At 69.5% G+C, this 56417-nt stretch carries 48 protein-coding genes and 9 tRNA genes (1 of these 57 running past the window's edge); 49 read left to right on the top strand and 8 right to left on the bottom strand.

Translation table 11 applies throughout. The features are described from left to right. The 8 genes from mfd to B5F23_RS09255 all read left to right on the top strand — a co-directional run. Positions 1 to 1546 carry the 3' end of a transcription-repair coupling factor gene (gene mfd, locus B5F23_RS09290; RefSeq protein WP_087354175.1) on the top strand. The gene continues 1892 nt to the left of window position 1, outside the view, so 1546 of the gene's 3438 nt are visible here — the last part of the coding sequence; its start codon lies beyond the left edge, outside the window; the stop codon is at positions 1544 to 1546. Positions 1547 to 2034: 488 nt separating this feature from the next. After that, positions 2035 to 3096, top strand: coding sequence for an NAD(P)-dependent alcohol dehydrogenase (locus B5F23_RS09285; RefSeq protein ID WP_087354172.1), 1062 nt, complete (start codon positions 2035 to 2037; stop codon positions 3094 to 3096). Positions 3097 to 3171: 75 nt separating this feature from the next. Further along, positions 3172 to 4203: a GTP-binding protein gene (locus tag B5F23_RS09280; protein ID WP_087354170.1), complete on the top strand. Its 1032-nt coding sequence runs from the start codon at positions 3172 to 3174 to the stop codon at positions 4201 to 4203. A gap of 48 nt (positions 4204 to 4251) precedes the next feature. After that, entirely contained in the window at positions 4252 to 5103 is an 852-nt protein-coding gene (gene mazG, locus B5F23_RS09275) for a nucleoside triphosphate pyrophosphohydrolase (protein WP_087354167.1), read from the top strand. 102 nt (positions 5104 to 5205) lie between these two features. Next, positions 5206 to 5766, top strand: a complete 561-nt coding sequence (locus tag B5F23_RS09270; protein WP_143786401.1) for a hypothetical protein — start codon at positions 5206 to 5208, stop codon at positions 5764 to 5766. 3 nt (positions 5767 to 5769) lie between these two features. Further along, a complete protein-coding gene (locus tag B5F23_RS09265) occupies positions 5770 to 6780 on the top strand; it encodes a Ppx/GppA phosphatase family protein (protein ID WP_087354161.1) in 1011 nt (336 codons plus the stop codon). A gap of 39 nt (positions 6781 to 6819) precedes the next feature. Then, positions 6820 to 6904: transfer RNA gene (locus B5F23_RS09260), tRNA-Leu, on the top strand. A gap of 87 nt (positions 6905 to 6991) precedes the next feature. Then, positions 6992 to 7067, top strand: a tRNA-Glu gene (locus B5F23_RS09255). Between the two features lie 71 nt (positions 7068 to 7138). Here the strand turns inward: B5F23_RS09255 and B5F23_RS09250 are convergent. Both B5F23_RS09250 and B5F23_RS09245 read right to left on the bottom strand, forming a co-directional pair. Next, positions 7139 to 8095, bottom strand: a complete 957-nt coding sequence (locus B5F23_RS09250; protein ID WP_087354158.1) for a hypothetical protein — start codon at positions 8093 to 8095, stop codon at positions 7139 to 7141. Continuing rightward, positions 8092 to 9138 carry a response regulator receiver protein gene (locus B5F23_RS09245; RefSeq protein ID WP_087354155.1) on the bottom strand — a complete coding sequence of 349 codons (1047 nt, stop codon included), beginning with the start codon at positions 9136 to 9138 and terminating at the stop codon, positions 8092 to 8094. The genes B5F23_RS09250 and B5F23_RS09245 overlap by 4 nt, the downstream gene beginning before the upstream one ends. Positions 9139 to 9437: 299 nt before the next feature. On the opposite strand from B5F23_RS09245, the gene B5F23_RS09240 reads away from it, so the two are divergent. Next, positions 9438 to 10652, top strand: a complete 1215-nt coding sequence (locus tag B5F23_RS09240; RefSeq protein ID WP_087354153.1) for an iron-containing alcohol dehydrogenase — start codon at positions 9438 to 9440, stop codon at positions 10650 to 10652. Between the two features lie 128 nt (positions 10653 to 10780). Next, positions 10781 to 11611, top strand: a complete 831-nt coding sequence (locus B5F23_RS09235) for an HAD-IIB family hydrolase (RefSeq protein WP_087354150.1) — start codon at positions 10781 to 10783, stop codon at positions 11609 to 11611. A 31-nt stretch (positions 11612 to 11642) separates the two neighbouring features. On the opposite strand, the gene B5F23_RS09230 is transcribed toward B5F23_RS09235, so the two are convergent. Next, entirely contained in the window at positions 11643 to 13178 is a 1536-nt protein-coding gene (locus tag B5F23_RS09230) for a Mur ligase family protein (RefSeq protein ID WP_087354146.1), read from the bottom strand. A gap of 61 nt (positions 13179 to 13239) precedes the next feature. Between B5F23_RS09230 and B5F23_RS09225 the strand changes: the two genes are divergently transcribed. The 4 genes from B5F23_RS09225 to nagB all read left to right on the top strand — a co-directional run bounded on the left by B5F23_RS09225 (position 13240) and on the right by nagB (position 15906). Then, positions 13240 to 13315, top strand: a tRNA-Val gene (locus tag B5F23_RS09225). 205 nt (positions 13316 to 13520) lie between these two features. Then, a complete protein-coding gene (gene rph / locus B5F23_RS09220) occupies positions 13521 to 14249 on the top strand; it encodes a ribonuclease PH (protein WP_087354220.1) in 729 nt (242 codons plus the stop codon). 24 nt (positions 14250 to 14273) lie between these two features. Then, entirely contained in the window at positions 14274 to 14897 is a 624-nt protein-coding gene (gene rdgB / locus B5F23_RS09215; RefSeq protein ID WP_087354143.1) for an RdgB/HAM1 family non-canonical purine NTP pyrophosphatase, read from the top strand. Positions 14898 to 15171: 274 nt separating this feature from the next. Continuing rightward, positions 15172 to 15906: a glucosamine-6-phosphate deaminase gene (gene nagB, locus B5F23_RS09210; RefSeq protein WP_087354140.1), complete on the top strand. Its 735-nt coding sequence runs from the start codon at positions 15172 to 15174 to the stop codon at positions 15904 to 15906. Between the two features lie 177 nt (positions 15907 to 16083). Here the strand turns inward: nagB and B5F23_RS09205 are convergent, their stop codons facing one another. Beyond that, positions 16084 to 17157, bottom strand: coding sequence for a M24 family metallopeptidase (locus B5F23_RS09205; RefSeq protein ID WP_087354138.1), 1074 nt, complete (start codon positions 17155 to 17157; stop codon positions 16084 to 16086). A 211-nt stretch (positions 17158 to 17368) separates the two neighbouring features. Here B5F23_RS09205 and B5F23_RS09200 point away from each other — a divergent pair, with 211 nt between their 5' ends. The 3 genes from B5F23_RS09200 (at position 17369) to B5F23_RS09190 (ending at position 18651) form a co-directional block, all read left to right on the top strand. Beyond that, a complete protein-coding gene (locus B5F23_RS09200; RefSeq protein WP_087354135.1) occupies positions 17369 to 17665 on the top strand; it encodes a Veg family protein in 297 nt (98 codons plus the stop codon). A gap of 12 nt (positions 17666 to 17677) precedes the next feature. Beyond that, entirely contained in the window at positions 17678 to 18559 is an 882-nt protein-coding gene (locus B5F23_RS09195; protein WP_087354132.1) for a 4-(cytidine 5'-diphospho)-2-C-methyl-D-erythritol kinase, read from the top strand. A 15-nt stretch (positions 18560 to 18574) separates the two neighbouring features. Further along, positions 18575 to 18651: transfer RNA gene (locus tag B5F23_RS09190), tRNA-Pro, on the top strand. Between the two features lie 66 nt (positions 18652 to 18717). Here B5F23_RS09190 and B5F23_RS09185 read toward each other — a convergent pair. After that, positions 18718 to 19572 (bottom strand): HAD family hydrolase, encoded by an 855-nt coding sequence (locus B5F23_RS09185; protein ID WP_241145846.1) that lies wholly within the window; start codon positions 19570 to 19572, stop codon positions 18718 to 18720. A 104-nt stretch (positions 19573 to 19676) separates the two neighbouring features. Between B5F23_RS09185 and B5F23_RS09180 the strand changes: the two genes are divergently transcribed. After that, positions 19677 to 20819: a glycerate kinase gene (locus B5F23_RS09180; RefSeq protein ID WP_087354128.1), complete on the top strand. Its 1143-nt coding sequence runs from the start codon at positions 19677 to 19679 to the stop codon at positions 20817 to 20819. A 128-nt stretch (positions 20820 to 20947) separates the two neighbouring features. Here the strand turns inward: B5F23_RS09180 and B5F23_RS09175 are convergent, their stop codons facing one another. Next, positions 20948 to 21796, bottom strand: coding sequence for a spermidine synthase (locus tag B5F23_RS09175; protein WP_087354125.1), 849 nt, complete (start codon positions 21794 to 21796; stop codon positions 20948 to 20950). Between the two features lie 142 nt (positions 21797 to 21938). Between B5F23_RS09175 and tatA the strand changes: the two genes are divergently transcribed. The 3 genes from tatA to lysS all read left to right on the top strand — a co-directional run bounded on the left by tatA (position 21939) and on the right by lysS (position 25088). Continuing rightward, a complete protein-coding gene (gene tatA / locus B5F23_RS09170) occupies positions 21939 to 22262 on the top strand; it encodes a twin-arginine translocase TatA/TatE family subunit (RefSeq protein ID WP_164484263.1) in 324 nt (107 codons plus the stop codon). Between the two features lie 27 nt (positions 22263 to 22289). Further along, positions 22290 to 22769: a transcription elongation factor GreA gene (gene greA / locus B5F23_RS09165; protein ID WP_087354120.1), complete on the top strand. Its 480-nt coding sequence runs from the start codon at positions 22290 to 22292 to the stop codon at positions 22767 to 22769. An 84-nt stretch (positions 22770 to 22853) separates the two neighbouring features. Beyond that, positions 22854 to 25088 carry a lysine--tRNA ligase gene (lysS, locus tag B5F23_RS09160; protein ID WP_087354117.1) on the top strand — a complete coding sequence of 745 codons (2235 nt, stop codon included), beginning with the start codon at positions 22854 to 22856 and terminating at the stop codon, positions 25086 to 25088. 301 nt (positions 25089 to 25389) lie between these two features. Here the strand turns inward: lysS and B5F23_RS09155 are convergent, their stop codons facing one another. Then, positions 25390 to 26496, bottom strand: coding sequence for a hypothetical protein (locus tag B5F23_RS09155; protein ID WP_087354114.1), 1107 nt, complete (start codon positions 26494 to 26496; stop codon positions 25390 to 25392). A 599-nt stretch (positions 26497 to 27095) separates the two neighbouring features. Between B5F23_RS09155 and B5F23_RS09150 the strand changes: the two genes are divergently transcribed. The 22 genes from B5F23_RS09150 (at position 27096) to B5F23_RS09045 (ending at position 49670) form a co-directional block, all read left to right on the top strand. Then, positions 27096 to 29687 (top strand): ATP-dependent Clp protease ATP-binding subunit, encoded by a 2592-nt coding sequence (locus tag B5F23_RS09150; RefSeq protein ID WP_087354111.1) that lies wholly within the window; start codon positions 27096 to 27098, stop codon positions 29685 to 29687. Between the two features lie 108 nt (positions 29688 to 29795). Beyond that, a complete protein-coding gene (gene disA, locus B5F23_RS09145) occupies positions 29796 to 30869 on the top strand; it encodes a DNA integrity scanning diadenylate cyclase DisA (RefSeq protein WP_087354108.1) in 1074 nt (357 codons plus the stop codon). After that, positions 30869 to 31663 (top strand): 2-C-methyl-D-erythritol 4-phosphate cytidylyltransferase, encoded by a 795-nt coding sequence (ispD, locus tag B5F23_RS09140; protein WP_087354105.1) that lies wholly within the window; start codon positions 30869 to 30871, stop codon positions 31661 to 31663. Before disA ends, ispD begins: the two co-directional genes overlap by 1 nt. Positions 31664 to 31696: 33 nt before the next feature. Beyond that, positions 31697 to 32179, top strand: coding sequence for a 2-C-methyl-D-erythritol 2,4-cyclodiphosphate synthase (gene ispF, locus B5F23_RS09135; RefSeq protein WP_087354102.1), 483 nt, complete (start codon positions 31697 to 31699; stop codon positions 32177 to 32179). 158 nt (positions 32180 to 32337) lie between these two features. Next, positions 32338 to 33816: a cysteine--tRNA ligase gene (gene cysS / locus B5F23_RS09130; protein WP_087354099.1), complete on the top strand. Its 1479-nt coding sequence runs from the start codon at positions 32338 to 32340 to the stop codon at positions 33814 to 33816. A 3-nt stretch (positions 33817 to 33819) separates the two neighbouring features. Further along, a complete protein-coding gene (rlmB, locus tag B5F23_RS09125) occupies positions 33820 to 34731 on the top strand; it encodes a 23S rRNA (guanosine(2251)-2'-O)-methyltransferase RlmB (protein WP_087354096.1) in 912 nt (303 codons plus the stop codon). Beyond that, positions 34724 to 35263 (top strand): NYN domain-containing protein, encoded by a 540-nt coding sequence (locus B5F23_RS09120; protein WP_087354094.1) that lies wholly within the window; start codon positions 34724 to 34726, stop codon positions 35261 to 35263. Before rlmB ends, B5F23_RS09120 begins: the two co-directional genes overlap by 8 nt. A gap of 39 nt (positions 35264 to 35302) precedes the next feature. After that, a tRNA-Thr gene (locus B5F23_RS09115) sits at positions 35303 to 35377 on the top strand. 210 nt (positions 35378 to 35587) lie between these two features. Continuing rightward, positions 35588 to 35671 (top strand) — tRNA-Tyr (locus B5F23_RS09110). A gap of 3 nt (positions 35672 to 35674) precedes the next feature. Then, positions 35675 to 35750: transfer RNA gene (locus B5F23_RS09105), tRNA-Thr, on the top strand. A gap of 28 nt (positions 35751 to 35778) precedes the next feature. Then, positions 35779 to 35855 (top strand) — tRNA-Met (locus B5F23_RS09100). A gap of 91 nt (positions 35856 to 35946) precedes the next feature. After that, positions 35947 to 37152: an elongation factor Tu gene (tuf, locus tag B5F23_RS09095; protein ID WP_087354090.1), complete on the top strand. Its 1206-nt coding sequence runs from the start codon at positions 35947 to 35949 to the stop codon at positions 37150 to 37152. 228 nt (positions 37153 to 37380) lie between these two features. Next, positions 37381 to 37530, top strand: a complete 150-nt coding sequence (gene rpmG, locus B5F23_RS09090; RefSeq protein WP_087354087.1) for a 50S ribosomal protein L33 — start codon at positions 37381 to 37383, stop codon at positions 37528 to 37530. A 17-nt stretch (positions 37531 to 37547) separates the two neighbouring features. Then, positions 37548 to 37623 (top strand) — tRNA-Trp (locus B5F23_RS09085). 73 nt (positions 37624 to 37696) lie between these two features. Beyond that, positions 37697 to 38074, top strand: a complete 378-nt coding sequence (secE, locus tag B5F23_RS09080) for a preprotein translocase subunit SecE (protein WP_087354083.1) — start codon at positions 37697 to 37699, stop codon at positions 38072 to 38074. A 3-nt stretch (positions 38075 to 38077) separates the two neighbouring features. Continuing rightward, a complete protein-coding gene (gene nusG, locus B5F23_RS09075) occupies positions 38078 to 38626 on the top strand; it encodes a transcription termination/antitermination protein NusG (protein ID WP_087354080.1) in 549 nt (182 codons plus the stop codon). A 92-nt stretch (positions 38627 to 38718) separates the two neighbouring features. After that, complete coding sequence (gene rplK / locus B5F23_RS09070) at positions 38719 to 39147, top strand: 50S ribosomal protein L11 (protein ID WP_087354077.1); 429 nt, start codon at positions 38719 to 38721, stop codon at positions 39145 to 39147. Between the two features lie 88 nt (positions 39148 to 39235). Then, a complete protein-coding gene (gene rplA, locus B5F23_RS09065; protein ID WP_087354075.1) occupies positions 39236 to 39943 on the top strand; it encodes a 50S ribosomal protein L1 in 708 nt (235 codons plus the stop codon). A gap of 284 nt (positions 39944 to 40227) precedes the next feature. Further along, complete coding sequence (rplJ, locus tag B5F23_RS09060) at positions 40228 to 40749, top strand: 50S ribosomal protein L10 (RefSeq protein WP_087354072.1); 522 nt, start codon at positions 40228 to 40230, stop codon at positions 40747 to 40749. Positions 40750 to 40845: 96 nt separating this feature from the next. Beyond that, positions 40846 to 41226: a 50S ribosomal protein L7/L12 gene (gene rplL, locus B5F23_RS09055; RefSeq protein WP_087319559.1), complete on the top strand. Its 381-nt coding sequence runs from the start codon at positions 40846 to 40848 to the stop codon at positions 41224 to 41226. A gap of 573 nt (positions 41227 to 41799) precedes the next feature. Beyond that, on the top strand, positions 41800 to 45240 hold the full coding sequence (gene rpoB / locus B5F23_RS09050; protein WP_241145845.1) for a DNA-directed RNA polymerase subunit beta: 3441 nt from the start codon (positions 41800 to 41802) through the stop codon (positions 45238 to 45240). A gap of 5 nt (positions 45241 to 45245) precedes the next feature. Further along, positions 45246 to 49670: a DNA-directed RNA polymerase subunit beta' gene (locus tag B5F23_RS09045; RefSeq protein ID WP_087354066.1), complete on the top strand. Its 4425-nt coding sequence runs from the start codon at positions 45246 to 45248 to the stop codon at positions 49668 to 49670. A gap of 89 nt (positions 49671 to 49759) precedes the next feature. Here B5F23_RS09045 and B5F23_RS09040 read toward each other — a convergent pair whose 3' ends face one another. Further along, positions 49760 to 50509: a biotin--[acetyl-CoA-carboxylase] ligase gene (locus tag B5F23_RS09040; protein WP_087354063.1), complete on the bottom strand. Its 750-nt coding sequence runs from the start codon at positions 50507 to 50509 to the stop codon at positions 49760 to 49762. A gap of 490 nt (positions 50510 to 50999) precedes the next feature. Between B5F23_RS09040 and B5F23_RS09035 the strand changes: the two genes are divergently transcribed. The 6 genes from B5F23_RS09035 (at position 51000) to fabF (ending at position 56254) form a co-directional block, all read left to right on the top strand. After that, positions 51000 to 51959, top strand: coding sequence for a 3-oxoacyl-ACP synthase III family protein (locus tag B5F23_RS09035; protein WP_087354061.1), 960 nt, complete (start codon positions 51000 to 51002; stop codon positions 51957 to 51959). Between the two features lie 76 nt (positions 51960 to 52035). Continuing rightward, positions 52036 to 52272: a phosphopantetheine-binding protein gene (locus B5F23_RS09030; RefSeq protein ID WP_087354058.1), complete on the top strand. Its 237-nt coding sequence runs from the start codon at positions 52036 to 52038 to the stop codon at positions 52270 to 52272. Between the two features lie 2 nt (positions 52273 to 52274). Then, complete coding sequence (gene fabK / locus B5F23_RS09025; RefSeq protein ID WP_087354055.1) at positions 52275 to 53219, top strand: enoyl-[acyl-carrier-protein] reductase FabK; 945 nt, start codon at positions 52275 to 52277, stop codon at positions 53217 to 53219. Then, positions 53207 to 54145: an ACP S-malonyltransferase gene (locus B5F23_RS09020; protein ID WP_087354052.1), complete on the top strand. Its 939-nt coding sequence runs from the start codon at positions 53207 to 53209 to the stop codon at positions 54143 to 54145. Before fabK ends, B5F23_RS09020 begins: the two co-directional genes overlap by 13 nt. After that, the gene (gene fabG / locus B5F23_RS09015; RefSeq protein WP_087354049.1) at positions 54146 to 54916 is read left to right on the top strand and encodes a 3-oxoacyl-[acyl-carrier-protein] reductase; all 771 of its coding nucleotides are present in this window, start codon (positions 54146 to 54148) and stop codon (positions 54914 to 54916) included. Positions 54917 to 55006: 90 nt separating this feature from the next. Continuing rightward, positions 55007 to 56254: a beta-ketoacyl-ACP synthase II gene (fabF, locus tag B5F23_RS09010; RefSeq protein WP_087354046.1), complete on the top strand. Its 1248-nt coding sequence runs from the start codon at positions 55007 to 55009 to the stop codon at positions 56252 to 56254. Positions 56255 to 56417: the final 163 nt, after the last annotated feature.

Here is a 56417-nt window from a genome sequence, read left to right as displayed (position 1 = left end):
CTGCGGAGACGTGGGCTTTGGCAAGACGGAGGTCGCGCTGCGGGCGGCGTTCAAGTGCTGCCAGGACGCCAAGCAGGTGATGGTGCTGTGCCCCACGACCATCCTGGCGCAGCAGCACTTCGAGACGTTCTTCTCGCGGTTTGCGCCGTTTGACCTCAAGGTGGCCGTGCTCTCGCGCTTTGTGACGCCGGCGCAGCAGCGTCGCGCGCTCGAGGGCTTCGCGGACGGATCGGTGGACGTGCTCATTGGCACGCACCGCCTGCTCTCTGCTGACGTCAACCCCTACGACCTGGGGCTCGTTATCATCGACGAGGAGCAGCGCTTTGGCGTGCAGCACAAGGAGCAGCTCAAGAACATGCGCGAGCAGGTGGACGTGCTCACGCTCTCGGCCACGCCCATCCCGCGCACGATGCAGATGGCCATGAGCGGCGTGCGCGACATGAGCCTCATCATGACGCCGCCGCCGGGGCGCCTCCCGGTCAAGGTCACGGTGGGCGAGTGGGACCCGGACGTCGTGAGCGCGGCGATTCGCGAGGAGCTCGCGCGGCGCGGACAGGTCTACTACGTGTCCAACCGCGTCCACACGATCGACGACGCCGTGAGCCGCGTCATGGAGGCGGCGCCGGAGGCCCGCGTGGGCGTGGCGCACGGCAAGATGAGCGCGCGCGAGGTCGAGGACGTCATGCTGCGCTTCCAGGAGCACGAGATCGACGTGCTGGTGGCCACGACGATCATCGAGAGCGGCATCGACAACCCGCACACCAACACGCTCATCATCGAGGACTCCCAGCGCCTGGGCCTGGCGCAGCTCTACCAGCTCAAGGGGCGCGTGGGGCGCGGCCGCACCCAGGCCTACGCCTACTTCATGTTCCCGGCCGAGCTGCCGCTCACGCCCGAGGCCACCGACCGCCTTACGGCCATCAACGAGTACCAGGACCTCGGCAGTGGCATGAAGATCGCGATGCGCGACCTCGAGATTCGTGGCGCCGGCTCGCTCATGGGCGCCGAGCAGCACGGCAACCTCTCCAGCGTGGGCTTTGACCTCTTCACGCAGATGCTCGGCGAGGCCGTGGCCGAGGCCCGCGGCGAGACGCGCGACGTGGATCAGGCCGAGGTCACCATCAACCTCCCGGCCGACTTCTTCCTGGCCGAGGAGTACCTGCCGGACGTGGACCGTCGCGTGCTCGTGTACCGGCAGCTCGCCGCGGCGGTGGACCTGGCCGAGGTGGACGCCGTGCAGCGCGAGTGCGAGGAGCGCTACGGGGCGCTGCCGCTCGCGGGGCGCAACCTCTTCGACCGCGCCCGCGTGCGGATCCGCGCGCAGCGCCTGGGGTGCGCGAGCGTGTCCCTGGCGGCGGGGCGTCTGGTCTACCAGGGGCTCGTTGTCCCGCGCGCGGTGGCGCTCGAGCTCAAGGGGCGCGGCGGCGTGGTGTACCCCAAGACGAAGAAGGTGGCCTACCCGTTCCACCGCACCGAGGAGGAGGTCATGCCGGCCGCGCTCGGCGTGCTCGAGCAGGTCGGCGGCGACGACGAGGCGGACGAGTAGCAGGCGAGAAGTGCGTGCGGCTTGCGGACGGTCTGCAGGCGCGGACCGTCCGAAAGTCGCACGTTCTTCTCGCCGCTTGCGGTGAGGCTTAGTAAATCCGGGTTATGGCAATCGGGGGCGGTGGAGCGCTTAGAAATCCGGGGTTGTGGCACTGATCGCCTGGCGAGAAGAACCTCAAAGCCGTCTCTGGCGTGCCATAACCCGGAATTGCTAAGCAATCGTTGGTCCGCGCCCTGCCACAGCCCGGAATTGTTAAGCAGCCTGAGACGGGCCGTTGCCACAACCCCGGATTGTTAAGCAGTCTGGCAGCGCTCTCTGCCATAACCCCAGATTGTTAAGCGGTCGAGAGGCTCTTCTCGCCGCTTGCGGTCTATCGCCGACCGCCCGCCGCGCCTCCGGTTATGTTTCGACGCTGTTTCGGGGACCCTAAGTGAGTTGGGTTGCCACAGGGGCAGCGTGTGAACCACCGACCGAAGGGAAGTGCGCCTATGAAGGGTTACGCAATGCTCAAGATCGGCGAGTCCGGCTGGATCGAGAAGGAGGTTCCGGCCATCGGACCGATGGACGCGCTGGTCAAGCCGCTGGCGGTTGCCATCTGCACGTCCGACGTCCACACGCTGTGGGAGGGCGCCATCGGCGAGCGCCACAACATGATCTTGGGCCACGAGGCCTGTGGCGAGGTCGTCGAGGTCGGCGAGCTCGTCCGTGACTTCAAGCCCGGCGACCGCGTCCTCATCCCGGCCATCACGCCCGACTGGAACTCCCTCGAGGCCCAGGCCGGCTACTCCATGCACTCCGGCGGCATGCTCGCCGGCTGGAAGTTCTCCAACTTCAAGGACGGCGTCTTCTCCGAGTTCTTCCACGTCAACGACGCCGACGGCAACCTCGCCCACCTGCCCGAGAACATCGACCCGGTCGACGCATGCATGCTCTCCGACATGGTCCCCACGGGCTTCCACGGCGTCGAGCTCGCCGACGTGCAGTTCGGCGACTCCGTGCTCGTCATCGGCATCGGCCCCGTGGGCCTCATGAGCGTGGCCGGCGCCTCCATGCGCGGCGCCTCCCGCATCCTCGCCGTGGGCACCCGCCCGGTGTGCGTCGAGGCGGCGAAGAAGTACGGCGCCGACGAGTTCATCTCCTACAAGGACGGCCCCATCGCCGACCAGGTGCTGGCCATGACCGACGGCAAGGGCGTCGACAAGGTCATCGTTGCCGGCGGCGGCGTCGAGACCTTCGAGGACGCCGTCAAGGTCCTCAAGCCCGGCGGCAAGATCGGCAACGTCAACTACCTCGGCGGCGGCGACTTCGTCACCATCCCGCGCGTGGAGTGGGGCGTCGGCATGGGCCACAAGGAGATCAACGGCGGCCTCATGCCCGGCGGCCGCCTGCGCATGGAGAAGCTCGGCAGCCTCGTGAGCTCCGGTCGCCTTGACGTGCACCACCTCGTGAGCCACGTCTTCGACGGGTGGGACCACCTCGAGGAGGCCCTGTTCATGATGCGCGACAAGCCGCGTGACCTCATCAAGCCGGTCGTCAGGATCGAGGGCTAGTCTCGGCTGGCGGACACGTCTGAGCTGCGGGCGGGGGTCCTTCTCGGCCCCCGCCCTTTTACGAGAGGACATCTGATGCGGGTGCTGGTTGTCTCGGGGTTCCTCGGGGCGGGAAAGACGACGTTCATCCAGGAACTCGCGCGCCGCACGGGGCGCGACTTCGTGGTGTACGAGAACGAGTACGGCCAGGCGGACATCGACGCCAAGGTCCTCTCGCAGACCGACGAGCTCTCCGTGTGGGAGTCCACCGAAAACTGCATCTGCTGCTCGGGCAGGCAGGACTTTGCCGCCTCCGTGCTCACCATCGCCAACACGCTCGACCCGGAGTACCTCGTCGTGGAGCCCACGGGCGTGGCCCGGCTCTCGAGCGTGCTGGACAACGTCGACCAGGTGAGCTACGAGCGAATCTCCCTGCTGCAGCCGCTGGTCATCGTGGACGCGGTGGCCTGGGAGCGCCAGCGCGAGCGCTTCGGGGACATCTACCTGGATCAGGTCGCCACCGCGCCGGTGGTGGTGCTCTCCAAGGTCCAGCACGCGGGCGCGGGCCAGGTCGAGGCGGCACGGGCGTGGGTTGCCGAGAAGAACCCGGACGCGCGCATCGTCGACGTGCCGTACGACGAGCTGCCGGACGAGTGGTTCGTCGAGCTGCTGGAGCGCGACCTGGACCCGGGGCGCGCGGCGAGCTCGGCGCCCGCTGCGACCGGTGGCGCCGCGGCCGAGGACGATTTTGAGAGCCTGTCTCTGGCGGGAATCTCGCTTCCCACCGAGAACCACCTGCTGTGGTTCCTGGACGCGCTGGTCGCGGGCGTGTTCGGCGAGGTGGTGCGGGCCAAGGGGTCGCTGCCGTGCGGCGGCCAGTGGCTGCGCTTCGACGTGGTGGACCGTGCGTGGTCGGTGACGGGCGCGGAGCCGTCCGAGGACGGCGAGAAGGGCGCGCTCGGCGTGTTCATAGGCCCCGAGGTGCGCCGGCCCTGGCTGCGCGAGACGCTGCTGCCGCTGGTGCGCGACGCCGTTGCCGCGGGGCGCGCGGACGCGGGTGAGGACGACTCGCTCGACTACCGGGGCGCGCACCACCACGACCACCACGGTCACCACCACCACGACTGAGCCTCGCGGCGCTAGAATCGGGCGAGAAGAACCGACGAGAGGAGCCCCATGTCGCAAGCCGCAGACCGCGTGGACGCGCAGACCGCAGCCCGTCCCGGCGCGCCCACGACGCACCCCGAGTTCGACCGCCTCGTGCGCACGATGTGGCGCCTGCGCCAGCCGGACGGCTGCCCGTGGGACCGCGAGCAGACGCACCGCTCCATCACCAAGAACATGGTCGAGGAGGCCTACGAGGCGGTGGAGGCCATCGAGGCCGACGACACCGCCCACCTCGTCGAGGAGCTCGGCGACGTCCTGGAGCAGGTGGTCCTGCACGCGCAGATCGCCGCGGACGACGGGGCCTTCACCATCGACGACGTGGTCCGCGGCCTCAACGAGAAGCTCGTTCGCCGCCACCCGCACGTCTTTGGCGAGCACGCCGCCGCGTCCGACGGCGGCGAGGTCGTCGACATCTGGGACGACGTCAAGGCCGCCGAGCGCGCTGCCGCGGGGGAGGACGAGCGGCCCCAGGGGCTTCTCGACTCCGTGCCGCGCAGCCTGCCCGCGCTCATGCAGTGCCAGAAGATCTCCAAGCGCGCCGCCAAGGCGGGCTTCGAGTGGCGCTCGGTCGAGGGCGTGTGGGACAAGGTCGCCGAGGAGCGCGCGGAGTTCGAGCGCGAGGCCCCCGGCAGCCCGGAGCGCGCCGCGGAGTTTGGCGACCTGCTCTTCTCGCTGGTGAACGTCGCGCGCTGGGAGGGCATCGACGCCGAGGAGGCGCTCGCGGGGGCAAACCGCAAGTTCAGGCGCCGCTGGTCGCGCGTCGAGGAGCTCGCGCGCGAGCGCGGGCTCGAGGCGGAGTCGCTCGGCGACGACCTCCTCAACGAGCTCTGGGAACGTGCTAAGGCGGAGGAGAAGGCCTGACGCTGCCGCCGCGCGCCGGGGCGTCTGGTATAAAGAGGGGGAGGCGCCGCGCCCACGCGTGACGTCTCGAGCCTGCCAAAACGACCCAGAAACGAAGCCGGCATGAGCAAGACAGCCACACGTCGCGTACCCACGTCCCGCCCGCGCGCCGAGGCCGGCCCGACCCGCCGCCGCGCCGCAAGGCCCGACCGTCCGCCCCGGGGCACCGTGCGGGAGGACCGCACCACCCGCCGCGCGCCGTCGCCGGGCGGCGCGTCCGCCCTGCGCGAGCGCGTCTCCAACCTCGACGCCGCGGGGCTTCTCGCCCGCTTCCGCGTGCCGATCATCGTGGCCGTCGCGCTTCTCGTCGTGGTGGCGGCCCTCTACGGCCCCTCCTGCGACCTCTACCGCCAGTGGCGCCTCGAGTCCGCCCGCTCCCAGACCCTCTCCGAGCTCACCCAGGCCAACGAGGAGGTCCAGGGGGACATTGACAACCTCACGACCGAGGAGGGCATCAAGGACGAGGCCCGCCGCAGGGGCTACGTCGAGGAGGGCGAGAAGAGCGTGGTGGTGGACGGGCTCACCGAGGGCGACGACTCCTCCGACGAGCCCGCGGAGCAGGCGCCTGCCGAGCCCTGGTACCTGGGCGTCACGGACTTCATCTTTGGCTACGAGGGGGACTGACCCATGCGTCTTGCCTGCATCGACATCGGTACCGTCACCGCGCGGCTTGCCGTCGCGGACGTCGAGGGCGGCCGCGTGGTGCGCCTGGCCAAGCACTCGGAGATCTGCAACCTCGGCGAGGGGGTGGACGCCACGGGCCGCCTCAGGCAGGAGGCCATGGAGCGCGTCTTCGCCTGCGCGCGCGGCTACGTGGACTCCGCCCGCGAGGCGGGGGCCGTCGCGGCATGCTGCACGCTCACGAGCGCCGCGCGCGACGCGGAGAACGCCCGCGAGCTGGGTGCCGCGCTCGACTCGCTCGGCCTCGACCCGCTCATCATCCCCGGCGAGGTGGAGGGCGCGCTGACCTTCCTCGGCGTGGCCCAGGACTTTCGCGGCCGGCGCCTCCTCGTGGCCGACAACGGCGGCGGCTCCACCGAGCTCGCGTGCGGTTCGCTGGGCGAGGACGGCACGTTTGAGCTGGCCTTCGTTCGCTCCGTTGACGTTGGGTGCCGCCGCGTGACCGAGAAGTTCCTCGCCTCGGAGGGCCCTGCGCCCAAAGACGATCTGGCCGCCGCCCACGCCTTCGCCGCCCACGCCTTCGCGCCGGTCGTGGAGGAGGGTGGCCTCTGGGCAGCCGGGTCGGGGAGGGCGGCCGCGGACGCGCCGGAGCTGCTCGTGGTGTGCGGCGGCACGGTGACGAGCCTCGTCGCGATCGACAAGGGCCTGGAGCCGTACGACTCCTCGAAGGTCCACCTCTGCGCGCTCCCGCGCGAGCGGGTCGAGGCCCTCGAGGCGCGGCTCGCCGCCCTGACGGTCGAGGAACGCGCCGCGCTGCCGGGCCTGCAGGCCAAGCGCGCCCCGGTCATGCTCGGCGGCGCGGTGGCGGTGTCGGAGCTGATGCGCCAGACGGGGTTCGAGTCGCTCACGGCCAGCGAGTCCGACCTGCTCTTCGGCCTCGCGCTCGCCGCCGCGGCGACGCTCTCGGGCACGGAGTCCCCCGTCGGCTGGAAGCCGACGATGCGGCCGCTGCGCTGAGCGGCCCGCCCGCGCTTGCGCTAGGATGTGTAGTCACGTGGGGGCGTGGCGGAACTGGCATACGCAGCGGACTTAAAATCCGCGGCCGAAAGGATTGTGGGTTCGAGTCCCACCGCCCCTACCATGTACTTCTCGCCGGCGCGCCCCCATGGCGCGCAGGGCCTCCCGGCGGGGCGCGAGCCGTCTGCGCCTCTGGTATACTTAACCGCGCGTCCCCATCGTCTAGTGGCCTAGGACACGGCCCTTTCAAGGCTGTAACACGGGTTCGACTCCCGTTGGGGGCACCACGAGCTGCCTGCCCGGATCGCGCCTGCGCGGTCCGGGCGTTTTCATGGGGCGAGAAGAACCGTGTGGGACGCTACCACTCCAGGTCGTTCTTCTCGGCGAAGCGCGCCCCGGAGGCCGCGAGCCAGTCAAACCCCTGGCACCAGTTGATGAAGTCCGGCACGTCCGCGATGATGGGCTCCGCCTCGCGCACGGCCATCATGCACTCCGCGAGTCCGCAGACGCTCGCCTCGGGGCGGTCGGGGAGGTAGATCTCGACGAAGGTGGGACGCAGCAGCGCGTAGGCCCCGCCGACGCACAGCTCGTCGAGGCCGTGCAGCGCCCGGCGTGCGGCAGGCATGCGGTCGAGCTTGTAGAGCAGAAGGACGCGCGCGAGGTGCGACCAGGCGCTCTCGCGGTGCGAGAAGCGCGCGAGCACGGCGTCGAAGGCGGGCTCGTCCTCGAGCCGGGCGCACGCGAGCATGTGGGTGTGGCGCGCCCCGAGCGGGTCGGAGGGAGACGCGTCCATGACGGAGAGCGCCGCGCTCTGCGCCATGCGAAAGCGCGACGACTCCACGCAGGTGCGGGCCACCGCGGCACGAAGGCGCAGGTGGGGGCGGCAGGAGACGTCCTCCCAGGCGTCGCCGGAGGGCAGCTCGCGGGCAAACTCGCGATCGAGCGAGAGCAGCCCCTCGAGCAGCGGGTCGGGCTCGAGGTCGGCGGCGAGAAGGGAGACCAGCCGCGCGTCGAGGCAGCGCTCGTCCTCAGCCAGCGCACGCTCGCACTCGGCGCGCAGGGCCTCGAGGCGGCGGGCCCGCTCGGCCTCGAAGGCCTCGTCGTCGAGAAGGTCGTCGTGGGAGCGGCTCTCGCGGTAGGCGTCGAGGGCGCGCGCGAGCACGAGCAGCGCGCGCTCGGGGGCCGCCTCGGCAAACGCGGCGGGGTTCTCGCGCACGGCGATGAGCAGCTCCTCGAACGCCTGGTCGGACAGGCCCCCCATCTCGGCGCGCCGGCGCTCGGCGCAGCGCGTCACCAGCTCGTCCCACGCCCTCACTGCCGCGTCACCCCCTCGCCCCCGGAGATCCGGGAGGCCTCGTCCGCCGCGGTCGGGTCGAGCTCGGAGACGGCCTTGGCGACCCACGACCCGAGCACGCCGCGGCCGGAGCGGTCGCTGCCCTCCTGCAGCAAGACGATGCCCTCGCTCACGGCGATGATGATCTCGTCCTCGCCGTAGGGCTGCACGCGCAGGCGGGCGAACTCCCCGTCGGGCAGCTCGCTCTGGCGGATGAGCGCAAACCCGCACTTGGGATAGGTCGCAAGCAGGTGCGAGAGGCCCTCGCGCGCCGCGGAGAAGTCGCAGCGCTTGTGGGCGAGCGCGACCTCGGCGAGCGTTATCCAGGCGTCGTCGGCGGCGCGGAGCGGGGAGATGGTCGCGTAGCGGCGGCGCAGGTCGGCGAGCCCCTCCTCGTCCTCGAGCTTGGCGAGGGCGTAGGCGAGCGTGAAGCGCACGTCCGAGAGGTCGCGCGGGTCGGACGCGAGCAGCCGCTCGGCCGCAGCGACGGCGTCGTGGTTGCGGCCGCAGATGAGCGCCTGCTCGGCCATGGAGGCGAGCCAGCGCCAGTAGGGGCGCATGGAGATCGTGGCCCCGAGCGTGCCCCGCTCGCCCCCGAGCGCCTCGATGACGCGCTCGCGCTCCTCCTCGCAGGAGGCCTGGACCTCGTCGACGCGCCCGGCGAGGAACCAGTAGCGCTCGTCGATCGAGGAGGTCTGGGCGGACGAGCGCATGCGCAGCGCGTCCCAGCAGGACGCGTCGAGGGAGAGCGCCTCGTCGAGAAGCGCCCGGCCGCGGGAGATGAGCTCCTCGGCCTGGGCGTCGGTGGCAAACGGCAGCCGGTAGTCGATGGCCTCCGTCGCGAGGGTGACGAGGTGGAAGGCGCGGTCGGCGTCGGACTGGGGGAGCGAGTCGCGGTTCTGGGCGAAGCGCCGCCCGAAGGTGGCGAAGGCGCGCGAGGCGGCGAACGGGTCGTCCCCGTCGAGCTCGAGCGCGTAGCGCAGGCTCAGCCTCTGGTAGTCCTCGCGCCTTGGATCGTGTGCCATCTCTCCTCCCCTCTCTGCCTATGGTAGCCGAGAAGCGCCCGCGCGGCTCGGCTCGGCGGCCCAGCGCTGCGCGCCTGCCGCTCGCCCGCCAGAAAACACCACGTAAACGCCTATATTTGCCGCTCGCCGGACGCCGGAAAACCCCCAAATGGCGCGAGGGGATTTCGCTATACTGTAGCCGACCGTGCGGCGGGACCTCGCGCGGCCGCGGTACTTCTCGTTTCGGCAAAAGGCGGGGGAGATGCCCCCGCTTGCGATCCGTCGCGGTGGCGGCGGCAAATGAATTGGAGGAGTGTGTTATGGGACGTTTCACCAACCCGCGTGACCTGTACTTTGGCGAGGGTGCCCGCCACGAGGTGAAGAACCTCAAGGGCGAGCGCGCCGTCATCGTCACCGGCGGCGGCTCCATGCGTCGCGGCGGCTTCCTGCAGGACGTCGAGAACGACCTCAAGGAGGCCGGCTTCGAGGTCAAGCTCATCGAGGGTGTCGAGTCCGACCCGTCCGTCGAGACCGTCATGAACGGCGCGGCCGTGATGTCCGAGTTCCAGCCCGACTGGATCATCGCCATCGGCGGCGGCAGCCCCATCGACGCGGCCAAGGCCATGTGGATCAAGTACGAGTACCCCGAGACCACCTTCGAGGACATGTGCAAGGTCTTCGGCCTGCCCAAGCTGCGCACCAAGGCCCACTTCTGCGCCATCTCCTCCACCTCCGGCACCGCCACCGAGGTCACGGCCTTCTCGATCATCACCGACTACTCCAAGGGTATCAAGTTCCCGATCGCCGACTTCGAGATCACGCCTGACGTGGCCATCGTCGACCCCGAGCTCACCTACACCATGCCCGCCAAGCTCTGCGCGCACACCGGCATGGACGCCCTGACCCACTCCATCGAGGCCTACGTCTCCACCGCCGGCTCCGCCTACACCGACGCCAACGCCCTCTACGCCATGCGCGAGATCGTCGAGTGGCTCCCCAAGAGCTACGCCGGCGACAAGGAGGCCCGTCAGCACATGCACGACGCCCAGTGCATCGCCGGCATCGCCTTCTCGAGCGGCCTGCTCGGCATCGTGCACTCCATGGCGCACAAGACCGGCGCCGCCTTCACCGGTGACCACATCATCCACGGCTGCGCCAACGCCATGTACCTCGGCAAGGTCATCCAGTTCAACTCCAAGGACGCCCGCGCCAAGAGCCGCTACGCCTACATCGCCAAGGAGGTCTTCCACCTCGCCGGCGAGACCGAGGACGAGCTCGTTGCCGCTCTCGTCCAGATGATCCGCGACCTCAACGACAAGATCGACATCCCGCAGGGCATCAAGAACTACGGCAAGGGCGGCGTCAAGGCCGACGAGTCCGTCATCGACTACGCCGAGTTCGAGGAGAAGAAGAGCCGCATCGCCGTCGACGCCATCGGCGACGCCTGCACCGGCTCCAACCCGCGCCAGCCCACGCCCGAGGAGATGGAGAAGCTCCTCGAGTGCGTCTACAACGACGTGGACGTGGACTTCTAGTCCAGCCGCTCGCGCGAGCATCGCACGACTCGAGGGCCGGGACCTCTGCGTCCCGGCCCTTTTCCTGTCGGTTCCCTTACACGGGTCCGCTACAATGGCGCGTCAGGCACAGACGAGAGGGAGGGCTCATGGGCGAGAAGGGCGGCGCGGTCGCGTTCTTTGACGTCGATGGGACGCTGGTGTGGCACGACATGGAGAAGGCACGCACGTCGGGCGCCGACGCGGTCTTCTCCAGGCCTCGGCCGACCGACGGCGTGTACGGGGCGTTTCGGCGCATGCGCGCGGCGGGGCACCGCACCTTCATCTGCACGGGTCGCCACGTGCCCTTCATCCCGGACACGCTGCTGGACCTCGGCCCCGACGGCGTCATCGCGGGCGCGGGCGCCTACGTGCGCGTGGGCGACGAGGTCGTGCGCAACGCCGTCGTCGAGAACGACCTGCTCATGGAGGTCGCACGGCGCTTCGTCGAGGCCGGGGTCAGCGTGACGTTCGAGGGCGTCGAGTGCAACCTCGAGCTGCGCCCGGACGGTGCCCCGGCAAGCTTCGCGAGCTCAGAGCTCGCGCACGACCTCGCGGGGGTCGAGCGCGCGATCGGCCGCCACAGCTTCTGCAAGTTCTGCGTGAGCGACGTCACGCTGGACGACATCGCGCCCGTCCGCGAGTTCTGCGAGCGGTACTTCACGGTCTGCGACCTGCAGTACAGCACCTACGAGTTCTCGCTCGTCGGCGTGGACAAGGGGACCGCGATCGACGTCGCGCTCGAGCGCCTCGGCCACGGCCGCGAGCGCACCTTCGCCTTCGGCGACTCGGAGAACGACCTCTCCATGGCCGATCACGTCGAGACCTTCGTCGCCATGGGCAACGCGCTGCCCGGCGTCAAGGCGCGCGCGGACTACGTGACGGACTCCGCCGCGGACGACGGCGTGGTCACGGGCCTGGAGCACTTCGGCCTGATCTAGGGGATGCGGACCCTAGAGGGGGGTGGCCCCCTTAGGGCCGCTGCGCGTACTTCTCGGCTGCCTCGAGGAAGACCTCGCCGTCGGTGCGGCAGGGGACGAACTCGTCGCCCACGTGCTGGCGGGTCTCGTCCCCCTTGGCGAGCAGGCACACGAGCGCGGGCCCCTCGCCCTCAAAGCCCAGCTCGACAGCACGGCGGATGGCGGCCTCGCGGTCGTAGATGACCTCGTGGGAGGTTCCCGCGGGCGTTGCCGCGACCATCTGGGCGCAGATCTCCTCCACCGGGTCGTGCGCGGGGTCCTCCTCGGTGTAGATGAGGTGGTCGGCCCACTTGGCCGCCTCCTGCGGCAGCTCCGTGCGGCGCTCGTAGGCCTTGCCGCCGGGCGCGCCCATGACCACGATGATGCGATGTCCCGGGAACTCCTTGGTCACGGACGAGAAGAACCTCTGGTAGGAGAGCTTGTTGTGGGCGTAGTCCACGAGCGCGACGACTCGGTCGCCCGGCTCGCCGATGAGCTCCATGCGCCCGGGCGTCTTGGCGCGCGCGAGGCCGGCGACTACGCGCTTCGCGTCGATGCCGAGCAGCTCGCACACGGCGATCGCGGCGAGGGCGTTGTCGACGTTGAAGAGCCCGGGCATCGCGAGGGTGATCGTTGCCTCCCAGCTGGGGGTGTGCGCGACGAAGCTCACGCGGCCGAGCTCGGAGCGCACCTCGGACGCCCACACGTCCGCGCCGTCCGCCCCCTCCGCCGAGAAGCGCAGCGCGCGCGGGCAGCGCGCGGCCCGCGCGGCGATCACGTCGGCATGGTCGCAGTCCATGTTCACCACGGCGCTTCTCGCCTGGTCGAAGATGCGCAGCTTGCTCTCGAAGTAGTCCTCGAAGCTAGGGTGCTCGACGGGGGAGATGTGGTCGCGGCCGATGTTGAGGAAACACGCCACGTCGAGGTCGAGGCCGACCACGCGGTCGTACTTGAGCGCCTGGCTCGAGACCTCCATGTCGAGGACGGGCAGGCCCGAGTCGCGCGTGTTGGCGATGTGGCGCCAGAGGTCGGGCGACTCCGGCGTGGTGTTGTGGCTCTCGAAGTGCTCGACCCCGTCGTAGGTGTCGATGGAGCCGATGACGGCGGTGCCCGAGCCGACCTCGTCGCCGTCGAGGATGGCGCGCAGCATGTAGGAGACCGTCGACTTGCCCTTGGTGCCCGTGATGCCCACGACGCGCACGTCGCGGTCGGGGTGGCCCCAGGCCTCGGCCGAGACGTGCGCCATCGCGCGGCGCAGGTCGCTCGCGACGAGGGCAGGCGCGGCGGGCGCCGTCTCGGCGAGCTCGGCGGCGTGCGCCTCGTCGCAGAGGTAGGCGACGGCGCCGAGCTCGAGCGCGCTCGTGAGGTAGGCGGGCCTGAACGCCGCGCCCTTGCACACGAAGACGTGCCCCGCGCGGGCGACGCGCGAGTCGCAGTCGGCGCCGGTGACGGGCGTCGCGCCCGCCTCGGCCGTGAGGTTGTGAGTGCCTGCAAGCAGGCCCTGCTCATCGAGGAGCGCGGCCAGCGAGGCGAGTGTCGTCGTATTCATGGGGCCTAGTATACGTCCTGCGACCGGGCGTGTCTGCGGACGTGGTAGACTCGTGCCACTCGGGCGATTGGCGCAGCGGCTAGCGCAGGTGCCTTACACGCACAAGGTCGGCGGTTCGAACCCGTCATCGCCCACCACAAACGCCGCGGCGCCGCTTCAGGCAGGGGCGGCGCCGCTCTCTTTGGGCGTCCGGGGCGCTCGTCTCGAGGTCATGGGGAAATAATCCACATTTGGCTTTGTGATGGCGACAAAACCCCAGTTGGGCTTTGGGAGCGGCTGCCCAAATGTGGATTAATTTCCCGAGGTCACCGGTCACGGGCCTTGGAGAGGGGAGTGGACATCATGGCAGGTGGTGCGAGGCCGTCGGGCCGCGCGGCGGACGAGATGCGGCAGGTCACGCTCACCCCGGGCGTGCTGAAGAACGCCGCCGGCTCGTGCCTCGCCGAGTTCGGCGACACGCGCGTGCTCTGCGCGGCGAGCGTGGAGGAGGGCGTGCCCGCCTGGCGCAAGGGCGCGCACGCCGGCTGGGTCACGGCCGAGTACGCGATGCTGCCGGCCTCCGGCAGTCGCCGTACCCCGCGCGAGTACCGCGGGCGCAAGGGCCGCTCCATGGAGATCGAGCGCCTCATCGGGCGAAGCCTGCGCTCCGTCGTGCGGCTCGACCGCCTCGGCGAGGTGACGATCACGCTCGACTGCGACGTCATCCAGGCCGACGGCGGCACGCGCACGGCCTCGGTCACGGGCGCGTGGGTGGCGCTGCACGGCGCGCTCTCGAGCCTCGTCGAGCGGGGCCGCCTGCCGCGGCTCCCGCTCACCGGCCAGGTGGCGGCCGTCTCCGCGGGCATCGTGGGCGGCATCGCCCTGCTCGACCTGGACTATCCCGAGGACAGCCACGCCGAGGTCGACCTCAACCTCGTGGGCACCGGCGACGGCCGGATCGTGGAGGTGCAGGGCACCGGCGAGCGCTCCACGCTCGACCGCGCCCAGCTCGACGCCCTGCTCGACCTGGGGCAGGCGGGCGTGGCGCGCCTGTGCGAGCTGCAGCGCGAGGCGACGGGCTACCGGCTGTAGAAACCGAATCGAGGGGAGAAGGACATGGCACACCTCAGCATCAGCGAGCTCGACCCCGCGCGCACCGTGGTCGTCGCGACGGGCAACGCGCACAAGGTCGTGGAGATCGAGGCGATCCTCGCGCCGGCGATGCCCGGCGTGCGCTTCGTGGCCCTCGGCGAGCTCGGGGACTTCCCCGACCCGGTCGAGGACGGGCAGACCTTCTTTGACAACGCCCTCATCAAGGCGCGCGCGGCCCAGGCGCAGACCGGCCTTGCCATGGCCGTGGCGGACGACTCGGGCCTGTGCGTCGACGCCCTCGATGGCGCGCCGGGCATCTACTCCGCGCGCTGGGCGGGCGAGCACGGCAACGACGCCGCCAACAACGAGAGGCTCATGCGGGAGATGGATGGCGTCGCCGACGAGGCCCGCACCGCCCGCTTCCACTCGAGCGTGGTGCTCGTGCGCGGCGACGAGGTCCTGCGCGGCGACGGCGACTGCGAGGGCGTGGTCGGGCATGTCCCGCGCGGCAGCCACGGCTTTGGCTACGACCCGCTGTTCCTTCCCGCCGAGACCCCCGGCAAGACCATGGCCGAGCTCACGCTGGACGAGAAGAACCAGATCTCGCACCGCTTCCACGCGCTGGAGGACCTGGCGTCCAAGCTGTAGCCGCCGGGAGCCGCCTGCCCCCAAAAGCCGTCACGCCGCGGGGCGCTTCTCGCCGTTCGCGGAATGCGTCTGGCCGGAGGCACCCCGCGGTGGCATCATCAAAGCGTCTGGGGCGGTGCGCCTCAGGTCGCTGTGGACGGGCAGGGGCCTCGACGCGGCGAGTCCTTCTCATAGCTTTGCGCGACCTCGCCCTGGTGGTCGCAGTCACATTGGCCGCGGCCGATGGGGCCGCACGGCGGGCGGGGAGGCCCGCCGCTGTTAGAAGGGACGCACCATGAAGATTCTGCGCGCCAAGGACTACGCCGACATGAGCCGCAAGGCGGCCAACATCATCTCGGCGCAGGTCATCCTCAAGCCCGACTGCGTGCTGGGCCTGGCCACCGGCTCCACGCCCGTTGGCACCTACAAGCAGCTCATCGAGTGGAACCACAAGGGCGACTGCGACTTCTCGCAGGTCCGCACCTACAACCTTGACGAGTATCGCGGCCTTTCCCACGACGACCCGCAGAGCTACCACTACTTCATGCGCGAGAACCTCTTTGATCACGTCAACATCGACCTGGCCAACACCCACGTGCCCGACGGCGCCAACCCCGACGCCGACGCTGCCTGCGCCGAGTACGACCGCATGGTCGCCGCCGCCGGCTATCCCGACCTGCAGCTCCTTGGCATCGGCAACAACGGCCACATCGGATTCAACGAGCCCGACGACCACTTCTCCAAGGGCACCCACTGCGTCGACCTGACCGAGTCCACCATCCAGGCCAACAGCCGCCTGTTCGACCGCATCGAGGACGTCCCGCGCCAGGCCTACACCATGGGCACCCAGACCATCATGTACGCGCGCCAGATCCTCGTGATCGCCAACGGCGAGGCCAAGGCCCAGGCCGTCCGCGACATGTGCTTCGGCCCCGTCACGCCGAGCTGCCCCGCCTCCATCCTGCAGCTGCACACCAACTGCGTGGTGGTCGCCGACGAGGCCGCGCTCTCGCTCTGCCCGACCGAGTAGTCCTTTTCGGAAGCGGCGGGGCCGGCGGGAGCCTCCGTGCTCAAACAGTTTCGCGACGGGGCGAGAAGAACTATCTTCTCGCCCCGTCGCTGCAAAACTGCGCGCGGAGGTTCCCGCCGGCCCCTGTGGCTGCAACGCCTCCCATGCGCACGGAGGCAATCGCCGGCACGCCCGCTGCTACAGAACCGTAAGGCCCTTCGGGTAGCGGTTGAGGACCTCGCAGCCGTCCTCGGTGACGATGACGAGGTCCTCGATGCGCACGCCCATGTCGCCGGGCAGGTAGATGCCGGGCTCGATGGAGAAGCACTGGCCGGGACGGACGGGCTCGTCGTGGGTGGCGGAGACGTCCCCGGGCTCGTGGTCCACGAGCCCGATCTGGTGGCCCAGGCGGTGCGTGAAGGCCGCGCCCCAGCCCGCGTCCTCGATCACGCCCCGCGCAGCGCGGTCGATCTGCGCGAACGTCACGCCGGGGCGCACGATCTTCTCGGCCGCTTCGTTGGCGCGCAGCACCGCGTCGTAGACGGCGCGCTGGTGTGCCGTGGGCTCGGCGGTGAAGAAGGTGCGCGTCATGTCCGAGCAGTACCAGTCGCGCTTGCAGCCCACGTCAAAGAGGACCATGTCGCCGGACGAGAGCGGGGTGTCGTCGGGCTCGTGGTGCGGGTCCGCCGCATGGTCCCCGAAGCTCACGATGGGGGAGAAGGAGTGGTCCTGCGCGCCGAGGCGGCGGTACTCGCCGAGCAGGGCGTCGGCGATCTGGCGCTCGGTGACGCCCGGGCGGACCTGGTCGACGAGCCAGGTCATGGCCTCGTCGTTTGTGGCCGACGCCGCGCGCATGAGCTCGCGCTCGCGCGCGTCCTTGACGGAGCGGGCGTCGTCAACCGCGTACGAGGCGAGCACGAAGGAGCTGGCCGCGCCCGACTCCATGAGCGGCACGAGCCACCGGGCGGCGAGGTCCTTGTCCACGCCGAGGGGGCGCGTGCGGTCGGTGTGCTCGCAGACCAGGGCGACGGGGTCGTCGGTGTCGGAGAAGCCCACCACGCGCGCCCCGCACCCGGAGGGGTCGGGGAAGAGCTGGTTTGCAAAGAGCACGGGCTCGCCCTCGGCGCGCACGAGCAGCGCGAGGAAGCGCTCGTAGGGCTCGGTGTGGTAGCCGCACAGCCACCAGATCGAGAGCGGGTCGACCACGAGCGCCTGCGAAAGGCCCCGGTCGGCCAGGTTGGCCCTCACCCTCGAAAGACGCGACTCGTCCATCCTGCTCCCCTCGTCCGGTCCTGCGGGCAGTGTAGCAGACGCGGGATGATGCGGGGGACAGGCGCTTCTCGTCATCCCGTGGTCAACATTCCCGGGGGGATGGTCTTATCGTGACGCCTTGACTCCGCGATTGCCGAGCTTTCGATTGCGGCATATGATGAAATTTGCGGCATTTTGGCTATTTCGCCCGTCCGGGCGTGCGGAGGTTCATATGGACAACGAGATTCCTCCCGTCAACCGCGTTGACGAGATTCGAGAGCAGCTTCACGAGCTCGAGGGCAAGCGCCTCAAGGTCAAGGCTAACATGGGTCGTTCGCGCATCGTAGAGCGCACCGGCACGCTCGTGCACGCGCACCCGTCGCTGTTCGTCGTCGAGGTCGAGGAGCGTCGCGGGCGCACGGCACGCCAGTCGTACCAGTACGTCGACGTCCTCACCGGAACCGTCGAGCTCTTCGACATCGAGTCCGGTGAGCGCCTCTTCGACTTCGTCGAGCCCGCCGGCGAGTAGCCGGCCCCCGGCATGGCCTCTCCCACGGTCGTCACGACCCCCTGCAAGGTCAACCTCCACCTGGGCGTTCACCGCGAGAAGGACGCGCGGGGCTACCACCGCGTCGACTCCGTGATGGTTCCGGTGGGGCTCTTCGACGTGGTGAGCGTGGAGGATGCCCCCTCGCTCGAGGTGGCCTTTGACCCGCCCCTCGGCATCGAGCCGCAGAGAAGCGGCGTGTGGAGGGCGGCGAGCATGCTTGCCGAAGAGCTCGGCACGAGGCCCTCGGTGCGCGTGAGCGTGAGGGCCAGCATCCCCGAGCGCGCGGGGCTGGGAGGCTCGTCTGCCGACGCGGGCGCGACGCTGCGCGCGCTCGCCGCACGCTGGGGCGTCGACGCGCTCGACGAGCGCGTGGTGTCGGTCGCCCGCCGCGTCGGCGCCGACGTCGCCTTCTTCCTCGACCCCACGCCCTCGCTCTGCACCGGCGCGGGCGACGTCCGGGAGCGCACGTTTCCCACGATTGAGATCCCGGTCGCGCTCGTGATGCCCGGCGCCGAGGGCGGCTCGACCGTGGAGGCCTACGCCGAGTTCGACCGTACCGGCACCGACCCCGCACCCTACGACTCCCTCTGCGAGGCGCTCGAGGCGTCCGACGCGGCGCGCGTCGCGGCGGGCCTTCACAACAACCTCGCACCCGCCGCCTGCGCCCTCTGCCCGGAGGCCGGCGAGGTCGAGGCCTGGCTGCGAGCCCAGGACGGTGTGACGGGGGCGCAGGTCACGGGCTCCGGGACGTGCTCGTTTGCCCTCTGTGAGAGCGTCGCCGCAGCGGAGGCCGTGGCCGCGCGCGCGACTCGCGAGCGGGGCTGGCGCGCCTGGTCAACAAAAACAGTTGGTTTGCCGGAGGAAGTCTGCTAGAATACTCCCTCGCTACGGGTTGTGGCTCAGCTTGGTAGAGCGCTCGGTTCGGGACCGAGAGGTCGCTGGTTCGAATCCAGTCAACCCGACCACGTAGACGCACGGGCCGTCGAGGTTCTTCTCGGCGGCCCGTTTTGTGTCCTTGCGGCACCCTGTGGCTAGACCGCGCCCTCGCGCCGAGCGGTGGCGAGCATGTGGCGTGGGACCGCATGCAGCGCGCAGCTGCCGATGACGTGGCCGGCGGCCCGCTTTGCCGAGTCGCTGGCGCCGCGCGTGGCGTAGGCGTGCGAGAAGCGCGCGAGCATGGCGAGGTCGTTGCCGCCGTCCCCGTAGACCGCCACCTCGTCCTCTCCGATGCCGAGCCACCCGGCCAGCCACGCGACGGCCTCCCCCTTGTTGACGCTCGCGTCCGTGAGCTCGAAGAGCTCGCCGTCAAAGGACGCGTTCACGAGCGTGCTCGCGTGCTCGGCGACAAACGCGTCGAGCTCGCGCCGCTCGCCGGGGTCGGGGGTGCGGCAGTTGACCTTGCACACCCGTCGCGCCAGCACGTCGACGTCCCCCTGGTCAAAGCGCTGGTCGGGCGGGGAGGGGCGCCTTCGCTGCCGCCATGCCACGAGGCGCCCCACGGGGCCCTGCGACGGCAGGTAGCCGGCGGCGAACTGCTCCCGGGAACCCCGGACGAGCGTGAGCTCGGAGTCTATGCAGCTGAAGCAGCAGCCGGGAAAGGCGGCGAGAAGCTCCTCGAGGGTGGCGGGGTCGATCGGGACGTCGCGCAGCAGGGACCCCCGGGCGTCGCGGACGAAGGCCCCGTTGCCGCTCACCGTCTCGATCGGCAGCTCGCCAAACCCGAGCTCGCGCGCATGGTGCACCGCCCGCCCGGTGGCGAGCGCCACGTGGCGACCGCCCTCGAGGACGCGGCCGAGCCGCGAGAGGATGGCGCGGTCCGTCTCGTGCAGCACGTTGAAGAGCGTTCCGTCGAGGTCGCTGGCAAAGAGCTTTATCAGGGAGACCACCTGCCTTGCGTGTCCTTTTTGCGCGAACCAGTATAGTCCGCGCCCTTTTGCGTGCGTTGCGCCGGGCCTACAATGTGGGCAGTCGGCGAGCAGGGGAGGCTCACGTGAACGCGGCACCGCGATTCGTCTTTGCGTCGGACTCGCTCAAGGGGACGCTCTCCTCGGCCGAGGCGGCCCGGCTGCTCGAGGCCGCGGCGAGGCGGCACTTCCCGGGCTGCGAGTGCGTGCGCGTCCCCATGGCCGACGGCGGCGAGGGAACGGTCGCCGCGCTCGTGGAGGCCTGCGGCGGGGAGCTGCGCCGCGCCCGCGTGAGCGACCCGCTGGGCCGGCCCGTGGACGCGGCGTACGGCCTGCTCCCGGGCGGACGCGCCGTCATCGAGATGGCCGCCGCCTCCGGGCTGACCCTTCTCGCCCCGGGCGAGAAGAACCCTCTTCTCACGAGCACCTACGGCACCGGCGAGCTTGTCCGCGCCGCGCTCGATGCGGGGGCGCGCGACGTGACGCTCGCCATCGGCGGCAGCGCGACCAACGACGGCGGCATGGGCTGCATGTCGGCGCTCGGCGCCCGGTTCCTTGACGCGGGCGGCCGCGAGCTCTCCGGTCGCGGCGCCGACCTCGCGCTCGTGGCGCGCCTCGACCTCTCGGGGCTGGACGCGCGCGTGCGCGACACCGCCTTCCACCTCATGTGCGACGTGGACAGCCCGCTCACGGGGCCGGACGGCGCGAGCGTGGTCTTTGGGCCGCAGAAGGGCGCGAGCCCCGACGAGGTGGCCGAGCTGGACGCGGGGATGCGCCGCTACGCGCGCGTGCTCGAGGAGACGTTCGGCCGGGACTTCGACGTGCCCGGCGCCGGCGCGGCGGGCGGCCTCGGCGCGGCGGCGATGGCGTTTCTCGGCGCCCGCGCGGAGAGCGGGGTCGGACGCGTGCTCGAGCTCACGGGCTTCTCGACGACCCTTGCCGGCGCCGACCTCTGCGTCACGGGCGAGGGCCACGCGGACGCCCAGACCGCGCGCGGCAAGGTGGTTGCCGGGGTGGCGGCGGCGTGCGAGCGCGCCGGGGTGCCCTGCGTTGCCGTGGTGGGCGGCATGGACGCCGACGCCGCGCGCGTGCCGGGGCTCGCGGCGATCGTGCCCGCGGCGATCGACCCCATGCCGCTGGAGGAGGCGCTGGCGCGCGCGTCCGAGCTCTACGAGCTTGCGGCGGAGAGGCTCTTCTCGCTGCTTGCCCTGGGCGCGCGCCTCGGCTAGGCCGGCGAACCTTCCACGAATCTATCGGGCCGGGCGCAAAATGTGCCCGCCGTGTCGTTGCTCGTGCATAAGTCAGACTTCGCGGCGAGAAGAGCCCGGCGAGAAGAACCCCGGCGAGCCGCGCGCCCCTAGCGCACCACGACGGCGCCCTCGGGCAGCGCCACCGGCGCGTCGGTGGCCACGAAGGCGTTGTTGCCGGGCTTCTCGGGAGCGTCGGGCCACTCCGGCACGTAGGCCACGCGCGCGAACTCGCGGCCAAAGGCCTCCTCCACCTCGCGCAGGGTCCGCGCGCGGCGCCCCTCGCAGGCGCAGCGCACGTTGGCGAGGTACACGCCCCCCTCGGCCAGGTGCTCGCGGATCACGCGCGCGCCCTCGTCGGTGGTGAGCGGGCCGAGCGGGCGCTTCCCGGAGAACGCGTCGTTCACGATCACGTCGTAGGGCTCGGTCGCGCCGCGCACGAACTCCCAGGCGTCGCCCGTCACGAGGCGCAGGCGCCCCTCGCGCTCCGCCCCGGTCCGCTCGAGGCACTCGTCGAGGAAGAAGCTCTCGCGGGCGAGGCGGGTGATCGCCGGGTCGATCTCCACCACATCCACGCGCGCCGCGGGGACGTAGGCGGCCAGGTACTTGGGCAGCGAGTAGCCGCCCCCGCCCATCACCATCACGCGCAGCGGCCGCTCGCGGCTCGCCCCGCGCGCGGCCACCATGCCCTCGATGACCTCGGCCATCTCCCGGTGGTAGACGCACGCGAGCTCAAAGCGCAGGTCCTCGGGCACGTAGCAGCCGCTCTGGAAGGTCCCGTTGACGTTGAGCAGGCGCACCGGCGTCCCGTCGGCGTTCTGCGAGTCAAACACGAGGGTGAGGCCGAACTTGGTGCGCAGCATGTCGACCCCGCGGCGGCGCAGCAGCCACGGCATGGCGGCCAGGACGGCGGTGCACACCACGGTCAGGACGAGAAGGGCGATGATGAGCTCGGTCACGGGACCTCCCGGGCTTCGGGCAAGAAACCGTGTTTCTCGCGTTTTAGAGATTGTGAGTAACGCGCAACGTCGGCTATACTAGCTGATGCTGTATTGGGCCTAGGGGCCCATCTTCGACATCGCACCGGAAGGACATCTCATCATGTTTCTTGGCATGGGCATCCCTGAGCTCGTCATCATCGTCGTCATCGTGCTGATCATCTTTGGGCCCAAGAACCTCCCCAAGATCGGCTCCGCCCTTGGCAAGACCGTCAAGAACGTCCGCGAGGGCATGGAAGAGGGCAAGGACGAGAAGGACGCCGAGTCCCCGATCGAGTCTCACGACGACGTCGAGGTCATCGAGGACGAGGACGACGCCGACGCTCCCGAGCAGGCTTCCTCCGACTCCGTGTTCTGCTCCAAGTGCGGTGCCAAGAACGCGGCCGACGCCGAGTTCTGCTCCAAGTGCGGCAACAAGCTCAACTAGCGGCACGCGTGAGGTAGGGGGCAGCACATGGACAGCACCAAGAAGATCGAGCTCACCGCCGAGGGCCGCCAGCGCCTCGTCGACGAGCTTGCCTACCGCGAGGGCGAGAAGCACGACGAGATCGTCGAGCGCATCAAGGAGGCCCGCGGCTTCGGCGACCTCTCCGAGAACTCCGAGTATGACGCCGCCAAGGAGGAGGAGGCTCGCAACGCCGCGCGCGTGAACGAGATCCGCCAGATCCTCTCGATGGCGACCGTCGTCGAGGCGGGCTCCGGCCACGCCCTCACCGTCTCCATCGGCACCACGGTGGAGCTCGAGGACGAGCACGGCAAGAAGTCCACGTTCACCATCGTGGGCACCACCGAGACCAACTCGCTCGAGCACAAGATCTCCAACGAGTCCCCCGTGGGCAGCGCCCTCGTGGGCCACAAGAAGGGCGACGAGATCGAGGTCGTCGCGCCCTCCGGCAAGACGAGGAAGTACACCATCACGGGGATCTCCCGCTAGACTTCCTTACCCAAAGCAAGCGAGGCGCCCCGTGTCTGCAGAGCCGCAGGTACGGGGCGCATCTGTGAGATGACAGGAGAGACAATGGCCCAGGAGACCAACGCCGCGAGCGCCCAGGGCGCCGCAACCGCAACCGACGAGCGCACGATGCGCCGCGCGCGCCGCCAGGCGCTTCTCGACGCCGGCGTGAACCCCTATCCCATCCACGCCGAGGTCACGGCGCATGCTGCCGAGCTCGAGGAGCGCTACGCCGAGCTGCCCGACGGCACGGACACCGAGGACGTGGTGAGCGTCGCCGGCCGCATCCGCGCCTTCCGCAAGCAGGGCAAGGCGGCCTTCATCGTGCTCGAGGACGTGAGCGGCCAGATCCAGCTCTTCTGCCGCCATGACGTCCTGGGCGAGAAGGGCTGGGAGCTTCTTAGCCAGCTCGACCTCGGCGACATCCTCGGCGCCACCGGCGCCGTGCTGCGCACGCGCCGCGGGCAGCTCTCCGTCTCGCCGACCTCGCTGACGGTGCTCTCCAAGTCCCTGCGCCCGCTGCCCGAGAAGTTCCACGGCCTCACCGACCGCGAGGTGCGCTACCGCCAGCGCTACGTGGACCTCATCATGAACCCCGAGGTGCGCGACGTCTTCCGCAAGCGCAGCCAGATCGTCAGCCTCATCCGCCGCTACATGGAGGCCGACGGCTACATGGAGGTCGAGACGCCGATGATGCACGCCATCCTCGGCGGCGCCAACGCCAAGCCCTTCGTGACCCACTTCAACGCGCTCGACCGTGACTTCTACCTGCGCATCGCCACCGAGCTGCCGCTCAAGCGCCTCATCGTGGGCGGCATGGAGCGCGTCTTCGAGATCGGCCGCAACTTCCGCAACGAGGGCATGGACCTCACGCACAACCCCGAGTTCACCTCGATGGAGGCCTACTGCGCCTACTCCGACCTCGAGGGCATGAAGCGCCTCTCCGAGGGCCTGTTCAAGACCATCGCGCGCGAGGTCTGCGGCTGCGAGGAGGGCCACGAGGTCATCACCTACCAGGGCCAGGAGATCGACCTCTCCGGCACCTGGGCGAGCCGTCCGCTCTCCGAGATTGCCTCCGAGTGCGTGGGCGAGCACGTGGACATGGACACGCCGATCGAGCACCTGCGCGAGCTCTGCGAGAAGAACGGCATTGAGGTCCAGCCGAGCTGGGGCGCCGGCAAGCTCCTCTTTGAGCTCTACGACGAGCTTGGCGAGAAGACCATCGTCAACCCCACCTTCGTCTGCGACTACCCCGAGGAGGTGTCCCCGCTCTCCAAGCGCAAGGCGGAGGACCCGCGCCTCACCGACCGCTTTGAGCTCGTCATCGCCGGCCACGAGTACGCCAACGCGTTCTCCGAGCTCAACGACCCCGTCGATCAGGCGGGCCGCTTCGCCGAGCAGGTGGCCGCCAAGGGCCTGGGCGACGACGAGGCCATGGGCTACGACTACGACTACGTGCGCGCGCTCGAGTACGGCATGCCCCCGGCGGGCGGCATCGGCTACGGCATCGACCGCATGGTGATGCTCTTCTGCGACCAGGCCGCCATCCGCGACGTGCTGCTCTTCCCGGCCATGAAGCCCGAGACCGTGACCCGCGCGGACATTCAGGCGCAGGTCGAGGGCGCGGTGACGGACAACGCGGCCGCCTCGGTGGACGACATCGCCGCCGACGCCGAGAAGGTCACGGCCGCCGTCGTCGAGGCTCCCGCCGCGCTCGACGCGGGACTTGGCCGCGAGGCCGCGCTGGCGCTTCTCGCCGAGCACAACAAGGAGGAGTTCCACCTCGAGCACGGTGCCACGGTGGGCGGCGTGCTGCGCCAGTTCGCGCTCGAGATGGACCCCGAGAACGCCGACTTCTGGGAGGTCGTGGGCATCCTGCACGACCTCGACTGGGAGGAGCACGGCGACGACCCGGTGGGCCACACCGTCTACGCGGCCGAGTGGCTGCGCGCGGCCGGCGGCAGCGACGCGCTCGTGCGCGCGGTGCAGTCCCACAACTCGGACAACAACCCCGACCTCCCGGCGCCCGAGCTGCCCATGGAGAAGGTCCTCTTTGCGGTGGACGAGCTCACCGGGCTCATCGGGGCGGCCGTGATCATGCGCCCGAGCAAGTCCGTCATGGACTTCGAGGTCAAGTCGCTCAAGAAGAAGTTCAAGGACAAGCGCTTCGCCGCCGGCTGCGACCGCGAGGTCATCCGCAAGGGGGCCGAGCTCTGCGGCTGGGAGCTCGACGAGCTCTTCTCGCGCACGATCGACGCGATGAAGGCGATCGCGCCGGACCGCGACACCTTCGGCAAGTAGGGGAGCGGCCCCCGATTCCACGTTCTTCTCGCCAGAGGCACGGCCCGCACCTGGTGCCCGCACCGCACCTGAGGCCCGCACCGCACCCATGGCCCGCACTGGAGGCCCGCACCCACCAGGTGCGGGCCTCCCCTCGTCCCCGGCGGGCACTCGGCGCCGCCGCGCGGGCGCGGCACCGCACTTGCCGCCGCCGGCCCCTCGCACCGACCGCACCCCTCGGGTGCGGGCAAGAGGTGCGGGCGAGAGGTGCCCGCGCGAGGGGCTCCGACGCGGGAAGCGCCAGTCCCGGGCGTGCGCGCGCCTACCAGGAGGGCTTCTCGCTCGGGACCGCCGGAAGCATCTGGCTGAGAAGAACCGTGCGCATGTGCGTGGACCCCTCGTCCGCGAGCGCCCATCGCACGTGCGACTCATAGCCGGGCCCCTCCCGCCGTGCGAGCGAGTGCGCCACGCACGCGAGGTAGCTGTTTAGGGCCGCGATGTTGCGGACGTTCTTGTAGCTCGCCGGATATGCGGAGATTCCACAGCTTTGATAGTCGCGGATGCGCCGCTGGTCCTCCTCAAAGGCCGCCTCGCTCACGTGCACCCGGCCGTTGTATTCGGCCGCGGTCCTGTGCCCGGGCCAGTGGAAGTCAGGTCGCATCGTCGTGTGCTCCACGAACGGGAGGTCCTCGCACGGCCATGCGATGGGCTCGTTCTCCAGGAACGCGGGCGACTCGATGCCGCCGAGGTGCGTCGCCAGCTTAAAGGCAAACGAGAGCAGGGTCTCCTCCGGCGAGCCCGACCCGGACTGCGAGAGGCCCGCGGCGAGCCGGGCGTTGCGCAGCCCGCGTATGCCGGACACCTCGTCGAGCAAGGCGAGGATGCGCTCTGGGGTCGCGATGGGTTCGAGCTCGAAGAGGCAGGTGCCAAAAGCCGGGTCGGCCGGGTCGCGCACGTACGAGCCGCATGCCTCCATGGGAAAGGTGAGCAGCCTGAAGAGCGCCGCGTTTGGGCTGAGCGCCCCGCGCTCGACCATCATTCTGAGGTTCTGCTCCATGCGAACGAGGTTGAGCCCTGGCGACTCGACGAATAGCCGGCAGGTCTCGTCGCCAAGATCGGCCCACGGGTCCCCGTCGGAATGGAGGACCTCGAGGAAGGCGTCCTCGGGCAGGGTGGCGAGAAGCGCGCGGGAGGAGAGCGAGCGCGACTCGCTTCTCGAGGACCGCGTGAAGAAGTCGAGCTCGAGCGGTGCGGCGGGGGAGAAGCCGCTCATGATCTCGGGCAGACAGGTCCTGAGGGCGCGCAGGTCCGGTGGCGCCGGGCGTCGCGTGAGGTGCGCGTCACCTGCGGGGACGAGCAGGAGCTCGGGGTCGCGCCGCGCGAGGCGTGTAAGCTTGAGGGAATCCGTGCCAGCAAGAAAGACGTCCATGGCTGCCTCCGAGGTCGGGTGTGGGAAGTGTGGCCGCAGAGGCTTGCAGATCTCTTCCACCAGGCTTTCGGCAGCCTTACGCGAATCTCCGCCGGCCGGAAAGACGGGCCGCTCGACGACCCTGTCCCAGCCGAGTGCCCATGACCTGGCGAGAAGGACCTCGCGGCCTTTCTTCGCAAAGGAGACACAAGTGCGAGGTCCTTCTCGCCCGTGCCTCCCGTGTTGGAGCTCCGCGCCACCGCGCTTCCCGCGTCGTAGCCCCTCGCGCGGGCACCCCTCGCCCGCACCTCTTGCCCGCACTCGAGGGGTGCGGTCGGTGCGAGGGGCCGGCGGCGGCGAGTGCGGTGCCGCGCCCGCGCGACGACGCCGAGTGCCCGCCGAGGGCGAAGGGAGGCCCGCACCTGGTGGGTGCGGGCCCCCAGTGCGGGCACCAGGTGCGGTGCGGGCCCCCGGTGCGGGCCCCACGCGCACGCGCGGCCGGCCCGCGCAGGCTCGCCCGTCGCGCAAGAGAAACACTGCGTCACTTAAGGCGTTTGCCCGGCGCGCAAGGTGGGTACAAACTATAATTGCGAAACCACCACGGGAAGGAACCCCCTTACATGTTTGAGAAGTTCACAGACAAGGCCCGCAAGGTCATGAGCCTTGCCCAGGACGAGGCCAGAAACCTCGGGCAGATGTACGTGGGCACCGAGCACCTGCTGCTGGCCCTCATCCGCGAGGGTGAGGGAGTCGCCGCCCAGGCGCTCGCCAAGCTCGACGTCACCTACGACGAGACGCTCGCCACGGTGCGCAGCCTCACCACGCAGGACAACGAGCCCGTGCCCGGCGGCCACATCCCCTTCACCCCGCGCGCCAAGCGCGTGCTCGAGGGGGCCTACCGCGAGACGATGACCCACGGCCAGACCTACATCGCCACCGAGCACCTGCTCCTCGGCATCGTGTCCGAGGGCAACGGCCGCGCGATGGACGCCCTGCGCCAGATGGGCGTGTCCGGCGACGCTGTCCGCAACGCCGTGGCGGAGCTTGCGGGCAAGAGCTCGGAGTCCCAGCAGCAGCCGGCCGCGGCAGACGTGCGCATGGCGGGCTTCGGGGGGCCGGGGCCCCAGCAGCAGGGCGACGAGGGCTCCGTGCTCGAGCAGTACGGCCGCAACCTCACCAAGCTCGCCTCCGACGGCAGGCTCGACCCCGTCATTGGCCGCGACCGCGAGATCGAGCGCGTCATGCAGGTCCTCGCGCGCCGCCAGAAGAACAACCCGCTCATCCTGGGCGACCCGGGCGTGGGCAAGACCGCCATCGTGGAGGGCCTCGCCCAGCTCATCGCCGGGGGCAACGTGCCGGACATCCTGCGCGGCAAGCAGATCTGGACGCTCGACCTCGCGAGCCTCGTCGCCGGGTCCAAGTACCGCGGCGAGTTCGAGGAGCGCATGAAGAAGGTCGTGCGCGAGCTCGAGGAGTCGACCGAGGACATCCTGTTCATCGACGAGATCCACACCGTCATCGGCGCGGGCTCGGCCGAGGGCTCCATCGACGCCGCCTCCATCCTGAAGCCACCCCTGTCCCGCGGCGAGATCCAGGTCATCGGCGCCACCACGGCCGAGGAGTTCCGCAAGCACGTCGAGAAGGACTCGGCCTTCGAGCGCCGCTTCCAGCCCGTCAACATCGGCGAGCCCTCGCCGGAGGACACGGTCCGCATCATCGAGGGCCTCAAGGCGCGCTACGAGGAGCACCACCACGTGCGCTACACCGACGCCGCCATCCAGGCAGCCGTCACGCTCTCGAGCCGCTACGTGCAGGACCGCTTCCTGCCGGACAAGGCCATCGACGTGCTCGACGAGGCCGGCGCCCGCACGCGCGTCCACAAGACGGCCCTGCCTCCCGAGATCGCCCAGACCGACGCCGACCTCTCCCGCGTGCGCGAGGAGAAGTCCGCCGCCGCGGCGGCCCAGGAGTTCGAGGAGGCCGCGCGCCTGCGCGACGAGGAGAAGGCGCTCGTCGCCCGCCGCGACGAGCTCGAGGCCGCCTGGCGCGAGGAGCTCGCCGCCAACGTGGTGACCGTGGACGAGGAGGACATCGCCGACGTCGTCTCCTCCATGACCGGCGTGCCCGTCTCGAGCCTCACCGAGGCCGAGGCGTCCAAGCTCCTGCGCTGCGAGGACGTGCTGCACCAGCGCGTCGTGGGCCAGGACGAGGCAGTCACCAAGGTGGCCAGGGCCATCCGCCGCAGCCGCTCGCCGCTCAAGGACCCGCGTCGCCCCGGCGGCTCGTTCATCTTCCTCGGCCCCTCGGGCGTGGGCAAGACCGAGCTCGCCAAGGCGCTCGCCGAGTTCCTCTTCGGCTCCGAGGAGGCGCTCATCAGCTTTGACATGTCTGAGTTCATGGAGAAGCATACCGTCTCCAAGCTCGTCGGCGCCCCTCCGGGATACGTGGGCTACGACGAGGGCGGCGAGCTCACCAAGGCCGTCCGGCGCCGCCCGTACTCGGTGGTGCTGTTCGACGAGGTCGAGAAGGCCCACCCCGACGTCTTCAACGTCCTGCTCCAGATCCTGGAGGAGGGCCGCCTCACCGACGGCCAGGGCCGCCACGTGGACTTCTCCAACACCGTCATCATCATGACGTCCAACATCGGCGCGCGCGACATCGCCCAGACCACCACGATGGGCTTCTCGGCCCAGGGCGCGGGCGGCCTGTCCGACAAGGAGATCACCTCCCGCGTGATGTCCGAGCTCAAGAAGCACTTCCGCCCGGAGTTCCTCAACCGCGTGGACGAGGTCGTGGTCTTCAAGTCCCTCACCTCCGAGCAGCTCCGCGGCATCGTGGAGCTCATGGTGGCCGACCTGCGCGAGCGCCTCATCGCCCAGGGCATGTCCATCGAGCTCACGGACGCCGCGCGCGACCTCGTGGCCAAGGAGGGGGCCGACCCGGTCTACGGCGCCCGCCCGCTGCGTCGCGCCATCCAGACCCTCATCGAGGACCCGCTCTCGGAGGAGCTGCTGCAGGGCGGCTGGCACCGCGGCGAGATCATTCGCGTGGACGAGAAGGACGGTGCGCTCGTCTTCGAGCACACGACCGGCGAGATTCCCGCGCCGCGCCGGCGCGAGCACATGAGCTCGCCCGACCTCGCCTCGCTGCCCGAGCCGAGCCGCGGCTCCACCCCCGCGGGGGCGGGCGGCCTGCTCGCGTCCGGGGAGTAGCGCCGGGCCCCGCGCCGCGGTTCTTCTCGCCGCGCCCCTGCGGCTATACTCGAAGGTGTGAGAGACGCCGGCCCGCTCCTGCGGGCCGGCACGCAACGGAGGTGCGCCATGACCCAGCTCGAGAACGGTGCCACCGAGCGCGAGCAGCGCTTCGAGGACGCCATCAGGAAGACCGCCCCCGGGACCCCGCTGCGCCTTGCCCTGGACATGATCATCGCCGGGCACCTGGGCGCGCTCATCTGCGTCGGCGACACCGAGAACGTGCTCGCCGCAGGCGACGACGGCTTCAGGCTCGACGTCTCCTTCACCTCCAACCGCCTCTTCGAGCTGTGCAAGATGGACGGCGCCGTGGTGGTCGACCGCGACCTCACCAAGATCCTGCGCGCCAACTACCACCTCAACCCAGACCCGTCGCTGCCCACCTCAGAGACGGGCATGCGCCACCGCACCGCAGCGCGCATGAGCCTGCTGACCAAGGCGATGGTCATCTCGGTCTCGTCCCGGCGCTCGGTGGTGAGCGTCTACGTTGACGGGAAGGGCTACGAGCTCAAGAGCGTCACCGACCTGCTCGCCCTGGTGAGCCAGCTCACCGTGGCCATGCAGAACACCCGCTCCCAGCTCGACCGGCGCCTGCTGCACCTCACGAGCCTCGAGCTCGACAACGTGGTCACGCTCGGGGACGTGGCGGACATCCTCTACCTCTTCGAGGTGCTCATGACCGCCGGGGAGGAGCTGGACGACTGCATCATCCAGCTCGGCCGCGAGGGGAAGACCACCCAGATGCAGCGCGAGGAGTACCTGGCGGGCATGGACGAGGCCTACACCCTCATGATCCGCGACTACGCGGCCGACTCCTCCGAGGAGGCGGCGCGCGCCATCCGCAAGCGCCTGCACGACACCGCCAACACGCAGCTGCACTCCGCCAAGTTCGCGGCCAAGATCCTCGGCTACACCGACGAGCGCGGCGAGGACTCCATCATGACCCCGCTCGGCCTGCGCACGCTCTCGCGCGTCCCGGTGGTGCGCGACGGCATGGCCGACAAGATCGTCGACGAGTACGGCTCGCTCCAGGAGGTCCTCGAGGCCGTGGACGACGACCCGTCGCGCCTCGGCGAGATCGGCGTCAAGAACCCCGGGGTGCTCGCCAACAGCCTGCACCGCATGTGGGGCAAGGGGGAGTGATGGGCCCGCGGTCGCGCGGCCCGCGCACCTCGGGTGCGTCGAGGCCCTGCCCCTGCGCCTGCGCGGAGCGCGTCGGGCACGAGGCGCCCGCCGCCGACACGTGCGCGATCATCGTGGCGGGCGGATCGGGGGAGCGCTTCGGCGACCCGCGCGGCAAGCAGTTCGTCGAGCTCTGCGGCCTGCCGATGCTGAGCTGGTCGGTCATGGCGTTCGACCGGGCCCCGTCCGTGGCACGGATCGTGATCGTCTGCGCGCCCGAGCGCGCGGCGAAGGTCGAGAAGGACGTGCTCTCCCCGCTCACGCTCGCCAAGCCGCTCGCGCTCGCCCCGTCCGGGGCCACGCGCCAGGAGTCCGTGCGCTCGGGGCTCTCCGCGCTGCCGCGCGACCTCGAGTTCGTGGCGGTCCACGATGCGGCCCGCCCGCTCGTCGAGACCGAGATGATCGAGCGCGCGGTGGCGACCGTGCGCGAGGACGGCACGCTCGCGGGCGCGATCCTGGCGGCCCGCTCGATCGACACGCTCAAGCTGGTCGAGGGCGACATGATCGTCGCCACGCCCGACCGGTCGTTCTACTGGGCCGCGCAGACCCCGCAGGTCTTTCGCTCGGCAAAGCTCGTGGCCGCGCACCGCGCCGCGGCGCGCGAGGAGTACGAGGGCACCGACGACGCCTCCCTGGTGGAGCGCCTCGGCGGGCGCGTCCGCGTGGTCGAGTGCTCGCGCGACAACATCAAGGTGACCGTTCCGGAGGACCTCGCGATCGCCGAGGCCACGCTCGAGCGGCGCCTGCTCACGTGACCGGCCGGGGCGCCGGCCAGGAAAGGGACTCGCATGCTGCGCATAGGACACGGCTTTGACGTTCACGCGTTCGCGGAGGGACGGCCCCTCGTGCTGGGCGGCGTCCACGTGCCGTGCGAGCGCGGGCTGGCCGGCCACTCCGACGCCGACGTGGTCGCGCACGCCGTGATGGACGCGGTGCTCGGCGCCCTGCGCGCGGGCGACATCGGCAAGCTCTTCCCGGACACCGACCCCGCCTACGAGGGTGCGGACTCGCTCGGCCTCATGCGCGAGGTCGCGGGCCTGGTGCGCAGCCGCGGCTGGCGCGTGGTGGACGTGGACTGCACGATCGCCGCGCAGGCGCCCAAGCTCGCGCCCCATCGCGAGGAGATGCGCGCCAACATGGCCGCCGCCCTCGGCGTGCCGACCGACTCCGTGGGCGTGAAGGCCACCACCACCGAGCGCCTCGGCTTCGTGGGCCGCGAGGAGGGCATCGCCGCCTGGGCCGTGGCGCTGCTCGAGCGCGCGGACGCGTAGGGCGCGCCGCCCGAGGTCCTTCTCGCCCAAACATCGACTTATGCACGAGCAAAACTCAACTTTGGTCGCGCCGTCGGGCCGCGGGCGAGAAGAACGTGGTGCCCGGCGTATACTGTTCGGACAACGCAAGCAAACTCCGACAGAGCCAAGGAGCACCCATGCTCGTCTACAACACCCAGACGCACAAGAAGGAGGAGCTCGTCCCCATCGAGCCCGGCAAGATTCGCATGTACGTCTGCGGCCCCACCGTCTACGACCAGATCCACATCGGCAACGCGCGCACCTTCCTCGCGTTCGACGTGATCCGCCGCTACCTCATGTACAAGGGCTACCAGGTCACCTTTGCCCAGAACCTCACCGACGTGGACGACAAGATCATCAACCGCGCCAACGAGACCGGGCGCACGGCCGCCGAGGTGGCCGAGGAGTGCTCCAACGCCTTCATCGAGCAGATGCACCGCTTCGGCGTGCTCGACCCGGACATCCGCCCGCGCGCCACGCACGAGATCGAGGCCATGCAGGAGATGATCGTGCGCCTGATCGACGCCGGCCACGCCTATCCGGTGCCCTCCGGCGACGTCTACTTCTCCGTGCGCTCCGACACGAGCTACGGCATCCTCTCCGGGCGCGACCTCGACCAGATGCGCGCCGGCGAGCGCGTGGGGGTCAACGACGAGAAGCGCGACCCGTTTGACTTTGCCCTCTGGAAGGCCGCCAAGCCCGGCGAGCCGAGCTGGCCCTCGCCGTGGGGCGACGGCCGCCCCGGCTGGCACACCGAGTGCTGCGCGATGATCCACCGCTACCTGGGCACCCCGATCGACATTCACGGCGGCGGAGCCGACCTCGTCTTCCCCCACCACGAGAACGAGACCGCCCAGGCCATGTGCGCCTGGGACACCGCGCTCGCCAACACCTGGATGCACACGGGCATGCTGCGCGTGGACGGCGAGAAGATGTCCAAGAGCCTCGGCAACTTCTACACGCTCAAGGAGGTGCTCGACAAGTACCCGGCCGGCGCCGTGCGCCTGCTCATGCTGCAGACCCACTACCGCGCCCCGCTCGACTTCTCCTTCGAGCGCCTCGAGGGCGTGGCCGGCACGCTCGAGCGCCTGCAGACCTGCGCGCGCAACCTGCGCTGGGCCGCCGAGCGCTCCCCGCAGGACGGCGAGCTCAACGACGCCGACCGCGCGCTCGGGCGCGCCATCGACGCCGCGCGCGAGGAGTTCTGCGGCCAGATGGACGACGACTTCAACACCGCCGGCGGCCTCGCCGCGATCTTCTCGCTGGTGACTGCCTGCAACACCTACCTGGCGGAGGCTGCCGACGACACCTCGACCGCCGTGTGCCTGCGCGCCGCGGACATGCTCGGCGAGCTCGCCGCCGTGATGGGCATCGAGCTCTCGCGCTCCGCCGGCGACGACGACCTGCCCGTCGCCCTCGTCGACCTCGCGCGCGAGCACGCCGGCTACGAGGGGGACTCCGCCTCCGACGCGGCCGACGCGCTCCTGGCCGCCCGCCAGGAGGCCCGTGCCGCCAAGAACTGGGGCGTGGCCGACGCCATCCGAGACGGCATCACCGTGCTCGGGCTCGTGGTGGAGGACACGGCCGCGGGCGCGCGCCTGCACCGCAAGGAGTAGGCCATGGCGAAGGGTCAGTCCAGGACGCCCGGGCGTGACGTCCGGGGAGGCAAGGGCAAGGGGGCGCGTCCCGTCCGTCCCGTCCAGGGCAAGGGCAGGCGTGCCGAGAAGAACCGCCCGCCCGCGCCTCGCCCCGGCGCCCAGCGCCGCGACGCGCGCGACCGCGGCGACCTCGTCGAGGGGCGCCGCGCGGTGGAGGAGGCGCTCTCCTGCGGGATGCCGCTGCGCTCGGCGCTCGTCCAGGAGCGCTCCGGCGAGCGTGACCAGGCGCTCGAGCGGCTGGCCGCGCGCCTCGAGGACGCCGGCGTCCCCGTGGAGCGCGTGCCGCGCTCCCGGCTCGACGCCCTCTCGAGCCACGGCGCCCATCAGGGCGTGATGGTGCGGACGCGCCCCTTCGCCTACGCGGAGCTCGACGACGTGATCGCGGCCGCGGGACCTGCCGGCGCGCTCGTCGTGGTGCTCGACCACGTGACCGACCAGGGCAACTTCGGCGCCATCGTGCGCACGGCCGAGGTCGTGGGCGCGGCGGGTGTGGTGGTCGCCAAGGCTCGCTCGGCCTCGGTGGGCGTGGGCGCGTACAAGACCTCCGCGGGCGCCGTCATGCACCTGCCCATAGCGCAGGTGCCCAACCTCGCCCGTGCGATCGAGCGGCTCCAGCAGGCGGGCTTCTGGGCCTGCGCCGCCACCGAGCACGCCGAGCAGGACGTGTGGCACGCGCCCATGGGCGGCCGCCTCGCGCTCGTGATGGGCTCGGAGGGCGAGGGAATCTCACGCCTCGTCGCCGAGAAGTGCGACTTTGCGTGCAGGCTGCCGCAGCGCGGGCGCGTGGAGTCGCTCAACGTCGCCCAGGCCACGACGGTGCTCTGCTACGAGTGGCTGCGGCGCCAGGAGATGGGCGGCGAGGCCGGTGCCTAGCGCGGGCGCGCCGCGCGAGCTGCTTGTCGTGGACGGGTACAACGTGATCTACAAGTCGGCGCGCTACCTGGCCCGCATGGACGAGACGGCGGAGGGGGACCCCTTCGAGCAGGCGCGCGACCTGCTGGTGGCGGACGTGGCGGCCTACGCCAAGGGGCGCTACGAGCCGGTCGTCGTCTTCGACGCCGCCGGCAACGTCTCCCCGGAGCGGCCGGCCCTCTCCAAGGCGGGCGTGCGCATGGTCTTCTCGCCGGCGGGGGAGTCGGCGGACACGGTGATCGAGCGCCTGGTCACGGAGGCGCGGCTGGCGCCCAAGGCCGTGACGGTGGTGACCTCGGACAACACCATCCGCGCCACGGTGGGCGGCGTGCCGGTGACGCGCGTCTCCAGCGACGTGCTGGTGACCAACATGGACGCCCTGGCCGTGGAGTACGAGCGCGAGAACGCCGAGCGCCAGACCCAGCACATGCGCCTGGAGGACCGCATCGACCCCGTCGCACGCGAGAAGCTCTGGCGCATGCTGCGCGGCTAGTCCCCTTTTGGGGCCCGGCCTGCTATCATGTACGGGCATGCCGGCATGGCTCAATGGCAGAGCAACGGTTTTGTAAACCGTGGGTTGGGGGTTCGACTCCCTCTGCCGGCTCCAGAGAAACTTTCGAGGCCGTGGCTTCCCGCCGCGGCCTCGCTGCGTTTGTCGACTCCCGCATACTCTGGCCCCTACCTGCGGATGTGTGCGTCTCGTGAGTATGGATACGCCCGGCTGCGGGGTATACGTTGACAAGTTCTTGCGCGCGTCGTAATCTATCTTCCGCTTTGCGGGGGAGAGCGTGCTCCGCAGGGTGGCTGAAAACGGAATGGGGATGTGGCACAGCGGCAACTGCGGCGGACTGTAAATCCGCTCCCTCTGGGTTCCTTGGTTCGAGTCCAAGCATCCCCACCATCTGCCCGTGTAGCTCAGTCGGTAGAGCACTTCGTTGGTAACGAAGAGGTCACCGGTTCAAATCCGGTCGCGGGCTCCACTTTCCGCCTTCAGTCGTACGGCACCACGCCGGTGTAGCTCAGTTGGTTAGAGCACGCGGCTCATACCCGCGATGTCACTGGTTCGAGTCCAGTCACCGGTACCAGAGTTCTTGGCGGCGCTTCGGCGCCGCTTAGCATAAGAACGCGTTAGCACGACGGGATGGCCGAACAGGTTAGTCCAAAGGAGGATGGCACATGGCCAAGGAGAAGTTCGATCGTTCTAAGCCCCACGTAAACATCGGTACGATTGGTCACGTCGACCACGGCAAGACCACGACGACCGCGGCCATCACCAAGGTCCTCTCTGAGACCGAGGGCTGCAAGGCCGACTACACCGCCTTCGAGAACATCGACAAGGCCCCCGAGGAGCGTCAGCGCGGCATCACCATCAACGTTGCCCACATCGAGTACGAGACCTGGGAGCGTCACTACGCCCACGTCGACTGCCCCGGCCACGCCGACTACATCAAGAACATGATCTCCGGCGCGGCTCAGATGGACGGCGCCATCCTCGTCATCGCCGCCACCGACGGCCCCATGGCCCAGACCCGCGAGCACATCCTTCTCGCCCGTCAGGTCGGCGTCCCCTACATCATCGTCTTCCTCAACAAGTGCGACATGGTTGACGACGAGGAGCTCATCGACCTCGTCGAGATGGAGACCCGTGACCTCCTCTCCGAGTACGGCTTCCCCGGAGACGACCTGCCGATCATCCGTGGCTCCGGCCTCGGCGCCCTCAACGGCGAGCAGAAGTGGGTTGACTCCATCATCGAGCTCATGCACGCCGTCGACGAGTACATCCCGACCCCGCCGCGTGACAACGACAAGCCGTTCCTCATGGCCATCGAGGACGTCATGACCATCTCCGGCCGCGGCACCGTCGCCACCGGTCGTGTCGAGCGTGGTCAGCTCAAGCTCAACGAGCCGGTCGAGATCGTCGGCATCCGCGAGAAGCAGAGCTCCGTCGTCACCGGCATCGAGATGTTCCGCAAGACCATGGACTTCTGCGAGGCTGGCGACAACGTCGGCCTGCTCCTCCGCGGCATCAAGCGCGAGGACATCGAGCGCGGCCAGGTCATCTGCAAGCCGGGTTCGGTCGAGCCGCACAAGAAGTTCACCGGCGAGATCTACGTCCTCACCAAGGAGGAGGGCGGCCGTCACACGCCGTTCTTCGCCGGCTACCGTCCGCAGTTCTACTTCCGCACCACGGACATCACCGGTGACATCTCCGCTCTCACCGACTCCAACGGCACCAAGGTCGAGATGGCCATGCCGGGCGACCACGTGACCGTCACCTGCGAGCTCATCCACGGCATCGCCATGGAGGAGGGCGACAAGTTCGCTATCCGCGAGGGTGGCCACACCGTCGGCGACGGCCGCGTCTCCACCATCATCGAGTAGCTGACAACCCAGTGACTCGTCGGGCCCGGCACTTGAGTGCCGGGCCCTTTTTCTTCCGAGCGCCTCATGGGCACGACTCGTACCCCAGGCTCTTGTGCATTTTGTGAGAGCCGCGCTGTTCCCCGTCGAGTCTTGACAGAAGTCGGGGAGGGATGGTAGCGTATACCACCGCGCCACGTTCGAGGGAAACTCCCTCCAACGAGAAGTATTTTCAGGAGGATCTGATTCATGCGTACTCTGGTTACCCTCGCGTGCACTGAGTGCAAGCGCCGCAACTACACCACGGACAAGAACAAGTCCAACAACCCCGATCGCATGGAGTTGAAGAAGTACTGCCCGTGGTGCCGCAAGCACACCGTTCACAGGGAGACCCGCTAACAGGTGGGCTTCCACACAGGCCAGTAGCTCCAATGGTAGAGCGGCGGTCTCCAAAACCGTTTGTTGAGGGTTCGAGTCCTTCCTGGCCTGCCAGATCTCACCACCGGCTATCCCTTCGGGGTTAGCCGGTTTCCATGTAAGGGACGACTTCTAGAGGAGTCAAGGGATGGCGAACAAGGACCGTAACAAGAGGAGCGCCCGCAAGGCGCGCGCAGAGGAGCGCGCCCGCGTCGAGGCGGCCCAGGCCGCATCCGTCACCCCCGAGGAGAGGGCGTCCCAGGAGAAGAAGGCTGCCAAGGAGGCCAAGGCCGCTGCAAAGGCGGAGAAGAACAAGGACAAGAAGCCCGGCGTCTTCCGTCGCCTCGCCAACTACCTCGGAGACGTTCGCTCCGAGATGCGCCGCGTGGTCTGGCCCTCCAAGGACGAGCTCAAGACCTACTCCGTCGCCATCGTCATCATGCTCGTCATCTTCGGCGTGGTCATCTGGCTCGTTGACTCCGGCATCGTCGCCGCGCTCGTGGGCTTCACGGGCCTGAGGGGGTAGAACATGGCTAAGCGCTGGTACGTCATCCACACCTACTCCGGCTACGAGAACAAGGTCAAGGCCGACCTCGAGCACCGCATCGAGATGATGGGCATGCAGGACCAGATTGCCGACATCCAGATCCCGACCGAGGAGGTCACGGAGATCAAGGACGGCGGCAAGCGCGAGACCAAGGAGTCCAAGGTCCTGCCGAGCTACGTCCTCGTCCGCATGGAGGGCAACGACGACACCTGGTCCTTCGTGCGCAACACCCCCGGCGTGACCGGCTTCGTCGGCCCCGACGGCAAGCCCTCCCCGCTGCGCCGCAGCGAGTTCGACAAGATTATGCGCCGCTCGGGCGTCCGGGGCGCCGCGGTCTCCGTGCCCAAGCGCACCTCCACCAACATCGAGCCCGGCCAGTCCGTGCGCGTCCTCTCCGGCCCGCTCGCCGACTTCGACGGCATCGTCTCCGAGGTCAGCGCCGAGTCCGGCAAGATCAAGGTCATGCTCATGATCTTCGGCCGCGAGACCCCCGTCGAGCTCACGCTCGACCAGGTCACGGTCATCGCCTAAGGAGGAGTTCCCGCCCGCCCGAATCGGTGAGGATTGCTTCTCGGGTGCGGCGCCTAGATAGTCCCACGAGTCTGCTTTCAAGGAGAACCACCATGGCCAAGAAGAAGGTCGTCCACTTCATCAAGCTTCAGATCCCGGCCGGCGCCGCCAACCCGGCGCCTCCCGTCGGCCCTGCCCTCGGTGCCGCCCAGGTCAACATCATGCAGTTCTGCCAGGCGTTCAACGCCGCCACGCAGGACAAGGCCGGCGACATCATCCCCGTCGAGATCACGGTCTACGAGGACCGCACCTTCGACTTCGTCTGCAAGACCCCGCCCGCGGCCCAGCTCATCAAGAAGGAGCTCGGCCTCAAGAGCGGCTCCGGCGTGCCCCAGCGCGACAAGGTGGGCCAGCTCACTCAGGAGCAGCTGACCAAGATCGCCGAGATCAAGATGCCGGACCTCAACGCCAACGACATCGAGGCCGCCAAGAAGATCGTCGCCGGCACCGCCCGCTCTATGGGCGTCACCATCGCCGAGTAACAGTCGTTAGAGTGACGCGAGGGGGGCTGTCCCCTCGCGTCATCCGATGTGGGAGGGCGCAGGCCCGCTGACCACAGGAGGTAACACAATGCCCAAGCACGGAAAGAACTACAAGGCCGCCGCCGCCAAGGTCGAGAGCTCCAAGCTCTACTCGCCGAAGGAGGCCATGGAGCTCGCCAAGGAGCTCGCCCCCGCCAAGTTTGACGAGACCGTCGAGGTCGCCGTCCGTCTCGGCGTCGACACCCGCAAGGCCGACCAGAACGTCCGCGGCTCCATCTCCCTGCCCCACGGCACCGGCAAGACCGTCCGCGTCGCCGTCTTCGCCGAGGGCGAGAAGGCCCGCGAGGCCGAGGCCGCCGGCGCCGACGTCATCGGCTCCGATGACCTCGTCGCCCAGATCCAGGCCGGCGAGCTGAACTTCGACGCCGCCATCGCCACGCCCAACATGATGGGCAAGGTCGGCCGCCTCGGCAAGATCCTCGGCCCCCGCGGCCTCATGCCCAACCCCAAGCTCGGCACCGTGACCATGGACGTCGCCAAGATGGTCGGCGAGCTCAAGGCCGGCCGCGTCGAGTACCGCGCCGACCGCTACGGCATCTGCCACGTCCCGATGGGCAAGGTGTCCTTCGACACCCAGAAGCTCGTCGAGAACTACGGCGCGCTCATCAACGAGCTGCTCCGCGTCAAGCCGTCGAGCGCCAAGGGCAAGTACGTCAAGTCCGTCGTGATCTCCACCACGATGGGCCCTGGCATCAAGGTCGACTCCTCCAAGACCCGCAACCTCATGGAGGACTAGTCCTTCTCGCCAGATTTTGTGAAGAGCGCTTGACGGGCGTCTTGCCTCGTGTCAGAATGACCGAGCGCGAGACGCCCGTCTCGTGTGTAGTGAACATCGCACGTCCGCTGCCAAAGACAGCCGGTGCCGCAAGGCTCAAAGGGGAAACCCGCCTGCCGAGGTGGTCTCAGAGATAGCATCTTCGAGGACCCCGCTTTGGCTGCGCCAAGCGGGGTCTTCTCATGCGGAAGGCCCGCCAGCGTTGGCGGCTCGTGCCAGACCGCATGCAAGGGAGGTGCAAGAACATGCCATCCAAGTCCAACGTCGAGATGCTGGAGAAGGTCGCGAGCTCGCTCGAGGCCTCCCAGGGCGTCTTTGTCGTCGACTACCGCGGCCTCTCCGTCAAGGAGACCCAGGAGGTCCGCCGCGCCCTGCGCGAGGCGGGTGCCGAGATGAAGGTGTACAAGAACAACATCGTCAAGCTCGCCCTGGAGAACGCCGGCATGCCGACGCTCGATGACGCCCTCGCGGGCACCTGCGCGTACGTCTTCTTCGAGAAGGACCCCGTCGATGCCGCCAAGGTCATCAAGGAGCAGTCCGAGAAGCTGAAGAAGATGGAGTTCGTGGGCGCCATCGCAGACGGCAAGGCCCTCACGGCCGATGAGGCCAAGGCCTACGCCGACCTGCCCAACCGCGAGCAGCTCATGGGTCAGATCGCTGGCCTCATCAGCGGCTTCGCCCGCGGCATCGCCGTGTGCGTCAACGAGGTCCCGTCGGGCCTCGCCCGCACCGTCAGCGCCGTGTCGGAGCAGAAGCAGGCTGCCTAGCAGCCACGCGCGGCACCGTCCGCGCACCCCGGGGCACGCGCCCCGAACGAAGACAAGCAATCCGTGCTCGCCGCACGGGACCGAAAGGAAACTAAAATGGCCAAGCTTACCACCGAGGAGATCATTGACGCCCTCAAGGAGATGACCCTTCTTGAGGCCTCCGAGCTCGTGAAGGCTATCGAGGACACCTTCGGCGTGTCCGCCGCCGCCCCCGTTGCCGCCGTGGCCGCCGCTCCGGCCGCCGCTGCCGCCGAGGAGGAGGAGAAGACCAACTTCGACGTCGTGCTCGAGGGCTTCGGCGACAACAAGATCGCCGTCATCAAGGTCGTCCGCGCTCTGACCAGCCTTGGCCTCAAGGAGGCCAAGGAGGTCGTCGAGGGTGCCCCCAAGGCCGTCCTCGAGGGCGCCAAGAAGGAGGACGCCGAGGCCGCCAAGAAGCAGCTCGAGGAGGCCGGCGCCACCGTCACCCTCAAGTAAGTTCGCTTACCAGGGTCACGCGCACAGCGCACCTTCGGGGGTCGGACCTTCGGGTCCGACCCCTTTTTCTGTTGGCGGGGAGGACCGAGGGGAGGTTCTTCTCGCCGGCGCACGCACTTGAGGCCCGCACTTGAGAGGTGCGGTCGCGCAGGGGGCGAGAAGAACCTGGGTGCGGGCACCCTCTCGCGCCCTGCCGCGGAGTGCGGCCTCGTCACGCGCCGGAGCACGCACCTGTTGGGTGCGGGCGTTGAGTGCGGCCGCAGCACGACGACCGGGGGCACGCACGGCCGTGAGCGGCGGGACGCACCACACCGAACCTACATAATCTGAGGTTCTTCTCGCCGGCGTTTGCGCAGGTAGCAGAGTTGGAGTGGCGTATTTACCCGAAAACGGGGTGCAAGTCAAGACTTTTCATTGACCGGTGATGGGGGTTTCGGTAGATTATTACGTTGCGACAATTGCCGCCTTCCACCCTTTTGAAGGAGGAAAAGCCTGGTGTCTACCGCAAAGACTGCTCTTACCAAACCACAAGGCACGACCGGACGCAAGACCTTTAGCAAGATTGCCCCGGCCATGGAGCTCCCGAACCTGATCTCGGTTCAGAAGGAGTCCTTCGAGCACTTCATGGGCGACGGGCTCGCGGAGTCCTTTGCCGAGTTCTCCCCGATCGAGAACTCCGCCCACACCATGCAGGTGGTCTTTGGCGACCACCAGTTCGGCGACCCGGCCCACACCATCGCCGAGTGCCGCGCCAAGGACATCTCCTACCAGGCACCGCTCTTCGTTGACGTGCGCTTTGTCAACAAGGAGACCGGCGAGATGAAGGAGCAGCTCGTCTTCATGGGCGACTTCCCGCTCATGACCGACCGCGGCACCTTCATCATCAACGGCACCGAGCGCGTCGTCGTCTCGCAGCTCGTCCGCTCGCCGGGCGTGTACTTCTCCACCGAGATGGACAACGGCGTGCGCGTCCACAAGGCGCAGTTCATCCCCGCCCGCGGCGCGTGGCTCGAGTTCGAGGTCGACAAGCGCGGCCACCTCGTGGTCTCCATCGACCGCAAGCGTCGCCAGTCCGCGATCGTGTTCCTGCGCGCCCTCGGCATCGCCGAGAGCGACGACGAGGTCCTCTCCCTGCTCGGCGACTCCGACGTCGTGCGCAACACCCTCGAGCGCGACGCCTCCACCACCCGCGAGGCGGCTCTCAAGGAGATCTACCAGCGTCAGCGCCCCGGCGAGCCCGCCACCGCCGACGCCGGCCGACTCCTGCTCGACGGCCTCTACTTCAACGAGCAGCGCTACGACCTCGCGCGCGTGGGCCGCTACAAGGTCAACAAGAAGCTCGAGCTCTCCGACGACGCCACGAGCCGCGTGCTCACGCACGAGGACATCATCGAGGCCATCCGCTACCTGCTGGCCCTGCACGCCGGCGACGACACCAAGCGCGTCGACGACATCGACCACTTCGGCAACCGTCGCGTCCGCACGGTGGGCGAGCTCGTGCAGAACCAGTTCCGCATCGGCATGAGCCGCATGGAGCGCGTGGTGCGCGAGCGCATGGCCTCCCAGGACGCCGACGACATCACGCCGCAGTCGCTCATCAACATCCGCCCGATCGTGGCCGCCATCAAGGAGTTCTTCGGCTCCTCGCAGCTCTCCCAGTTCATGGACCAGGCCAACCCGCTCGCCGGCCTCACCCACAAGCGTCGTCTCTCGGCGCTCGGCCCTGGCGGCCTCGCGGGCCACAAGTCCGGCTCGAGCCGCCGCACCAACGTGCCGACGGCCGTGCGCGACGTCCACAACTCGCACTACTCCCGCATGTGCCCGATCGAGACGCCCGAGGGCCCCAACATCGGCCTGATCGGCTCGCTCGCGCTCTACGCCCACGTCAACGAGTACGGCTTCATCGAGTCGCCGTACCGTCGCGTGGTCGACGGCAAGGTCACCGACGAGATCCACTGGATGACCGCCGACGAGGAGGAGTCCCACAACATCGCCCCGGCCAACACGCCGATCGACCCCAAGACCGGCGAGTTCGTCGAGATCGACTCCAAGGGCAACATCACGCACCCGGAGCGCATCATCGCCCGCACGCGCGACTTCGACGGCTCCTTCGGCGTGCCCGCGCAGGTCATGGTCGAGGACGTCGACTACATGGACGTCTCCCCGCGTCAGCTGCTCTCCGTGGCCGCCAACCTCATCCCGTTCCTCGAGCACGACGACGCCAAGCGTACCCTCATGGGCGCCAACATGCAGCGCCAGGCCGTGCCGCTGATTCGCGCGCACGCCCCGTTCGTGGGCACCGGCATGGAGGAGCGCGCCGCGCTCGACTCCGGCGAGCTCATCTGCGCCGCGCACGCCGGCACCGTCTCCGAGGTCGACGCCGCCCACGTGGTGGTCTACTCCGACGAGTACGGCTCCGAGCGCTACGACCTGCCCAAGTACGAGCGCTCCAACCAGTCGACCTGCATCAACCACCGCCCGATCGTCCGTGCCGGCGAGAAGGTCGAGGCGGGCCAGCCGCTCGCCGACGGCACCTCGATCGACCACTCCGAGCTCGCCCTCGGCGCCAACCTGACCGTGGCCTACATGCCGTGGGAGGGCTTCAACTACGAGGACGGCATCATCGTGTCCGAGCGCGTCGTGCAGGAGGACCTCCTCACGTCGGTCAGCATCTCCCGCCACGAGATCGACGCCCGTGACACCAAGCTCGGTCCCGAGGAGATCACCCGCGAGATCCCGAACCTCTCCGAGGACATGCTCGCCAACCTCGACGACGACGGCATCATCCGCATCGGTGCCGAGGTCGGCCCCGGCGACATCCTCGTCGGCAAGGTCACGCCCAAGGGCGAGACCGCGCTCACGGCCGAGGAGCGCCTCCTGCGCGCCATCTTCGGCGCCAAGGCCCACGACGTGCGCGACACCTCCCTCAAGATGCCGCACGGCGCCTACGGCCGCGTCGTCGACGTGGTCCGCTTCAGCCGCGAGGCCGGCGACGACCTCCCGCCCGGCGTCAACGAGCTCGTCCGCGTCTTCGTCGCCCAGCGCCGCAAGATCCAGCAGGGCGACAAGATCGCCGGCCGCCACGGCAACAAGGGCGTCGTCTGCAACGTCCTGCCCGTCGAGGACATGCCCTACATGGCCGACGGCACGCCCGTCGACGTCCTTCTCGACCCGCTGGGCGTCCCCTCGCGTATGAACGTCGGCCAGCTCCTGGAGTGCCACCTCGGCTGGGGTGCCGCCCACGGCTGGGACGACGAGTCCGAGAGCTCCGAGCGCTACGTGCCCGGCCCCATCAACGTGGCCACGCCCGTCTTTGACGGCGCCACCGACGTCGAGGTCGCCGAGGTCCTGCGCCGCACCAACATCAACATGATGAACAAGGCCCGCCTCGACTACGGCGACCACATGCGCGAGGAGTTCGTCCCGCAGCTCAACAGCCTCGGCAAGACCACGCTCTACGACGGGCGCACCGGCGAGGCCTTCAAGAGCCCGATCACCGTGGGCACGAGCTACATCCTGAAGCTCGGCCACATGGTGGACGACAAGATCCACGCCCGCTCGACCGGCCCCTACAGCCTCGTCACGCAGCAGCCCCTGGGCGGCAAGGCCCAGTTCGGCGGCCAGCGCTTCGGCGAGATGGAGGTCTGGGCCCTGTACGCCTACGGCGCGGCCAACGTCCTCCAGGAGATCCTCACGGTCAAGTCCGACGACACCAACGGCCGCGTGAAGACCTACGAGTCCATCGTCAAGGGCGAGAACGTGCCGTCCGCGGGCATCCCCGAGTCCTTCAAGGTCCTCGTCAAGGAGATTCGCTCCCTTGCCCTGGACATCGAGCCCATCTCCTACAAGAGGCGCCCCGAGCGCGTCGAGCAGGAGGCGGCCGAGGAGGCCGCGAGCGCCGTCGACGTCTTCGCCGACATGGCCGACGCCGCCGGTGACGGCGAGGCAGCCGCGAGCGCTGCCGACGACCTCGAGACCGCCCTCGTGGGCGACGCGACGAGCGATAAGGAGTAGCGACTGTGGCAGATTTCGACACCACTGACTTCGACGCGATCAAGATCTCGCTTGCCTCTGCCGACCGCATCCGCAGCTGGTCCAACGGCGAGGTGAAGAAGCCCGAGACCATCAACTACCGCACCCTCAAGCCCGAGAGGGACGGCCTGTTCTGCGAGAAGATCTTCGGCCCGGTCAAGGACTGGGAGTGCGCCTGCGGCAAGTACAAGGGCATCCGCTTCCGCGGCATCGTCTGCGAGCGCTGCGGCGTCGAGGTGACCACGGCCAAGGTGCGCCGCGAGCGCATGGGCCACATCGAGCTCGCCGCGCCGGTGAGCCACATCTGGTACTTCAAGAGCCCGACGAGCTTCCCGCTGGCCCGCCTGCTCGACATCAAGAGCAAGGACCTCGAGAAGGTCCTGTACTTCGCGAGCTACATCATCACCGACGTGGACACCGAGGCTCTCCAGGCCGACGCGGGCGAGATCAAGGAGGAGCTCGACGCCGACCTCGAGGAGCTCGACGCCGAGCGCGACGAGCTGATCGAGCGCGAGCGCGAGCGCGCCGCCGCCCCCGAGGACGAGTTCGGCGAGCCCTACACCGAGGAGGACCTCCGCGCCACGATCGCCGACCTCGAGGCAGAGTACGAGGACGAGAAGCGCCTGCGCGAGGAGGCCTACAACAAGCTCATGACCCTCGAGAAGGGCGAGCTCATCTCCGACGAGGGGCTCTTCTCGGAGCTGAAGCGCTACTACGGCCTCTACTTCAAGGGCGGCATGGGCGCCGAGGCCGTGCGCGAGCTGCTGCGCGGCATCGACCTCGAGGCCGAGGCCAAGGAGCTGCGCCAGATCATCGCCTCCGACACCGCGCAGAAGCAGAAGCGCGAGAAGGCCATCAAGCGCCTGGAGATCGTCGACGCCTTCCTCAAGGGCGGCAACGACCCGGCCAACATGATCCTCGACGTCATCCCCGTGATTCCGCCCGACCTGCGCCCGATGGTGCAGCTCGACGGTGGCCGCTTCGCCGCGTCGGACCTCAACGACCTCTACCGTCGCGTGATCAACCGCAACAACCGCCTCAAGCGCCTGCTCGACCTCGACGCCCCGGCGATCATCGTCAACAACGAGAAGCGCATGCTCCAGGAGTCCGTGGACGCGCTCTTCGACAACGGCCGTCGCGGCCGTCCCGTCACCGGCCGTGGCGGGCGCCCGCTCAAGTCGCTCGCCGAGGCCCTCAAGGGCAAGCAGGGCCGCTTCCGCCAGAACCTGCTCGGCAAGCGCGTCGACTACTCCGGCCGCTCGGTCATCGTCGTCGACCCCAAGCTCAAGCTGCACCAGTGCGGCCTGCCGTCCCAGATGGCCCTCGAGCTCTTCAAGCCGTTCGTGATGCGCCGCCTCGTCGAGCTCGGCAAGGTCGAGAACATCAAGGGCGCCAAGCGCGCGATCGACCGCCAGCTCCCGGCCGTGTGGGACGTGCTCGAGGAGGTCATCCAGGACCGCCTCGTCCTGCTCAACCGCGCACCCACGCTGCACCGCCTCTCAATCCAGGCCTTCGAGCCGGTCCTGGTGGAGGGCAAGGCCATCCACCTGCACCCGCTCGTGTGCGCCCCGTTCAACGCCGACTTCGACGGCGACCAGATGTCGGTGCACGTGCCGCTGTCCACGCAGGCCCAGACCGAGGCCCGCGTGCTCATGCTGAGCTCCAACAACCTGCGCTCGCCCGCCTCGGGCAAGGTGCTCACCGTGCCGTCGCAGGACATGGTCTTCGGCTCGTACTTCCTCACGACCGAGAAGAGCGTCGAGGGCGCCGAGGTGCCCGTGTACGCCAACTTCGACGACGCGCTTCTCGCCATCGACATGAACCAGGACCTCGACCTGCAGCAGCGCGTCACCGTGCGCGTGACCTCCGCCGACGCCAACGTCGTCGAGGGTGACCGCCGCATCTTCCGCGTGCTCACCGCCAAGGGCGTCTACGAGGACCTCGACGTCACCGAGCGCAACGCGCGCTTCGAGACCACGCCGGGCCGCATCATCTTCAACCGCCAGTGCCTGCCCGCCGACTACCCCTTCATCAACTACAAGATGGTGAAGAGCGACATCGGCGCCCTGGTCAACGACTGCTGCGACCGCTACACCACGGCTGAGGTCGAGCCGATCCTCGACGCCATCAAGGCGACGGGCTTCCACTACGCAACCCTCGCCGGCCTGACGGTCTCCGTCTGGGACGCCACCACGCCCGAGGACAAGCCGCAGCTTCTCGAGGAGGCGCAGGAGCGCGTCGACGAGATCAACGAGTACTACGAGGACGGCTTCCTCTCCGAGCTGGAGCGTCACACCGAGGTCGTCAACGCGTGGACCGAGTGCACCGACCTTCTCGCCACGGAGATGCTCGCGGGCTTTGCCGAGGACAACCCCATCTACATGATGGCCGACTCCGGCGCCCGTGGCTCCAAGACCCAGCTGCGTCAGCTCGCCGGCATGCGTGGCCTCATGGCCGACATGTCCGGTGATACCATCGACCTGCCGATCAAGGCCAACTTCCGCGAGGGCCTCGAGCCGCTGGAGTACTTCATCTCCACCTACGGCGCGCGCAAGGGCCTCGTCGACACGGCCTCCCACACCTCCGACTCCGGCTACCTGACCCGTCGTCTGGTCGACGTGGCCCAGGACGTCATCGTCCGCGAGGAGGACTGCGGCACCGACGAGGGCGTCACCTACCCGCTCATCAAGCCGGGCCAGACCTCCGTCGACACCGACCTCATCGGCCGCTGCGCCCTGAACGACATCTGCGACCCCGCCACCGGCGAGGTTCTTATCGCCAAGGACGCCTACGTGGAGTCCAAGGACGACCTCGAGATGCTCGTCGAGCACGGCCTCAAGAAGGTCGAGCTCCGCGCGCTGCTGACCTGCAAGTCCAAGTACGGCGTCTGCCAGAAGTGCTACGGCTGGGACCTCTCCACGCGCCGTCCCGTCAACATCGGCACGGCCGTGGGCATCATCGCGGCCCAGTCGATCGGCGAGCCGGGCACCCAGCTCACGATGCGCACGATTCACTCCGGCGGCGTCGCGGGCGCCGACGACATCACGCAGGGCCTCCCGACGGTCGCCCGCATGTTCGACGTCGTCGGCAACGTCAACGAGAAGATCCTCGGCCGCGAGGCCGACCTCGCGCCGGTGTCCGGCCTCCTGCGCATCACGCCGGAGCAGGCCGAGTACCTCCTGCGCATCGTTGACCCCGAGGACCAGTCCCGCGTCATCGAGGAGTGGCGCGTCCCCGCGTCCGTGCGCTTCATGCCGGGCGTCGAGGACAACGTCGAGGTGCGCGCCGGCGACCAGATCACCCGCGGCTTCGTCAACTTCCGCAAGCTGCGCCGCCTGACCGACATCGAGTCGACGATGCACACCTTCGTCGAGTCGGTCAAGGACGTCTACACCAGCCAGGGCGTCGACCTCAACGACAAGCACATCGAGGTCATCGCTCGCCAGATGCTGCGTCGCGTCCAGGTGACCAACCCCGGCGACTCCCAGTACCTGCTCGGCCAGTACGTCGACCGCTACGTCTTCGCCGACACGGTGCGCAACGTCACCCTCGCCGGCGGCACGCCGCCCGAGGCCGAGCCCGTCATCCTGGGCACGCTCAAGGTTGCCTCGAGCATCGACTCCTGGCTCTCCAGCGCCTCGTTCATCCGCACCGCCGGCGTCCTCACCGAGGCCGCCATCGAGGGTGACGTGGACCACCTGCTCGACCTCAAGTCCAACGTCATCGTGGGCAAGCAGATCCCGGCCGGCACGGGCCTCGACGCGTACAACAACGTCGAGCTCACCTACCACGGCACGAAGATCGACGGCCCCACGAGCCCGCTTGCCAAGAGCCTGCCCGAGTGGGCTCCCGACGAGCTCAAGGGCATCGAGGAGCAGCTTCCCAAGCAGCTCGACTGGGTCGGCGACGACTACGGCTTCGGCGGCGTGTACTCCAAGAACGGCCGCACGCTCTCCAGCGAGGACGCCAAGCTCTACCTCTTCGACGACCTCGGCGTCTCGCAGCGCTGGACCAACAAGTTCAGCGAGGTGGGCATCGAGACCGTGGGCGACCTCATCGGCAAGACCGAGGACGACCTGCTGCGCATCGACGGCATCGGCGCCAAGGCGATTGAGGAGCTGCGCGACGGCCTCGAGGCTCGCGGGCTGCTCTACATCCTGGAGCCGGACAACGACGAGGCCGACAGCGAGGATCTCTCCCAGCTGCTCAACATGGTCTTCTCGCCTGACGCCGACGCCGACATCATGCTCGGCACGGCCGCGCCGTCCACGCACCACTTTGACGATGACGAGCTGATCGGCGGCACCGAGTCCGCCGGCGGCGACTCCGACATCATCAACGAGGACCTCGGCTCCCTCGATGACCTCCTCTCCCAGGTGGTCCGTCAGGAGAGCGAGCACGACGGCGAGTAGCCCTTCTCGCTAGAAGCGCTTGACCGGGCGCCGGCTCCCTCGGGGGTCGGCGCCCGTCGCAGTTGGGGTGGCTTGCCCTGCCCTAACTGTCACGCGGGGCGCAGGGAGGCCTGCTCGGCCGAGACGGGCACCCGGATCCCGTCCGGGGCGAGAAGAACCGCGCGGCCCCAGGCGTCCACGGTCTCGAGTGTGCCGCGCGCGAGCTCGGAGCCGTCCGGCGACCGGGCCACGACCTCCTCGCCCCGCCAGGCGAGCCGCTCCAGGTAGGCCTCGCGGACTCCGTCGAGCGGGCGGTCACCGCCCGAGGAGGCCCAGGACCCCACGCGCGCGACCACGCCGCCGCGCAGCGCCTCCGCAAGGGACGTGAAGGAAGGCGCGGCCCCGGCGGCCAGCTCGGCAAGCGCGATCGCTCCCAGGTCGCGCGGGGCGCCCCCGACGTTGACGCCGACCCCGCAGACGGCGAAGGCCCCGCCCCGCCCGTCGCGTCCGACCTCCACGAGGATCCCCGCGAGCTTGCGCCCGCGCGCGAGCAGGTCGTTGGGCCACTTGAGCTGGGCCTCGTTTGCAACGCCGAGCGCCTTCAGGCCGTCGAGCACGCCGAGTCCGCAGGCTGCGGCGAGCCCCGGGAGGCGCGTCGGCGCCACCTGGGGGCGCAGCAGAACCGAGAGGTAGAGGTTTCCCTCCGGCGACTCCCAGACGTGGCCGCGCCGCCCGCGCCCGGCTGTCTGGCGCCGCGCCGCGACGGCCCACCCGTGCGGCGCGCCGTCGCGACCGGCGGCGAGCGCAACGTCGTTGGTGGAGTCGACCTCGTCGAGCGTCTTGATGGGCAGATGCCGCATAGCCCTCCTCTCGTGGCGATATTGGTCCATTCTAGGGAGGTTGTGCGGCATGCGCGCCGGTGAAGCCCCGCCTGTTGCTTAACAATCCGGGGTTATGGCAATCGGCCGTTCCAAGTTGCTTAGAAATCCGGGGTTGTGGCAGGGCGGGCGCTCCCAGAGCGCCCCCATGCGGCGAGAAGAACCTCGGGGAGTGGCCACTACCTGGGCGTTCTTATCGCCAGGTCGTCACGGGGAGGGGACGGGGCTGCCACAACCCCGGATCTTTAAGCGTCGTCGCAACGCATGCTGCCATAACCCCGGATCTTTAAGCGGCGTGCCGTGCGCCCCGCCGATGCGCCGCCCACCGTATGGGCCACAGAGAGCATTCCCCATGTGGAGACATCGTGGCAAAATGGAGAAGCTGAAGAAAGAACGCCTTCAGCGCGCGCACATTGACTAGCCTACCTAAGAGATGTTGACTCGTTAACAACCACGACGGAAGGCGGGCAGGTTGGGATTCCGCATACTGGGCACGGGGTCGGCGCTTCCGGCACGCTCGGTCACCAACGACGACCTCTCCGAGTTTCTGGACACCTCCGACGAGTGGATCTTCCCGCGCACCGGCATCGCGAGCCGGCGCATCTGCACCACGGAGACCCTCGACGACCTCTCCCTCGAGGCGTGCCGCCGCGCGCTCGACGCGTCCGGCGTGACGCCCGGCCAGCTCGACCTCATCATCTGCTCGACCACGAGCGGCGACCACCTCATCCCGGCTCAGGCCTGCGCGGTCGCCGAGGGCCTCGGCGCCTCGTGCCCGGCCTTCGACGTCTCCGCCGCCTGCGCGGGCTTCGTCTTCGCGCTCGACGTCGCTGACGGCTGGTTCGCGCGCGGGCGCGCCGAGCGCGTGCTCGTGGTCGCCGCGGAGAAGATGAGCCGCGTGGTCGACTGGCAGGACCGCGCCACGTGCGTCCTGTTCGGCGACGGCGCCGCCGCGGCGGTCCTGGCCGCGGGCGGCGAGAGCCCGCTTGCCACGAGCCTCACCACCGAGCCCGCCGTGGAGATCCTCCACGTCCCGGGCATCGCCGGCTCGTCCCCCTACGACGAGACCGAGCGTGCCGCGAGCGTCCTCTCCATGGAGGGGCGCCGCGTCTTCAAGTTTGGCGTCAACGCGATCGTCGACTCCGTGCGCACCCTCTGCGAGGAGGCCCACGTCGCGATCGACGACATCGACCACTTCGTGTTCCACCAGGCCAACGAGCGCATTCTCTCCTCGGGGGTGGCGCGCCTCGGCATCGACGACGCCAAGGTCGCCCGAGCCCTCTCGGAGACGGGCAACATCTCGAGCGCGTGCATCCCGCTCGCCCTCGACCGCCTCGCCCGCGCGGGCGAGCTCGAGGCGGGCCAGCTCGTTGCCCTCGTTGGATTCGGGGCGGGCCTCGACGTCGGGGCCATGCTCCTGCACTGGGGCTAGGCGGCAGCCGACCCCGGCCATCGACCACCGTCCATTGGAGCGCCCGCCGGGCGCATGGAAAAGAAGGAGAACCACCATGGCAGACCAGAGCACCTTTGAGCGCGTGTGCGCGATCGTCCGCGAGCAGGGCGGCCTCGACGACGTCGAGATGACCCCCGAGACCACGCTCGCCGAGGTCGGCCTCGACAGCCTCGCCACCGTCGAGGCCGTCATGGCCTGCGAGGACGAGTTCGGCATCGAGATCGACGCCGAGTCCAACCCCGCCACCATCGGCGAGTTCGTCGAGATGGTCGACTCCCTCCTGGAGAACTAGTCATGCTGCGCACCCCCATCTGTGACCTTCTCGGCATCGAGAAGCCCGTCTTCCAGGGCGGGATGGCCTGGATCGCCGACGCGTCCCTGGCCGCGGCGGTCTCCGAGGCTGGCGGCCTGGGCATCATCGCGGCCATGAACGCCAACGCCGACTGGCTGCGCGACCAGATTCACGAGCTGCGCGAGAAGACCGACAAGCCCTTCGGCGTGAACGTGATGCTCATGAGCCCGTTCGCCGACGAGGTGGCCCAGGTCGTCGTGGACGAGCACGTGCCCGTCGTCGTGACGGGCGCCGGCAACCCCACGAAGTACATGAAGGCCTGGAACGCGGCCGGCATCAAGGTCATCCCCGTGGTGGCCTCCGTCGCGATGGCCAAGCTCGTGGCCCGCGCCGGCGCCGTCGCCGTCGTGGCAGAGGGCACCGAGTCCGGCGGCCACATCGGCGAGACCACCACGATGGCCCTCGTGCCGCAGGTCGTCGACGCCGTGAAGATCCCCGTGATCGCCGCCGGCGGCATCGCCGACGGGCGCGGCGTGGCCGCCGCCCTCATGCTCGGCGCCGTGGGCGTCCAGGTGGGGACGCGCTTCCTCGTGGCCGACGAGTGCACCGTGTCCGACCAGTACAAGGACATGGTCCTCAAGGCCAACGACATCTCCACCCGCGCCACCGGCCGCTCCACCGGCCACCCCGTGCGCGCCCTCAAGAACCCGTTCTCCAACGCCTACTTCAAGATGGAGTCCGAGGGCGCCTCGGTCGACGAGCTCAACGCCTTCGGCACGGGCGCGCTGCGCAAGGCGGCCAAGGAGGGCGACTACGAGCACGGCTCGTTCCTGTGCGGCCAGATCGCCGGCATGGTGAAGGAGCGCCAGAGCGCGCTCGAGATCGTGGACGACCTCGTGAACGGCGCCGAGAAGGTCCTGGCGGGGGCGAACCAATGGGTAAGGTAGCGTTCCTCTTCGCCGGCCAGGGTGCCCAGCACCCCGGCATGTGCGCGGACCTCATCGAGTCCGAGCCCGCGGCGCGTGCCGTCTTCGAGGCGGCCGACGCCGTGCGCCCCGGCACCACCGAGCAGTGCCTCTCCGGCACCAAGGAGGAGCTGGCGCAGACCATCAACACCCAGCCGTGCGTCTTTGCTGCCGACCTCGCCGCCGCCCGCGCCCTCGAGGCCCGCGGCGTGCGCCCGGACGTGGTGGCGGGCTTCTCGCTGGGCGAGGTCGCCGCCCTCACGTTTGCCGGCGCCTACAGCGACGAGCGGGGCTTCGAGCTCGTGTGCCACCGCGCCGAGCTCATGGCGGACGCCGCCGAGAAGAACCCCGGCGCCATGCGCGCCGTGGTGAAGCTCGACGCCCCCACCGTGGAGCGCCTGGCCGCCGAGGCGGGCGACGCCTGGCCCGTGAACTACAACAGCCCGCTGCAGACCGTCGTTGCCGGCACGGCCGAGGCATGCGAGAAGCTCGACGCGCTCGTGAAGGAGGCCAAGGGACGTGCGATGAAGGTGGCCGTCTCGGGCGCCTTCCACAGCCCGTTCATGGCCGAGGCGGAGCGCGGCCTGGCCGCCTACCTCGCGGACGGGCACGCGCCGGCCGAGCCGGGCGTCCCCGTAATCGCCAACCGCACCGCCGAGGCCTACCCGGCCGACGAGGAGGCGCGCGTGGCGCTTCTCGCCAGCCAGGTGGCCAACCCCGTGCAGTGGGTCCGCACCCTCGAGGCCATGGCGGCCATGGGCGTGGACACCTTCGTCGAGGTGGGGCCCGGCAAGACGCTCACGGGCCTCGTGACCCGCACGCTCGAGAACGTCACGGCGCTGCCGTGCGAGACCGTCGAGCAGCTCGAGGCGGTTCTCGCCGCGCTCGACCCTGCCAAGGAGGACTAGATGGCCGAGAAGACCGGAACCCTTGAGCGCGACGCCAGCCGTCGCGTGGCCCTCGTGACGGGCGCGTCCCGCGGCATCGGGCGCGCCGTCGCCGAGGGGCTCGCCGCCGACGGCTTTGACCTCGCGCTCGTCTATGCGGGCAACGAGGCCGCGGCCGCCGAGGCCGTCGCCGCCTGCGAGGCCGCCGGCGCGACCGCGCGCGCCTACCGCTGCGACGTCTCGGACGCCGAGGCCGTCAAGGCAACGGTGGACGCGGTTCTCGCCGACTTCGGCTCCGTGTGGGCGCTCGTCAACAACGCGGGCGTCACGCGCGACGGCCTGCTCGTGCGCATGAGCGACGAGGACTTTGCCCGCGTCATCGACGTCAACCTCAAGGGCGCCTTCCACATGACGCGCGCCCTCACCCGCGGCTTCATGCGCCAGCGCGGCGGCCGCGTCGTGAACATGGCCTCGGTCGTGGGCCTCATGGGCAACGCCGGCCAGGCCAACTACGCGGCCTCGAAGGCGGGCCTCATCGGCATGACCAAGTCCGTGGCGCGCGAGCTCGCGCCGCGCGGCGTGACGGTCAACGCCATCGCCCCGGGCTTCGTCGAGACGGACATGACCGCGGTGCTTGCCGAGGGGGTTCGCGAGGGCTACGAGAAGCAGATCCCGCTCGGCCGCCTCGCGAGCGCAGACGAGGTGGCCGCCGTCGCCCGCTTCCTCGTGAGCGAAGCCGCCTCGTACGTGACCGGCGAGGTCATTCGCGTCGACGGCGGCATGGCGATGTAAGCAGCTGGCCCGAAGGGGGGTCGTCCCCGCTTGGGCCAATAGAAAATGATGCGAGGGGACCGTCCCTTCGCGTCATCGTTGGGAGACGAGATGGAACACAGGGTAGCAATCACCGGCATCGGGGCGGTGACGCCGCTCGGCAACACCGCCAAGGAGACCTGGGAGGCCATGGTCGCGGGGAAGTGCGGCATCGGCCCCATCACCCACTTCGACACCGAGAACTTCAAGGTCAAGGTGGCCGCCGAGGTCAAGGACTTCGACGCCGTGGCGCTTCTCGGCAGGCAGGACGCCGCGCACCAGGACCCCTACGTGCTCTACGCGCTCGTGGCCTCCGACGAGGCCATGGCCGACTCCGGCCTCGACGCCGAGGGCGCGGTGGACCACGAGCGGCTGGGCGTCTACGTGGGCTCGGGCGTGGGCGGCATCCAGGCCTTCGCCGACAACGTCCACACCATCGCCGAGCGCGGCCCGCGCCGCGCCTCCCCGTTCATGATCACGATGATGATCGCGAACATGGCGTCCGGCAACATCGCTATCCGTCACAAGGCCTACGGCCCCACGCTGCCCGTCGTCACCGCCTGCGCCACCTCGGCCCACGCCGTGGGCGAGGCCTTCCGCGCCATCAAGCACGGCTATGCGGACGCGATCCTGGCCGGCGGCTCCGAGGCCGCCGTCATGCCGGAGTCCGTCGCCGGCTTCACGAGCTGCCGCGCCCTCACCACCAACCCCGACCCCGCCACGGCCTGCCGCCCCTTCGACGCCGACCGCAACGGCTTCGTGATGGGCGAGGGCGCCTGCGTGCTCGTGCTCGAGGAGTGGGAGCACGCCGTGGCTCGCGGCGCCCACATCTACGCCGAGGTCGTGGGCTACGGCAACACCGACGACGCCCACCACATCACGAGCCCCGACCCCGAGGCCGGCGGCATCGCGCGCGCCATCCGCCAGGCGGTGGAGGAGGGCGGCGTCAAGCCGGAGGAGGGCCTCTACATCAACGCGCACGGCACCTCCACCAAGCTCAACGACGCCTCCGAGACGCTCGGCTTCAAGCGCGCCCTCGGCGAGGAGGCCGCCCGCGCCGCTCACATCTCGTCCACCAAGTCGATGACCGGGCACATGATCGGCGCCACGGGTGCCGTTGAGGCCATGGCCTGCGCCCTGGCGCTCGAGAACGGCGTCGTGCCGCCCACGATCAACTACCGCACCCCCGACCCGGAGTGCGACCTCGACTACACGCCCAACGAGGCGGTGGAGTGCCAGCTCACCTGGGCTCTCTCCACGAACCTCGGCTTTGGCGGCCACAACGCCGCGCTGGCGCTGCGCGCCGTGGAGAGGAGCTAGCATGGACTCTGAGAAGATCTCCCAGATCGCGGACATCATGAGAAGCCACGGCCTCACCCGCGTGCGCGTCGAGGAGTCCGACGGCTCTGCCGTCGAGCTCGAGTGCGGCGCGGCGGCCCCCGTGGCGGCGCCGGCGCCCGCCCCCGCTGCCCCCGTGGCGGCC

Source organism: Olsenella sp. An188 (assembly GCF_002160255.1).
Taxonomy (GTDB): Bacteria; Actinomycetota; Coriobacteriia; order Coriobacteriales; family Atopobiaceae; genus Thermophilibacter; species Thermophilibacter avistercoris.
This window is presented reverse-complemented; position numbering and strand designations above follow the sequence as displayed.

What these genes read in the sequence shown, in the direction of transcription:
- B5F23_RS09285 (WP_087354172.1), top strand. Translation starts at nt 2,035, where the DNA reads ATGAAGGGTTACGCAATGCTCAAGATCGGCGAGTCCGGCTGGATCGAG.
- B5F23_RS09280 (WP_087354170.1), top strand. Translation starts at nt 3,172, where the DNA reads ATGCGGGTGCTGGTTGTCTCGGGGTTCCTCGGGGCGGGAAAGACGACG.
- mazG (WP_087354167.1), top strand. Translation starts at nt 4,252, where the DNA reads ATGTCGCAAGCCGCAGACCGCGTGGACGCGCAGACCGCAGCCCGTCCC.
- B5F23_RS09270 (WP_143786401.1), top strand. Translation starts at nt 5,206, where the DNA reads ATGAGCAAGACAGCCACACGTCGCGTACCCACGTCCCGCCCGCGCGCC.
- B5F23_RS09265 (WP_087354161.1), top strand. Translation starts at nt 5,770, where the DNA reads ATGCGTCTTGCCTGCATCGACATCGGTACCGTCACCGCGCGGCTTGCC.
- B5F23_RS09245 (WP_087354155.1), bottom strand. Translation starts at nt 9,138, where the DNA reads ATGGCACACGATCCAAGGCGCGAGGACTACCAGAGGCTGAGCCTGCGC.
- B5F23_RS09240 (WP_087354153.1), top strand. Translation starts at nt 9,438, where the DNA reads ATGGGACGTTTCACCAACCCGCGTGACCTGTACTTTGGCGAGGGTGCC.
- B5F23_RS09235 (WP_087354150.1), top strand. Translation starts at nt 10,781, where the DNA reads ATGGGCGAGAAGGGCGGCGCGGTCGCGTTCTTTGACGTCGATGGGACG.
- B5F23_RS09230 (WP_087354146.1), bottom strand. Translation starts at nt 13,178, where the DNA reads ATGAATACGACGACACTCGCCTCGCTGGCCGCGCTCCTCGATGAGCAG.
- rph (WP_087354220.1), top strand. Translation starts at nt 13,521, where the DNA reads ATGGCAGGTGGTGCGAGGCCGTCGGGCCGCGCGGCGGACGAGATGCGG.
- rdgB (WP_087354143.1), top strand. Translation starts at nt 14,274, where the DNA reads ATGGCACACCTCAGCATCAGCGAGCTCGACCCCGCGCGCACCGTGGTC.
- nagB (WP_087354140.1), top strand. Translation starts at nt 15,172, where the DNA reads ATGAAGATTCTGCGCGCCAAGGACTACGCCGACATGAGCCGCAAGGCG.
- B5F23_RS09205 (WP_087354138.1), bottom strand. Translation starts at nt 17,157, where the DNA reads ATGGACGAGTCGCGTCTTTCGAGGGTGAGGGCCAACCTGGCCGACCGG.
- B5F23_RS09200 (WP_087354135.1), top strand. Translation starts at nt 17,369, where the DNA reads ATGGACAACGAGATTCCTCCCGTCAACCGCGTTGACGAGATTCGAGAG.
- B5F23_RS09195 (WP_087354132.1), top strand. Translation starts at nt 17,678, where the DNA reads ATGGCCTCTCCCACGGTCGTCACGACCCCCTGCAAGGTCAACCTCCAC.
- tatA (WP_164484263.1), top strand. Translation starts at nt 21,939, where the DNA reads ATGTTTCTTGGCATGGGCATCCCTGAGCTCGTCATCATCGTCGTCATC.
- greA (WP_087354120.1), top strand. Translation starts at nt 22,290, where the DNA reads ATGGACAGCACCAAGAAGATCGAGCTCACCGCCGAGGGCCGCCAGCGC.
- lysS (WP_087354117.1), top strand. Translation starts at nt 22,854, where the DNA reads ATGGCCCAGGAGACCAACGCCGCGAGCGCCCAGGGCGCCGCAACCGCA.
- B5F23_RS09155 (WP_087354114.1), bottom strand. Translation starts at nt 26,496, where the DNA reads ATGGACGTCTTTCTTGCTGGCACGGATTCCCTCAAGCTTACACGCCTC.
- B5F23_RS09150 (WP_087354111.1), top strand. Translation starts at nt 27,096, where the DNA reads ATGTTTGAGAAGTTCACAGACAAGGCCCGCAAGGTCATGAGCCTTGCC.
- disA (WP_087354108.1), top strand. Translation starts at nt 29,796, where the DNA reads ATGACCCAGCTCGAGAACGGTGCCACCGAGCGCGAGCAGCGCTTCGAG.
- ispD (WP_087354105.1), top strand. Translation starts at nt 30,869, where the DNA reads ATGGGCCCGCGGTCGCGCGGCCCGCGCACCTCGGGTGCGTCGAGGCCC.
- ispF (WP_087354102.1), top strand. Translation starts at nt 31,697, where the DNA reads ATGCTGCGCATAGGACACGGCTTTGACGTTCACGCGTTCGCGGAGGGA.
- cysS (WP_087354099.1), top strand. Translation starts at nt 32,338, where the DNA reads ATGCTCGTCTACAACACCCAGACGCACAAGAAGGAGGAGCTCGTCCCC.
- rlmB (WP_087354096.1), top strand. Translation starts at nt 33,820, where the DNA reads ATGGCGAAGGGTCAGTCCAGGACGCCCGGGCGTGACGTCCGGGGAGGC.
- tuf (WP_087354090.1), top strand. Translation starts at nt 35,947, where the DNA reads ATGGCCAAGGAGAAGTTCGATCGTTCTAAGCCCCACGTAAACATCGGT.
- rpmG (WP_087354087.1), top strand. Translation starts at nt 37,381, where the DNA reads ATGCGTACTCTGGTTACCCTCGCGTGCACTGAGTGCAAGCGCCGCAAC.
- secE (WP_087354083.1), top strand. Translation starts at nt 37,697, where the DNA reads ATGGCGAACAAGGACCGTAACAAGAGGAGCGCCCGCAAGGCGCGCGCA.
- nusG (WP_087354080.1), top strand. Translation starts at nt 38,078, where the DNA reads ATGGCTAAGCGCTGGTACGTCATCCACACCTACTCCGGCTACGAGAAC.
- rplK (WP_087354077.1), top strand. Translation starts at nt 38,719, where the DNA reads ATGGCCAAGAAGAAGGTCGTCCACTTCATCAAGCTTCAGATCCCGGCC.
- rplA (WP_087354075.1), top strand. Translation starts at nt 39,236, where the DNA reads ATGCCCAAGCACGGAAAGAACTACAAGGCCGCCGCCGCCAAGGTCGAG.
- rplJ (WP_087354072.1), top strand. Translation starts at nt 40,228, where the DNA reads ATGCCATCCAAGTCCAACGTCGAGATGCTGGAGAAGGTCGCGAGCTCG.
- rplL (WP_087319559.1), top strand. Translation starts at nt 40,846, where the DNA reads ATGGCCAAGCTTACCACCGAGGAGATCATTGACGCCCTCAAGGAGATG.
- rpoB (WP_241145845.1), top strand. Translation starts at nt 41,800, where the DNA reads ATGGAGCTCCCGAACCTGATCTCGGTTCAGAAGGAGTCCTTCGAGCAC.
- B5F23_RS09040 (WP_087354063.1), bottom strand. Translation starts at nt 50,509, where the DNA reads ATGCGGCATCTGCCCATCAAGACGCTCGACGAGGTCGACTCCACCAAC.
- B5F23_RS09030 (WP_087354058.1), top strand. Translation starts at nt 52,036, where the DNA reads ATGGCAGACCAGAGCACCTTTGAGCGCGTGTGCGCGATCGTCCGCGAG.
- fabK (WP_087354055.1), top strand. Translation starts at nt 52,275, where the DNA reads ATGCTGCGCACCCCCATCTGTGACCTTCTCGGCATCGAGAAGCCCGTC.
- B5F23_RS09020 (WP_087354052.1), top strand. Translation starts at nt 53,207, where the DNA reads ATGGGTAAGGTAGCGTTCCTCTTCGCCGGCCAGGGTGCCCAGCACCCC.
- fabG (WP_087354049.1), top strand. Translation starts at nt 54,146, where the DNA reads ATGGCCGAGAAGACCGGAACCCTTGAGCGCGACGCCAGCCGTCGCGTG.
- fabF (WP_087354046.1), top strand. Translation starts at nt 55,007, where the DNA reads ATGGAACACAGGGTAGCAATCACCGGCATCGGGGCGGTGACGCCGCTC.